We start from the raw sequence: 56,319 nt of genomic DNA on the forward strand, positions 1-56,319 counted from the left end.
GTACCAGGTTGCGCAGTTTTACCTGGTAATCCCCTTCCTCCGTCCCTGGACGAAACTTGATTTCTTTAACCTGGATCTGCTTCTGGTTTTTCTTGGCCGCAGCAATCTGCTTCTTCTTCTCGAAGATCGACTTGCCGTAGTCCATCAGCTTGCAAACAGGGGGTACTGCATCGGCGGAAATTTCCACCAAATCGAGCTTGGCTTCTTCAGCCTTAAGAAGCGCGTCTTCAATTGACACAATCCCAAGCTGCTCGCCTTCAGCCCCAATTAACCGAACCTCGCGTGCCGAGATATTCTCGTTGATCGGGGCTTTCGGTGCAGCTCGTTTATCTTGTCTCATTTCACGCTTAATAATAATTACTCCGAATCTGGGCGACCACGCCGGGAAACCGCTTGCGCGAGAAACTCAGCGAACTGGGCGACGGGCATCGAGCCCAGGTCAGCACCTTCACGAGTACGCACAGCGACAGTCTGCATCTCGACTTCCCGATCTCCGATAACCAAGAGATAGGGAACCTTGAGCAAAGTATGCTCGCGGATTTTAAAGCCGATCTTTTCATTTCTCAAGTCAGACTTGGCACGAAATCCGCTTTCGTTGAGGGTTTTTTCAACTTCAGCAGCAAAATCGGCTTGTTTATCAGTGATATTCATAATCACTGCCTGGGTCGGAGCCAGCCACGCAGGGAATGCACCCTCGTAGTGCTCGATCAGGATTCCGACGAAACGTTCGAAGGAGCCAAGGATCGCCCGGTGCAACATTACCGGGTGCTTGCGACTGTTGTCTTCGGAGACGTATTCGGCTCCCAGACGGACAGGCAGGTTAAAATCGAGCTGAAGGGTACCACACTGCCAGACGCGGCCAAGGCAATCTTTCAGCGAGAACTCGATCTTCGGACCGTAGAACGCACCTTCGCCCGGCTGCAAATCGTACGGCAGGCCCGCGCTATCAAGGGCTGCAGCCAATGCCGCTTCGGCGCGGTCCCACAATTCGTCAGAACCCACGCGTTTTTCCGGACGAGTGGACAGCTTCATCTCGACGTCTTTGAAGCCGAAATCGGCATAAACGTCCATGGTCAGTTTGATGAACGCAGCGGATTCAGCCTGCATCTGCTCTTCAGTGCAGAAGATGTGGGCGTCATCCTGAGTGAACGCACGCACCCGCATGATGCCGTGCAACGCACCCGATGGCTCGTTACGGTGGCAAGCACCGAATTCGGCCAGACGCATCGGCAACTCGCGGTAGCTTTTCAGGCCCTGATTGAACACTTGCACGTGGCAAGGGCAGTTCATTGGCTTGATGGCGTAGTCGCGGTTTTCCGACTGGGTGGTGAACATGTTGTCGGCGTAGTTGGCCCAGTGCCCGGATTTCTCCCACAGGCTGCGGTCAACGACCTGAGGCGTCTTGATCTCCAGGTAGCCGTTGTCGCGCTGAACCTTGCGCATGTACTGCTCGAGAACCTGGTACAGGGTCCAGCCGTTCGGGTGCCAGAACACCATGCCCGGCGACTCTTCCTGGGTGTGGAACAGGCCCAGGCGCTTGCCGATCTTGCGGTGATCGCGCTTTTCAGCTTCTTCGATGCGCTGGATGTAAGCCGCCAGCTGCATCTTGTCCGCCCAGGCGGTGCCGTAAACGCGCTGCAATTGCTCGTTCTTGGCATCGCCACGCCAGTAGGCGCCGGACAATTTGGTCAGCTTGAAGGATTTCAGGAAACGCGTATTCGGCACGTGCGGGCCGCGGCACATGTCGACGTATTCTTCGTGATAGTACAGGCCCATGGCCTGTTCGTTCGGCATGTCCTCGACCAGGCGCAGTTTGTAGTCTTCGCCACGGGCCTTGAACACTTCGATCACTTCGGCGCGCGGAGTGACTTTCTTGATCACGTCGTAATCTTTCTCGATCAGCTGCTGCATGCGCTGTTCGATGGCGGCCAGGTCGTCCGGAGTAAAAGGACGCTCGAAGGCGATGTCGTAATAGAAGCCTTCGTCAATGACCGGCCCGATCACCATTTTGGCGGTCGGGTACAACTGCTTGACCGCATGGCCAATCAGGTGGGCGCAAGAGTGGCGAATGATCTCCAGCCCCTCTTCATCCTTTGGCGTAATGATTTGCAGCGTGGAATCGCTGTCGATGATGTCGCTGGCGTCGACCAGCTTGCCATTGACCTTGCCGGCCACGGTGGCTTTGGCCAAGCCAGCACCAATGGATGCGGCGACCTCGGCTACGGAAACCGGGTGATCGAATGAACGTTGACTGCCGTCGGGAAGAGTAATAGTTGGCATGGCGCCTCCTCTCCTAGTGGTGACCCCTACCAAAGGTCACGTGGGTTGGGATGAGCCAGTACAAGATCCGATCCAGGCCATTCAATGACGAACGCCTGCCTTACAGCGGCAGGAGCCTTGCGGCCAACCGGAAAACCGAACCAGAGTGACTGGGATTCAAATCAGGGTTAATCGCGCATTTGCCGCCACCGGGACTGAAGGTCATCCGGAGCTTGCAAAGGCCCGAGCGAGGCATGCTAGCACAGATGAACGGTCGTCGACGCGAGCAGACTTTGTACCGGAGCAAATCGGGCATTTTTATGCCAAAGTGCTGAACTTGAATAGCGCTTTACCCGTCAGATAACACGTCATTGACCCACACGGAGTATCCCAGCATGCGTCTGAACCGTTTGTTCGCCGTAGTCGCCCCCGTCATTCTGCTGCTGCCATTGGTCGCCCATGCCGATTGGCCAAAGGGCGAGCGGGAAAAGTACATGGCGCAATGCGTCCCTGCGGCAGCACAAAAGATCGGTGATGCGAAGGCAAAAGCTGTCTGTGCTTGCGGCGCCGATCAGCTCAAATCGTATCCTGCCAAAGACCTCCAGGCGTTGATGGACGGCCAAGCAAGTCAAGAGCTGGGACAACAGGCGATGCAGAAAATCGCCAGTTGCAGGGATGATACCGGCGCGAAAAAATAAGCTTCAAGCATTCATTTTTTCACCCGCAACGACCGAAAAAATAGCCCTAATATCGCTTTGTCAGACATTTTTCGAAGGTTTTACAGCTTTTTTTATCGTATTTACTTTCGGCTGAAAGCCTTTTAAAACGGGGCTTTCAGCCACTTTAAGCACCAAAGAACGCTCGACAGCAAGGCAAACAGCACGTCCGGGGGGCTCCCAAAGCGAACATTTCGACTATGATACTCCGGTGTGCCCAGTTGGCCTGAGCAGCACAGCACTACTGAAAATATATGTTTCTTGGAGATACACCATGTCTAATCGCCAAACCGGCACCGTTAAATGGTTCAACGATGAAAAAGGCTTCGGCTTCATCACTCCTCAAGGTGGCGGTGACGACCTGTTCGTACACTTCAAAGCTATCGAAAGCGACGGTTTCAAAAGCCTGAAAGAAGGCCAAACCGTTTCCTTCGTGGCTGAGAAAGGCCAAAAGGGTATGCAAGCTGCACAAGTTCGCCCAGAGTAAGTTTCTGGCGCACTAAAAAAACCCCGTCCATGTGACGGGGTTTTTTATGGGCGAAACAAAAGCCTGGTGCGATCAGCCGCAGTTGACGCGAGTGACCAGCCGATTGGCATCGGTGTTCAGGTTCAGGCGATCGGAGCGATACTCCAGGGTCACCATGTCGTTGGGCGACAGGAACCGTGCGTTCTGTGCGCCTGCGCGAATGCGCGCCTGCTCCAGCAGTTCGGGCGAAGCCACTTTGCCAACAGTGAATTGCGCAGCCTTTGCTTCGCAGCGGCTATGACCCGTGTCAGTCGTCGTTACAGGGTCAGTTGCCGACTCGGATGACGGACTGCTGCAACCTGCCAGCAGAGTGACGGCAAACACAGTACCCAATGACGCGAGCTTCCAAGGCATGAAGCCTCCTTTTCAATAATTAAGCAGAGATCGTGCGACCGCCATTTCGGCGATAGGTTTCAAGGTGAATGCCCTCACCCGACCCTCGATTCGCATAAGCGCCGAGTGTGCCTGAGCATCGCCCTACCATTCATCCCGCAATCGTGACTGAATATGAACAGCGTCAATAGACGTCGATGTAGTCGAACGGCGGATTCGGCCAGTTCTCTTTCAGCGCATTGAAAATCTGCATGACCCAAACCTCGTCGCTGGCTGCGACCCGCCCGACATAACCCGAACCCTTGGCCCATGTTTCCAGGCGAAACCGCAGCCCGTCGATGTCTGTGCCGCCCACAACGCCCGACGAAATGTAGGCGATGCCGCTTTTGGTGACCCGCAGTTGAGTGTGTTCATCGTCACTGGCGCAGGCCAATAGCTGGCGCACAGCCTCAAGGGTCAAACCGTCAGGAGTGTTCAAATCGATCTGCACAGCGCGGTCCTTGAAAATTCGTCAAAGACCAAGTGTCGCATAGCCCTCCTCCCATGCCTAAGTCGGAGTGCCAAACGCCGCGCAAAATGGTTAACTCGACGCTCAGACTTCCCCGACTTCACGAGCGCCATCATGACCACCGTAAGCATCGACGCCGACATCAAAGCCAAATGGCAGGACGGACATAGCTCCTACAGCCCAAGCAGTACGGAAGAGCTCGCCATTATCGGTATCGATCTGTTGGTCCGGGACCTTGGAACCGAGGCCGCACAATCGTTCATCGAGCAAATCTTCGAAAAACACCTGGCGGACCAAAAAGCCGCCGTAGAGGCAGGACGGGCGTAAGACCCGCAGGCTGGCACCTGCGGGCGTGCGGTTTATTTCAAACGGGCCAGACGCTGAGTCAGCAAGTCGAAGAAGCCCTGAGCATCGCCACTTTCAACCCAGAACGCATTCTTTGGCGCGTTCAGGCCGTCATACCAGTCGACAATAGTTTGACCAAAGGTCGGACCTTCGCGGCTATCAACGACCACGTTGACCAAGCGACCGCTGAACAGCTCAGGCTTGAGCAGGTAGGCGATGACGGTGGCGTCATGCACCGGGCCTCCGGGAATACCGTAGTGCTCCATGTCATCCTTGATATATCCATTAAGAATGTCACCTACCAACTTACTGGCATTGTTGTTGATCGCCGCGATCTGCTTCAGGCGCGATTCGCTGGTGAGGATCTTGTGGGTCACGTCCAGTGGTAGATAAGTCAGTTTCACGCCACTTTTCAACACGATGTCGGCGGCCTGCGGATCGGCGAACAGGTTGAACTCGGCCATCGGCGTAATGTTGCCACCGTTGAAGTGCGCACCGCCCATAAGCACCACTTCCTTGATGCCTTGAACGATTTCAGGTTCCTGAATCAACGCCAGGGCCAGGTTGGTCTGCGGGCCGAGCATGGCGATCGTGATGCTATGGGGTTTGGCCGTTTTCAAAGTGTGGATCAGGTAGTTGACCGCAGTGCCTTCAGCCAGGCCTTTCTTTGGCTCATGCACGGTGACGCCTGACAGACCTTCCTTGCCATGTATGTTCTCGGCATAGATCGGCGTGCGCATCAGCGGCTTCGGCGCACCGGCATAAATCGGCACGTCTTCGCGCCCTGCCCACTCCCGGGCCAGTCGAGCATTACGCGATGTCTTGTCCAGACGCACGTTGCCGGCCACGGTTGTCAGCGCACGAATACTCAATTCTTCGGGCGATGCCAGGGCAAACAGCAAAGCGACCACGTCGTCGGTTCCGGGATCGGTGTCGATGATCAAATCGATTTTTTCCGCCGCCTGGGCGCTCGTTGCAGTAATCAGGGACAAAAGCAGCAAACTCCGGAGCAGGTGGTGAAGTTTCACAGCATAGCGGGGCATAACGCACTCCTTGTGCGAGGGGGAAAACGAATCCAGCGCTAGAACGTCACCCCCGATACCAGCACGATGTTGCAGTACGGCGCACACTCACCTGTACGAACAATCGCCCGCGCCTGTCGGCTGAGGACCTTGAACTGGTCATGACTGAGCAACTCGCGCGAACCCAGAGCACCTTCAGCGTTCAACTTGTCCAGAACACTCAATGCAGGTGGCTGCTTGTCGAGAATCTCGCGAGCCAGCACATGGCTTTCGACCTGCATTTCGCTCAGCACAACGTTCAAGGTACTGACAAAGTCCGGAATGCCTTGGGTCAGTGCCAGATCGATCAGTTCGACACCTGACGGCACTGGCAGACCGGCATCACCGATCACGATCGTATCGCCGTGACCCAGCGAGGCAATCAGCCGCGACAACGCGATATTGAGCAATGGGGTTTTTTTCATGGTGCTTTAAACGCCTGTACGTCGGACAAGGTGGGAATCGAGGGTTGTGCGCCAGCGCGGGTGACCGACAGGGCGGCGGCAACCTGACCGAAGCGGATCGCCTCAGCTTCACTGCTGCCAGACGCTAATGCGGCGGCAAATCCACCCACGAAGGTATCTCCGGCGGCGGTGGTATCGACGGCTTTGACCTTCGGTGCCGGGAAATGCTCCAGGCGTGCCCCGTCGGCGAACAGCGAGCCTTCGGCGCCTAAGGTAATGATCACTTTACCCACGCCCATGGCGATCAATCGGGTCGCGGCGGTTTCCGCCGATTCCAGGGAATCCACCGTCAACCCCGTCAGGGCAGAGGCTTCGCTTTCGTTGGGGATCAGGTAATCGATGGCGGCAAACCAGTCCGCCGGCAATGGGCGACTGGCGGGGGCCGGGTTGAGAATGACGGTCTTGCCCAGCTCACGCCCCCGTTTGAGGGCATGGCCTACCGTTGCATCCGGTACTTCCAACTGACAAATAATCACATCCGCCGCCTGCAACACGGCGTCAAAACGGTCGATGACTTGCGGAGTCAATGCGCCGTTGGCACCCGCGACGATGACAATGGCGTTCTGACTGTTGTCATCGACCACGATCAACGCGACGCCGCTGGAGCCCTCAACGGTACTGACAGCCTGGCAATCGATGCCCTCGACCAACAGGGCTGCGCGCAGTTCTGCGCCATAGGCATCATTGCCCACGCAACCGACCATCGACACCTCGGCGCCCAACCGGGTTGCTGCAACGGCCTGATTGGCACCCTTGCCACCGGACACCGTGGCAAACGACTGACCGATCAGCGTTTCACCGCCACGCGGCAGCCTTGGCGCCCGGGTTACCAGGTCCATGTTCAGACTGCCTATCACCACTACTTTTGCTGGCATACATTGCTACTCATTAATTCTGTGTCTGCAGTGCTTTTGGTTTAGCGGCGCGGTGTTTCAACGAAACTGGGCGAACACGCCGGCGAGCGGCGCGGTCGACTCTCGCAGCACAATACTGGGCGTCACGATGCGCTGATCAGTGGCCATGTCCGGCGTGGCGATCCTGCGCAAAAGCACTTCAGCCGCCATCTCACCGAGCTGCAGGATCGACTGCCCCACGGTGGTCAGCGCCGGATAGACATAACGGCTCATCTGGATATCGTCGAAGCCGATCACCGACAGCTCGCTCGGCACCCGAACATTGCGTTCGGCGGCCGCTCGCAGCACGCCGATGCCGATCATGTCGTTGCCGGCAAAGATCGCGCTGGGCGGATTGCGCTCCAACAAAATCGCTGCCGCGTTGTAACCGCCGGTGCTGGTGAAGTCGCTTTCCAGCATGCGCTCGCGATTGACGTCGACGCCCGCCTCTTGCAAGGCACGGCAATAACCCGCCAGACGCATTTGCGCCACGCTGGTACCCACCGGACCGCCGATCATGGCGATGTCCCGATGCCCCAGCTCCAGCAGATGCCGAGTGGCCAGATACGCGCCGTATTCGTGATCAATGCGCACCAGATCGGCATTCACACCTTCCAGCCCGCGGTCGACGATGACCATCGGCGTGCGTACACCGGCGAGACCTTCCGCCAGCCCCGCATCGCCACCGGCCGACGCCACGATCAAACCGTCGATGCGCTTTTCGAGCAATACGCGAAGGTAGCTGCGCTGCTTGTCCGGGTTGTCGTCGGAGTTGCAGAGAATGACGCAATACCCCTTACGCTCGCAGTAATCCTCGATGCCTCGCGCCAGTTCGGCGAAGTACGGGTTGAGGCTGTTGGGCACCAACAACCCGATGGTCGCGGTGGTTTTGGCTTTCAACGAACGGGCTACGGCGCTCGGCACGTAGTCCAGCGTCTTGATCGCCTCTTCGACCTTGATCCGCACCTCCTGACTGACCGGCCGGGTCTTGTTCACCACATGTGACACGGTGGTGTAGGAAATGCCCGCGAGTGCGGCTACATCCTTGATCGTTGCCATGATTCAGGTCCGCCGGCTTGCGCGTTGACTGCGATAAGTATCCAGCACCACCGCCACCACGATCACCGCGCCGGTGATGATGCGTTTGGTGGGCTCGGTCGCGCCGATTTGCGCGAGGCCCGCTGCCAACACGGAAATGATCAGGACGCCGAAAAAGGTGCTGATCACCGAACCACGGCCACCCATCAAGCTGGTGCCACCGATGACGACAGCGGCGATGACCTGCAACTCCAGCCCGGAGCCGGCATTGGGATCCGCCGCCTCGAGCCTGGAAATCTGAAACAACGCGGCAATACCGGCCAGCAGCCCCATCAAGCTGAACACCAGAATCTTGTAGGGTTTTGGATTGATCCCCGCCAGACGCACCGCTTCTTCATTGGTGCCAATGCCGATCAGGTAGCGACCGAACACCGTACGAGTCAACACGGCCTGCGCGATGAAGATAATCAGCAAGGCAATGATGAACGATGGCGAGATGCCGAAGGCAATCGGGTTGGACAGCCAGGCGAAGGCATCACCGATATAAGCGGTGCGCGACCCGGTCATCTGATACGCCACGCCCCGGGCCATTTCCAGCACGCCCAGAGAGACGATGAATGACGGAATCCGCCAGGCCACGGTGATCGAACCGGTAATGGTCCCGGCCAATGCCGCCGCCGCCATGCCGAGCAATGCGGCGGGCAGGACGCTCCAGCCCCAGCCGAGAATGGCCACGCTGACCGTTGATGCCGCCAGCGCCAACACCGAACCGACCGACAGGTCGATGCCACCGATAATCAACACGAAGGTCATGCCGACCGCCAGCACCATCAGATCGGGAATCTGGTTGGCCAGGGTGCTGAACGTGTCATAAGAAAGAAAGTGGCTGCTCAATACCGAGAACAGCGCAATCATCGCCAGCAAGGCACCGGCCAGGCCCAGATAGGTGCCCAGGCCGTAGAAGTTGCCACTACGTTTGCCGGCAGAAGATGCAGTTTTCATGGAAGGTCCCTAGGCGCTGCTTCGTTGAGCAACGCATCACGTTTTTGGTAGCCGGCAAAAGCGGCGGCAAGCAAGTCATCCTGGGTCCAGCTGTCGCGCTCGAACGTGTCGATCAGGCGCCCCGCCGACAGCACACCGATCCGGTCGCAGATCAGCATCAGCTCGCGCAGGTCACTGGACACCACCACCAGCGCCTTGCCCTGGCGGGTCAGCTCGCCAAGTAACGCATAAATGTCGAATTTGGCGCCGACATCGATGCCACGGGTGGGCTCGTCAAACAACATCACCGAGCAATCACGCTCGAGCCAGCGGCCGATCACGACCTTTTGCTGGTTGCCACCGGACAGTTCGGAGACCAATTGTGCCGGGCTCGAACTGCGGATGCGCATGGCGTCGATCTGACGCTGAGCCAAAGACATCTCGTCGCCGTTGTTGACGAAACCGCCACTGGAAATCACCGGCATGTTGCCCAAGGCAATGTTGGCGCTGATCGATTGGGTCAGCAGCAAGCCTTCGCCTTTGCGGTCTTCCGTGATCAGGGCGATGCCGTGACCCACTGCATCGGCCGGCGAGCGGATACTCACCACCTGAGCCGGAGACCCGAGTGCGACCGTGCCGCTGTCCGCAGTGTCGGCGCCGAAGATCAGACGCAGCAACTCGGTGCGCCCTGCCCCGATCAATCCGGAGATCCCATAGATTTCGCCAGCACGCACTTCGAAGGACACATCGCGAACCTTGTCCGAGCGGGTCAGGCCCTTGACCGTCAACGCGGGAGCGCCGATCTTGCGCGGCCCCATGTCCATGTGTTCGCCGAGCTCACGACCGACCATCAACGTGACCAGTTGCTCGCTGTTGTAATTGGCCATCGGCTCGACGCAGACCAGGTTGCCGTCGCGCAACACCGCAATGCGCTGGGCAACCCGCGCCAGTTCTTCGAGACGGTGAGAGATATAGATGATCGACACGCCACGGGATTGCAGGCGGGTGATCTGCTCGAACAGCATCTCGACTTCACGAGCCGTCAGCATGGCCGTCGGTTCGTCGAGGATCAGCACATGGCAGTCGCCAATCAGGTTGCGGGCGATCTCGACCATTTGCTGGTGGCCGATGCCGAGGTCGCCGACCAGGGTGTCCGGGTCGATCGCGTCGAGGCCGACCTGGGCCATGGCCTCGATCGCCGCTTTGCGCAACTGCTTGCGACTGATCCAGCCACCGTTGCTGGGCAAGTTGTCGAGAAACAGGTTTTCCGCCACCGACAGGGTCGGCAACAGATTGAGTTCTTGCATGACCATGCGGATGCCCAGGTCTTCAGCCTGGGTCCGGCTGCCGGGACGGTAATCCTGACCCTGGAATTGCATCTGGCCGGTGGTCGGCGTGACCAGCCCGCCGATGATCTTCGACAGCGTGCTTTTGCCGGCACCATTCTCACCGGTCAGTGCCAACACTTCACCGCGGATCAGCGTCAGGTCGATGCCGGTCAGTACCGGCTGAGCGTAGGTCTTACCGATACCGCTGACCGTGAGGACAGCGTTCGGAGCGCAAACGGACATAAAACTCTCCCTGTGCCCGCCCGGACGGGCGAGCACCAGTGTGTCGCCAGAAGGCTTACTGGGTGACCAGTTCTACCGGGGTTTCGATCACGCCGTTGGTGCCGCTGTCGACCTTCTCGCCCTTGATGATTTTCAGCGCAGTCTCAATACCGAACACGGCTTGTCGGGCTGCAAACTGGTCGGCGGTGGCCAGGACGCGACCATCCTTGAGCATCGGCTTGATCGCATTGATGTTGTCGTAACCGACTACTTGCACCTTGCCAGCCTTGCCCGCTGCACGCACGGCGGAAACGGCACCGACGGCCATGCTGTCGTTGCCGGCCAGCAGGGCTTTGACGTCCGGGTATTCGCTTAGGATCGAGGCGGCAACCTTGTTGCCCTTGTCGATCTCCCAGTCACCGGACTGCAACGAAACGACTTTGATCTGCGCCGCTTCCATTGCATCTTTGAAACCCGCGGTGCGGGCCTGGGCATTGGTGGTGGTGGACACGCCTTCGATGATGCCGACTTCGTCACCGGCCTTCAGTTTCTTGGCCAGGTACTCGCCAACCAGACGCGCGCCTTTGCGGTTATCAGGGCCTACGAACGGCACCGTCATGTTCTTGCTTTTGAGGACGGTCGGGTCGAGTTGATTGTCGATGTTGATCACGGTGATGCCGGCATCGATGGCTTTCTTGATCACCGGAACCATGGCCTTGGAATCCGCCGGTGCGATGACCAGGGCATTGACCTTGGCGAGGATCATCTGCTCGACAATGCGCGTCTGGCCAGCAGTGTCCGTTTCGTCCTTGATGCCGTTGGAGATCAGGTCGAATTCGCCGGAGTGGTCTTTTTGATAAGCTTTGGCGCCGTCTTCCATGGTCAGGAAGAATTCATTGGCCAGGGATTTCATGACCAGTGCGACTTTGGGTTTTTCAGGCGATTCGGCGAAGGCCGATGAGACGGGCAGCGCGGCGGATGCGACAGCCAGCATAGCGACAGCAAGAAGACGTCCAGCGAATGGCAGCTTCATGGGTTCACTCCGATCTTATGATTATTGTGAGCAATGCTTGCGCTGGAGTAATGCCTGGACTCCGATCGTCGACGGCATGACCACCGACAAGACCTCGCAAACGTTTGCGTAGACCGAACTATGCGAACCCTGCTGCTATTTGTCAACGCCCTGTTTGGTGTCTCCGCTGGCAAAACCGACCTGCCACGTTAGGCAATGGTGCTGATCAGACCGCCTGTACTGGAGTCCTTGGCCAGTTCTTTCACCAGATTGCCTGCCACTTGTGACAGCGCGCCGTTGGTTTCCGCGATTTGCCCCTGGATCGACATCACCGCCGTGGCCTTGGCTTCCGGGGTCGGATAAGACGCTGCCTGTGCAGCCGCCAGTTGTTGCTGTTGCTCACGCAGTTGCTGTTGCAGTTCCTGCATGCGCTTGAGCAGTACTTGCACCGCAATACTTTGAGTGCTGCCGCCCTTGGACTTGGTTTCGTCCTGAGCACCGCCACCGGTTCGAACCTGGTTGTCGCTGCCCTCTTCCTTCCCCTGCACCTGAGTCGCGGTGTCAGCCGTCGCTTCGCTCAAGGCATTGATCGTCGACGGGGACTTGCCGCCGATGGTGACCGCGCCCGCATTTGGAAAACCAACAGAAAATGACATGGGAACTCCTGTAAGAAAAATAACCTTAACGGGGCATCGACCGATGTGGGGGTTTCTTTAGCATTGATTCCTGATTTGGCAAGGCGACCTTCTCTACAAACGTCGTAGGCATTTTCGGAGAGCCGAACGTAAACGCTCAACCTATTCGGAAACCCGGACGCCTTCATGTTTAACCTCGACTAGAGCCAAGATAATTTCAGATATAAATCAACTAGTTAAAACTTTTTCTCGTTCAACGTTTGGCTGGTACAGATCCTGCTCTCCACCTACACCCCCGGCGTTCAGATCTGCCGGGGGCGTATCTAGATGAACTTGCATCAGCACCGTCTGACTACTAGAGAGAAAATAATGAAATCTGCCTTCAACACTTTTATTCCGGGCGCTTTGGCCCTCCTGCTGCTACTCCCTACCGCCCTTCAGGCAAAAGAAGTCGAAACCCAACAGAAACTGGCGAACGTGGTCATCCTGGCCACCGGCGGCACCATCGCCGGCGCCGGTGCGAGCGCTGCTAACAGCGCGACGTATCAAGCGGCAAAAGTCGGCATCGACCAGTTGATTGCCGGCGTTCCGGAACTCAGCCAATTGGCTAACGTTCGTGGCGAGCAGGTCATGCAGATCGCCTCGGAAAGCATCACCAACGACAACCTGCTTCAACTGGGCCGTCGCGTGGCCGAACTGGCGGACAGCAAAGACGTCGATGGCATCGTGATCACCCACGGCACCGACACCCTGGAAGAAACCGCCTACTTCCTGAACCTGGTGGAGAAGACCGACAAGCCAATCATCGTCGTCGGCTCCATGCGCCCAGGCACGGCGATGTCGGCCGACGGCATGCTCAACCTGTACAACGCCGTCGCCGTCGCCAGCAGCAAAGAAGCGCGCGGCAAGGGCGTCCTCGTGACCATGAACGATGAAATCCAGTCGGGCCGTGACGTCAGCAAAATGATCAACATCAAGACCGAGGCGTTTAAAAGTGCCTGGGGTCCGCTGGGCATGGTGGTCGAAGGTAAATCCTACTGGTTCCGTCTGCCGGCCAAGCGCCACACCATGGACTCGGAATTCGACATCAAAACCATCAAGAGCCTGCCTGACGTAGAAATCGCCTATTCCTACGGCAACGTGAGCGACACGGCGTACAAGGCGCTGGCTCAGTCCGGGGCCAAGGCGATCATCCACGCTGGTACCGGCAACGGCTCGGTTTCCTCGCGGGTCGTTCCGACCTTGCAAGCCCTGCGCAAAGATGGCGTGCAAATCATTCGTTCGTCCCACGTCAACGCCGGCGGATTCGTACTGCGCAATGCCGAACAGCCTGACGACAAATACGACTGGGTGGTCGCGCATGACTTGAACCCGCAAAAAGCCCGCATCCTGGCCATGGTCGCACTGACCAAGACCAACGACAGCAAAGAGTTGCAACGGATGTTCTGGGAGTACTGATTCGCCCTCGCCCGACCGGTTCTGGTCGGGCACATTCTTAACCACTCGTCAGCGTTGACGAGTGGTTAACACCCTTGGCAAAACTCCGATAAAAGTTTTCTCCTCTTCCTACAGCAAACGGTAGAAACCGCTGTCAGAGGATTTTCTTGAATTTTAAGCAGTTGCGAAAATGCTTACAGTTAAATACTGTATGCACGTACAGCTTACTAAGGATAATCCTGTGGCCACCCCCTCTGCTTCTCCTGATACCTATGCACGCATGGGTCTGCGCGTTCAGAAAATCATCAATTCCCCCACCGCTCAAAAAGCCAAAGCAGCACTGATCTTCCGCCTGCCGGACGAACCAGTGGATGAGTGGGAACAATTGCTCGAAGAAATCGACGAGAACGACAACGTCACCCTCGCCTATCGCGACGATGGCGGTGTGCAAATTTTCTGGGTTGTGCCGAAGGAAGATTGAGTCAATGAGTGTCCGCTGGCTTGCTTTGCTGGTTTTATTCATCTCCCTCGGGGCCCAGGCTGGCGCCCCACGCACCTTCAGTGAAGCCAAAAAAGTCGCCTGGAAACTGTATGCACCGCAATCCACCGAGTTCTATTGCGGCTGCAAATACACCGGCAACAAGGTGAACCTGGCTGCTTGTGGTTATGTGCCGCGCAAAAACGCCAAGCGCGCGTCCCGCATCGAGTGGGAGCATATTGTCCCGGCGTGGCAGATCGGTCATCAGCGCCAGTGCTGGCAGGCCGGTGGGCGCAAGAACTGCACCCGTTACGATCCGGTATTCCAGAAGGCCGAAGCCGATTTGCACAACCTGGTGCCGAGCATTGGCGAGGTGAACGGTGACCGCAACAACTTCAGTTTTGGCTGGCTGCCGGTGCAGACCGGTCAATATGGCTCATGCCTGACCCAGGTGGATTTCAAGGCCAAGAAGGTCATGCCCCGCCCTTCCATTCGCGGCATGATCGCCCGGACTTATTTCTACATGAGCAAGCAATACGGCTTGAGTCTGTCGAAACAAGACCGCCAACTGTACGAAGCCTGGAACAAAACTTATCCAGTTGAAGCCTGGGAACGTCAGCGTAACCAGAGCGTGGCGTGCGTCATGGGTCGCGGTAACGAGTTTGTCGGGCCGGTGAACATGAAAGCCTGCGGCTGACTTTCCGCTGGAAAGTAAAAAGGCCTCGGCGTAAAACCCGAGGCCTTTTGCCTTTTCAGCCACTGCGTTACTGGGCCGCAGGACGCTCGAGCACCAGCAATTCGACATTCTGTTTCTTGGCCCGCGCCAGTGCTGCAGCCACTTCTGCCTGCTTGGCCTCGGTCTCGGCTTTCGAACTGAATGGCCCCATCAGAATGCGCGTCTTGCCGTTTTCCATGATGACGTTGGAGACGAAGCTGTGTTCAATCAGCCAGCCACTCAGATCACTCACTGCCTGGGGTGTTTCACCTCGCACTTCGAGGTCCCATTGCGGCCCGTTTGTCGCAGCGGGGGCGGAAACGACTGCCGGCTTCGTTTTTTGAGCGTCAACACCCTTCCCTTCACCGCATCCAGCCAGCGCCAATACAGCGATTACCAAGACCATTTTGCGCACAACGGTTCCCTCTGAATGCCGAAAGCGGTGATTTTAACATTCACGAATACTTCCCGAGTGCCGCAAAATGGGCACAAAACAACGAGATTGATGGTTGCGGCCTCTGTATAGTTACGCCTTGGGAATTAATGCAGCATCTGCGCGTCAGAAAGAGGCACCCAAACCGTGAGACTTCGCACTAATCTATACATACCACCGACCTCTGCACTGTTCGAATCAGGTGCCCTACAAAGCAATCAAGGAGAAGACCATGCTGATACTCACCCGCAAAGTCGGTGAAAGCATAAATATCGGTGACGACATTACGATCACCATTCTGGGCGTGAGCGGCCAGCAAGTCAGGATCGGCATCAACGCCCCGAAAGACGTTGCAGTGCACCGTGAAGAAATTTATCAGCGCATTCAGGCTGGCCTCACCGCGCCAGACAAGCCACAAACCCCCTGAATCCTGTTGCAGTCAGTAGCCAGCCCGTTCGCCCTGAACACCGGCTGGCTAAAGATTCGAGCGCCGCAATGCCCGCCGGCTCGCTCTCCCTCTCCCGCCAAAACTTGAAGCCGATACTACTGGCATATTGCATGCCATGGCTGTCAGACGTTTCCGAATAACCCCGAGGAAGGACGTGATCGCTCTCGGTCAACCAAAGGTTACCCCACGCGCCATCCCCGTCGCCGCGATGACCATCAGTAACACCAGCAAGCCTTCGATATGACTGAAACGAGCAAACAGTTTTGCCCGAGCGGTATCGATCGTCACGCCACGCCCAAGCGCAATCCGGCATTTGATCAACGCCACCATCGGGGCAACTTCAAGCAGCAGGATCAGCACGAAGAGCGTCATCTTGAGGTGGAACAGTGGCTGGTGAAGGTAGTAATCGGTGCCTTTTTCGTACCCGCCAAAGGCCCGCATCCCTCCGGTGATCAGGAGGATGACCGCAGAAATCCCCCACAGGTTATCGGCCACCAGCACGCACCGAGCTTCCCCAGTCCCGGCCGCCAGGCGACTGAATGCCGTGCCGCGGTTTAAAACGGCCCAGAATGCCAGCGCAACGGCCAGCAGGTGAATTGCCGCAAGAGACCAATGAACCAGCATCGATGTACCCCCATCAGACCGAGTTTGAGTTTGGCCAGACAGTAGTAGCCCAAAAGACCAGGACTTGCCCGGTTTGGGCGGGTGTTCGAAGGGGCAGGACAAATTTCAGGCAAAAAAAATCCCAAGCAGCTGATGGAAGCTTGGGACTTAAAAATGCATAAACCGTGGTGGTGAACGCGGGGCGATAATATCCCAGCAACCCACTTGTAACAATATATTTTCGACCACCGGCCGGTTAAAAAAAATCGTAAGCCCTTAAATATCCACACTTTTTTTATGGAACATGAGCAAGACTCTGACTAAACCAAGTCATCGCAAACGAAAGCAACAGGCCTGAAAACAGTACCAGAAACATTACGTCACAGACGGGCTAGACTCCACCACACAAGAGCTGAAGGCTTCTGAAAGCACTCGCTTTTGACAGCAAGCCCCCCCCTTTCACCTGAGTACACAAGCCATGTGTGAATCATGTGATTCAAAACCACTTCAAAACGCGGGTGGTCGCCGTAAGTTCCTGAAGTATGCCGGCCTTGGAGCCGGTGCCCTGCTATTGGCTGGCGCCCTGCCTGACCAACTCCTCCTGGCCGCCGAGAAAACGGCGCCACCCCCAAAACCGCAAAACTCAATCAACCCCGACATGGCCCTTCAACGGCTAATGGAGGGAAACGAGCGATATGTTTCCGGTACCTCCAAGACTCATGACTTCAAGGCCGAACGAGAAGCCCTGGTCACAGGCCAGAACCCGTTCGTGTCGGTACTCAGTTGTTCTGACTCTCGTATCGCCCCCGAGTACGCTTTTGACACTGCCCGGGGAGATCTTTTCGCCATACGCGTTGCTGGCAATTTCGTCACTGATGAGGGTTTGGCCAGCCTTGAATACGCTGTCGCGGTGCTTGGTTCACCACTAATCCTCGTGCTCGGGCATGAAGACTGCGGTGCGATTAACGCAGGTATCAAGGCGGTAAAAGATCACACCGTTTTTCCTGGCCACATCCCGAAACTGACTGAGGCACTCAAGGGCTCTATCGAGACGGTACTCAAGGAGCCGGGTAGTCTTCCCGCTAATGCGGTAGCGCAAAATGTCAAAGACTCGGTCAAGCGACTAAAAAATGCTTCCCCCTTGCTGACGGACGCCCTCAGCAAAGGCACGTTGAAAGTAGTGGGCGGCGTTTATCGCCTGGCAACCGGGAAAGTAGACCTGATCGCCTGATTCCAACACCAGTCATTGGCATAGCCAGGCATGAAAAGCCCAGCGCAATGGCTGGGCCCTGGTTACCTTCTGTTTTCCATCATCTTGTCTGCGAGCGCCTTGGCTCTTTCGATCAACAGGTTCTGCCTGTCTTCGTGAGTAGCCCCACCTACGACCGGGGCCGTCAGGTTGCTCTCCGCAATCAATGCAGCGCAGAAAAACTGATCCCAAACAGTTCTAGTCTCAGACGTCTGTTTGTTCGTTTGGTCGGCGATCATATGCGGCTCCTTTTGATGAGGTAGCACCGCCAGTTTACGCCTCAATTGCTGCAAACCGCCCTTTACCTGGATCGAATCACGATCGTCGACGCGAGCATATCGCCAAGACGTTTGCGCGAACCAAAGAAAATAAAGATCCAGTCAAGAATACTCAGGAACGGTGTGGTGATATTGCGCACAAAGGATTGATAAAGATTGCAGTCAAGGTAGCTGCGCTCATCTATCACCGACATGCCCAGCCATTTTTTGCCAACGCTTTGACCATTGGGCATAGCGTCGGAAAACAGGTAATAGCCCGCACCCGCGCCCAGCGCCAGGATGGCGACCACAGTGGGAGGCAGACCTACGAAGTCGCCCATTCGCCCCACAAACAAGAACAGAAAGAACGTGATGAGTGAGTCGATCATTTGCCCACCCCACCGACGTCCCAGACCCGCCAGGTTTTTTGGCTTTTGATATTCGTTTTGAGTATTACTGACATCCATGCGTCGTCGCCTGTTGGTGGTTGATACAGGCGTATCGGCGCCACCTCAGCAACGTTTAATTACGCGCTTAGCAACCAAGAGAGATGAACGGTGCCATCCACAGGCGTGAATTGATCTGGAAGCGTTCCATTGCAAGGTGCAACGCAGAGGCAAAAATGCAGGTTTGCTTGCTGCCGTTCGGGAGGTTCTGGCTCAGTCGCAGCGATGTGAAGGGCATTTGTTTCTCCGCGCAAGCCCTTCGGTGAGCAATAAATTGCTGTAGAATCCCGCGAAATTCAGGAGGGCAAAATGCCGACTTCATCTGTACGAACTGGGACCATCCCAGCCCTCACCGGCCTGCGCTTCTTCGCGGCATTGATGGTGTTTTTCTCGCACTACCCAATGGCAGGAATTAATGAAGACATCGGCAGATTTTTCGCTTCCGGTTATTCGGGTGTTACCTTCTTTTTTGTTCTTTCAGGTTTCATCATTGCTTACAACTATCTAGATCGATTTGAAACTAACCCTGCGAGCAATACACCTCGATATTTATGGGCGCGATTCTGCCGTGTATACCCGATCTATTTCCTGACGATGGCATTCGTTTATCTACAGCAGGGTGGGCAAGGTCCGGTGTCGGTCTACGTGTTGGCGCTACAATCCTGGCATCCCAACATCTACGTCATTGGCGGCCTGAACGGTCCAGCGTGGAGTATCAGCGTTGAAGCGTTTCTTTACCTCACCTTTCCACTCCTTCTGCCTCTGTTCAACAAGCTTGGCATATTTCAAAATAAAGGCCGACTCGTTACTCTGGCTTTACTTATAGTTTTCGCCCAGTTTGCGGCTGCAGTTTATCTATCAATGCCACCAAGAGATTTACTGTCTCCTGCTGACCCGAACTCTTCACACCGTTGGTTATACAACTTCCCATTGCTGCGCATAATGGATTTCAGCCTCGGAATCCTGGCGGCGATATACTTTTCGCGACACGTTAAAGCATGTGCAAGCGAGAAACCATGGCGCCTGATTTCCTATGCAAGCATAGCCGTTGTGTTGGCGGTGATGGCCTCGAAAAATCTCTACTATTCAGCGTATAGCTGGGATGCAGCTTACGCCGGAGCCTTCACCCTGCTTATTCTATCGCTGGCGATGGACCAACAAAGCAGGCTGAGCAAGGCACTTTCCACGAAGAAGATTGTTTTCTTGGGAGAGGCATCGTTTGCGTTTTACATGATCCACATGATCGCAGCCCCAATTTTTGCAGCGAAGGCTCCAGGCTCATTCGTGACGAACGTAATCTTCGAGATGTTTTTCCTCGGCCTGATTATGACGATGTCCGTAGGCCTGCATGTGGCCGTAGAAAAACCCTGCCGTGATTTTCTCAACGGACTGATCAGCTCAAAAAAAACAGTAAAACCGAACGTAGTTGAGGTTGAGCGGTAGGCGTCTTAAAGTCTGACCTGGCGGCATCGGGCAATCCGGTGCCTCAGCGCTCACATCGCCCAGCAGACCTGCAATGGTGGTCGAGCGGTTACCGCCTCTTTGTTTGTTGCATCAGCCAGTTACCAAGCTACCCGGCCGAGCTAGCAGATGCTTGCTGATGCCAACAACGAATGCAGGGCGCGGCGTTCATATTAAATTCTGCTATACCTAAAAACTGTTATTTGCTCTGCCCTCCCCCGAACGCAACTAGCCAGATCAAGTCAAGGAAGAATGCCGTGAGATATCTCGCCATTTTTGTCTTAGCCCTGCTGTCCGACAATGCACACTCCGCCAATGCAACCTCAGTTACCGATGATGAGTTTTACAAGGCCTATTCGGTCGTAAGCACGGAAGGCAAACTACCTATTCGTGACGTTATAGTAAAAAGGGTCAGCGAAGATTTCACTTCGTACCGAGGCTTCCAGCTCAACTGCGTGAGCCGCAAGCTCAGTGACACCGGTTTTTTCAGTTCGCCAGATGCGGCACGGCGTGAGTTATCCACTCTCAAAGCTTCAGACCGTACCTTCAAGCTGCTGACAGACGAAGTATGGGCCGCGGCGTGCGGTACTATAGGGCCGACTGTCGTCAGCAAAAGCGTTCAACCACCCAACGCATAGCCCCCACCCCTGACTTGGGCCTGGTGAGCAGCCGCAGCCAGGTCGGCCCCGCGTTTCACCCTACAGCGTGCGCGTGAGAGTGTCGCAGCCCCTCTCGGTTACAGCCATAACTTTCCTCAAGGCAAAAAATACCCGCGCGGAGGCGAGTTTTGATGTGGTCATTCAGCGAATGCGCGAATGATGGCGCGGACGCCGTCTGCCGTTTAAACTCCGCGCCTCCTCACAAAAGCACTCCAACACGAGTATCGGGACGCATGATAAAAAACATCCAATACCTGCGATTTATCGCGGCCTTTCTCGTTGTTTGCGCCCACTCGAACCTTCAGATCTACGGCATCCCGCCGAGCCTGACGAACCTCGGCGGTTTCGGCGTCGACATCTTCTTCATTATTAGCGGCTTCATCATGCCCTTCATTCTGTACGGTGGCTTGTACAGGAAAGACTCGGTAGCCCTAATGGGACCGGCAGGGTTCATGTGGCGTCGGATCACCAGGATCTGGCCAATGTACTGCTTCACCATCAGTGTGGTGGTGCTGGTTTCCTGGCTCGTCATGAACGGAAAGATCGACAATGTGACTGCCGAACTGGCCTATTTCTTCAATGGCTCCAAGATGGATCTGGGCTGGTACGTGGAAACGCTGACGTTCACCCACTGGACACGTCCTCCTATCCTCGGGATCGGCTGGACACTGCAGGTTGAATTCATGTTCTACGCGGCCATTGCCGTAGTGTTGCTGTTCCGCGCGCAGACGCTGGCCACCCTCGAAGTGGGTCTGGTCGTTTTCTTCTTTGGCGCGATGCTGTTGGCTTCCAACACCCACGTTGGCGTGGTGGCGACCTCGTTCGCGAATCCGATGATTGTTGAGTTCATGCTTGGCATCTTCCTTTATCGCCTGGTGTCGGGTGGCACACTCATGCCCAGGGGTGTAGCGATCGTGTGCGCCGTTCTCGCAATTCCACTGTTCCTGTTCGTCGAATTGAACGCACTGATACAGGTACCAGGTCTGCTCTATCGTCCAATCGCCTGGGGTATGCCGGCGTTCCTGCTTGTGTGGGCAGCGCTGAGCCTTGAGCGAGACACCAAAGAGTCAAAGGTATTCGGCTTGCTCGGTGATGCGTCGTACAGCCTTTACCTGATCCATGGATTTGTTGCGCCAATATTCTTCTTCCTGTGGATGCGCTCCGGCCTGGATCAAACAGTCAATGTATGGATCTATCTGGCCTGCTATCTGTTTGTTTGCCATGCCGCAGGCATTGCCGGGCACCTCTACATCGAAAAGCCAATGAACACGGCAATCAAAAAATATATGCGAGTTAAACCTAAATGCGTTACTTCCTAACTTCCCTGTTACTGGCCGTTGCAGGGTTCGCTCATGCCGCTAATGGGCCAGACGGCGTACCTATCGAGGAAAACTTTCAAACCTGTACCAACCTTGATTGCGGTGCAGCCGTCGTCAGCAAGTTCCACACTGACCAACGCAGCCTGAACGGCCCTACTGTATTCGGCGAAACGTTTTACACCGAAGACGGCCGCTCCAACTTTGTCAGGACGATGTTTGCGCCAACGAAGATCCGGATGGTTTATAACCCGGCAACAGGCCAGGTGTTTAAGCCGATGATGGACTATATTCCAACGAAGGAAGGCATCAAGCTCACACGCGACAGCGCCATCAAGAAAGCACCGCGTGGATACTCAAACGACATGACTGAGGCCGAACTAAAGAACTACGGTGTGCGCGTAACACCAGGCTTCCAGGAATTCCAATACGCGATCACTTATGACAAGCACCAAAGCTTCGCATCGAAAACCATCGGTACCTTGGGCAATTTGAGGAAGGTGATCGGCACAGTCCCACTTTCCATTACCTTCTTCGGGGACTCAATCACCGTTGGCGCCAATGCCACTAGCATTTACACCGCACCCAATCAGCCTGGGTACGCGGGCCTTGTCATGGCGTATTTGAATTACAAATACCCACTGATGGTCGAATCACGCAATAACGCAGTGGGAGGATGGAGTTCGATCAATGCCGTCTCTGCTGTGGAATATCGAGTTAACGACAAGAAGTCCGATCTAGTTGTTTTGGCCTTTGGGATGAATGACGGTGGCGTGTTTAAACCCAACGAATATAAGGCAAACATGCAGGCGGTCATCAGCGCCATTAGAGCGAAACAACCAAGAGTGCCAATACTGCTGGTGTCACCGCAGCGAGCAAACCCTTCGACGTTCATTCAAAAGCGTCTGAACATTACAGGTTATTTGCCTGTACTACGAGAGCTTGCCAGGGACAACGCATCGGTAGCCGTAGCCGACATGACGTCGGCATGGGACATGATGATGTCCAGGAAAAACTATCTGGATGTTACTGGGAACGGCTTGAACCACCCCAACGATTTCGGGCACCGGGTTCTCGCCGAAGTGGTTCTGACGGCCATTCTTGGTCCTGATTACTGATTAAACGATCTTCGCAAAATTGTGCGCGTCCCGATACAGCGTGCCAGTTGGTCTAACTGGTAGCTGCGGCGGTCTTGAGGTTTGTAGTAGAACCCCTCCGTGCCGGCAGCGCGTTGATTCGCAGGGCTGCGGAGCACTGGCTGGCGCGCACGGTGACGACGTGCTGGTGGTCTACAGCTAGATCAAAATCGATCTGAAGGTGTAAACCTTATTCAGGACGGGACATTTTGACAATTGATCCCCCAATACGTCCTGGATTCAAAGGAGAGTCTTAGCCTTTTTCCCGTTTTTCATCTCTACGGAGTCGATGATCGACCAACGAACATCGGTGTTCATCAAGCAATAAGGCGTAGCCTCAATTGTTCTCGGCTTCGCCACGCCCCTGTACCGACAAGCAGGCTCATTGCAGCAATGATCAGTTTCGTTCGCATGGAATCGACCCTGGCTTTTCTGAATAGTCGAGCTGCCCGCAACGGACCGACACGCCATTGCAGACGGCCAATGGCGGCATCAAAGCCTGGAATGCCGCCTAGAAATCAGGTAAGACCTTTATAAAAAAGGCCTTGAGCAGTAAAAAAACCACAAAACGCAGCACCTCTTGCGACTCTATAGGACCCAATAAACATTGGCTCAAACGGTTGCGTTTTGGGGAAGAATATTCGCAGAAGAAATCCCGCCTCCGGCGTCCTGCCGAACGTATAAAACACTATCTCGCAACTCCTCAGCACCAAAAGGCGCCAAACCCAAACTCGGGATTGATAATTTTTGACAATTTTTGACTTCAAAGTAACCGCGATCAAGCGCTGAATGGCCGTCTGCCAATTTTTGGGAAACTTCCTATAGCCCTTAAAGAGCGGTACAGGTTTACTTTGCCAAAGTTCACTTACTGGCGATGTTTTCGCCTCTCTCGCCCCAACTAGCCAGGTCAAGTCAAGGAAAAATACCGTGAGATATCTTGCCATCTTTGCCTCAACTCTACTGTCCGCCAATGCATATTCTGCCGACACCCTACTGACCAACTATGATTCGTTTCACAAATCCTATTCGGTAGTAAGCGCGGAAGGAGAACTGCCCATACGCAACGTTGTAGTTAAAATCGTCGGCGAACAGTTCTCGTCGTATCGAGGCTTTCAAATCAACTGCGTGAGCCGCAAGCTAAGCGATACCGGGTTTTACAGCACTCCAGATGCAGCAAGGCGTCAGTTACCCGCTCTTGATAGCGCAGAAAAAACCGTCAAAGTACTAACGGACGAAGTGTGGGCTGCAGCGTGCGGGGCTGAACAGCCAACGCCGGTCAACGATAGCGTTCAACCACCCAAAGCATCGTAAGCCCTCTCGCACGTCACACCCCTGGCTCTGGGTTGGTCAGCAACTTCATCCAAATCGCCCGCTCGCTGGTCAGCGCGCTTGAGCACGTCGGCAAGCACCATTGCGGCGCGGGTCGCTGACTTGCTTGCGGTGGCAGCGCAGGAATTGCCGCTGGTTTGACTGACTGCGAGTCGAGCGGCAACGGCGTCGGCTACCCCGCGCAGGTCGTCAGCAGAAGCGCGAGCGGCAGCAGCATCAGAAGTCGCTCGGTCGATGATACGTCGGCCATCTTGCACCGCTTTGTTGATTGACTGCAGATAGGCCTGTTCCTTGGCGCGCGCAACACGAACAACAGGCAAGGGAGTGGGCTTGCGAACGCACCACCACCAAGACAAGAAAGTGCTCAAGCCATAGGTATCAATAGGTCAGGGAGAGTCGTTCACAATTCTGAGTGTGAACAGAGGCAGGCACGAATCCACGCTCACATTGCCTGTGTGAACGAAGCCTATATTTTGTGAACGTTCTGATGAAATCCAAGACAACAAAAAAGGGCCCACCTTTCGGTGAGCCCTTCTAGACCGCCCAGCAGAGCGGATTTTGTTTGGTAGGCGCGATTGGACTCGAACCAACGACCCCCACCATGTCAAGGTGGTGCTCTAACCAACTGAGCTACGTGCCTGCTGTGAGGCGGCATTCTACGGAATTCCGGAGGGGTGTCAACACCTTTTTTCGAGCTAACCCTATGAATATGCAAAATATTTAATTTTGCAGCGATGAAGAAGATTTTCCGGTGGCTGGCGGTCGATTTTTAACTCGGGTAGGATCAAGGCACTCGTAAAATATATTAAACAGAGGCAGCAGGATGGCGAACACTCCCTACCCAGAATCCTATTACGCCGCATCGGCCAATGCGGTTCCGCCGCGCCCGGCCTTGCAGGGTGAAGTAGAGACTGATGTCTGCGTGATCGGCGCCGGTTACACCGGTCTGTCCTCTGCCCTGTTTCTGCTGGAGAACGGTTTCAAGGTAACGGTTCTGGAAGCGGCCAAGGTTGGTTTTGGCGCGTCGGGTCGTAACGGCGGTCAGATCGTCAACAGCTATAGCCGCGATATCGATGTGATCGAGCGCAGCGTTGGCCCCAAGCAAGCACAGTTGCTGGGGCAGATGGCGTTCGAGGGTGGGCGGATCATTCGTGAGCGGGTCGCCAAATATAATATCCAGTGCGACCTGAAGGACGGTGGCGTGTTCGCAGCCATCACGGCCAAGCAGATGGGTCATCTGGAATCGCAGAAGCGCCTGTGGGAACGTTTCGGTCATACGCAGCTTGAGCTGATGGATCAACGTCGTATCCGTGAAGTGGTGAATTGCGATCAGTATGTCGGGGGCATGCTCGACATGAGCGGCGGGCACATTCATCCGCTCAACCTGGCACTGGGTGAAGCCGCAGCCGTTGAGTCGCTGGGTGGCATTGTCTATGAACAGTCGCCAGCAGTGCGCATCGAGCGCGGCGCGAATCCGGTGGTGCATACGCCAGAGGGCAAGGTCAGGGCCAAGTTCATCATCGTGGCGGGCAATGCTTACCTCGGCAACCTGGTGCCGGAGCTGGCAGCCAAATCGATGCCTTGCGGGACTCAGGTGATTACCACCGAACCGCTGGGCGAGGAATTGGCGAACAACCTGCTGCCGCAGGATTACTGCGTCGAAGACTGCAATTACCTGCTCGACTATTACCGCCTGACGAGTGACAAGCGCCTTATCTTCGGCGGTGGCGTGGTGTATGGCGCGCGGGATCCGGCAAACATTGAGGCGATCATTCGGCCGAAGATGCTCAAGGCGTTCCCGCAACTCAAGGACGTGAATATTGACTACGCCTGGACCGGCAATTTCCTGCTGACTCTGTCGCGTCTTCCACAGGTCGGACGGATCGGTGACAACATCTACTATTCCCAAGGCTGCAGCGGCCATGGCGTGACGTATACGCACCTGGCGGGCAAAGTGCTGGCCGAGGCGCTGCGAGGTCAAGCGGAGCGTTTTGATGCGTTTGCCGATCTGCCGCACTACCCGTTCCCTGGCGGACAATTGCTGCGCACACCGTTTGCGGCGCTGGGCGCCTGGTACTACGGACTGCGGGACAAATTCGGATACTGATACAAAAAAGGGGCCGCTGAATGCGGCCCCTTTTTTGTAGGAGTGGTGTTTACAGTTTGTCCCGTGCAATGCCGCTGCGGATCCGCAGGATATCGGCGAGTACCGCAAGGGCGATTTCAGCCGGTGTCTTGCTGCCCAGGTTCAATCCGATCGGCGCATGAATCCGCGCCAGCTCGGCCTCCCCCAGACCACCAATCCTGCGCAACCGCTCAAAGCGCTTTTGCGATGTCTGCATGGACCCCATCACACCGATGTAAAACGCTTCGGTACGCACCGCTTCCATCATCGCCAGGTCGTCGATGCGGGGATCGTGGGTCAACGCCACCACCGCCGTGTCGCTGTGGCAACCGCCGTCAGCAATGAACACCGAGGGCAACTGACGACGAATCTCGACGTTTTCCAGCATCACGCCTTCCAGCACCTCGTCGCGCGGATCACAGAGAATCACTTCGAAACCTAACCCGACGGCGAACGCTGCACACGCCTGCGCAACCGAGGAATACCCGGCCAGCAACAAGCGTTGAGCCGCACCGATCCGCACGCGTACCCGGTCGATCTCACGCTCGATGCGCACGCCCTGCTCGCGATCATCGAACAGGCTGCGCGCACCGCTGGCCAGATCGACTTCGCGGATCAGGCGACGCTGACCCAACAACGCCGACTCCAGTTCTCGCAGATGCGCCTGAACCTCGCAATCCGGCCCAAGGTTCTCCACCAGCACATCGAGTACACCGCCACAGGGCAGACTCACCCGCGAGCGCGGATCATCACCCTCGCCATAACGCACGACGCTGACCGCTTCCAGGAACGCCCCTTCGGCGACTCGCTCGAGAAAGTCCTCCTCGACACAGCCACCCGACAGCGAACCGATCCATTGCCCGTCAGCGTTCACCGCCAGCAGCGAACCCGGTGCACGCGGCGCCGAGCCGTAGGTGGCGAGCACCGTGCACAGCCAGACGCGCTGACCCGCCGACGACCATTGCAGCGCCCGGCGCACGACTTGCAGATCGAGATGCTGCATATCAGTGCGCCTTGTGCTCGAGCGGCGGCGCATCAGCCCGCAACTTCTGCACGTCATTCACCGCCAGATCATCCGGCTGACCACCCCAGCCCTGACGCAGGTAGTTCAGCAAATCAGTCAGTTGCTCGTGACTGAGCTTCTCGGCGAACCCAGGCATTGGCTGCATATGCTCAAACCCGGCAAACTTCTGTTCGCCAATACCGTCGTCGATCACCCGCACCAGGTTGCGTGGATCTTCCAGGCGCAGCGTGGTGTTGCCGCGCATGGCCACCGCGATGTGCGGTTTGCCCTCGCCACCGACCGCGTGGCAACCGGCGCAGACATTCAGGTATTCCTGACGGCCGCGTTGAGCGCTGGCGGTGAGCTTGTCCAACGGCACGTCAGTCAACACCTTGGCTTGCGGCGGTTGATCGCCGAGCAGGAAGGTCGCCATCGCCGCGAGGTCCGGGTCATTGAGGCCCTGGGTGCTGTTGTGGAACACCGAAAACATCTCGTTGAACATCGTGCCCTGAGCGCTCATGCCATGCTTGAGGAACGAGCTCAGGTCCTGATGGTTCCAGCCGCGAGCCGCGAGGTCATTGGCCAGCAGGCTCGGTGCCAGATAGCCATTGAGCAGGCCACCGGTCAGGCGCTTGTCCTGCTGCATCGCGCCCGGCAAACCGCGCGGGGTGTGGCATTCGCCGCAGTGGCCGAGCACGTCGACCATGTACTGGCCGCGCTTATAGGCATCGCTTTTGCCCTCGGTGGACGAAAGCTTCACGTCTTTGCCGTAGAGCATGTTCCAGCCCATCAGGCCCAGGCGCACGTTGAACGGAAAACTGAGGCTGGTGACTGGCGCTGCACGCTCGATCGGCTCGACGGTTTTCAGGTACGCGTGAATCGCGTCCGAGTCGTCACGCGGAATCAAGTGATACGAGGTGTACGGCATCGCCGGGTACAGGTTGGCGCCGTCACGGCGCTTGCCTTCGGTCAGTGCGGCGAAGAATTCGTCATCGTTGTAGAGGCCGATGCCGTGCTCTTTGCTCGGGGTGATGTTGGTGCCGTAGATCGTACCGAACGGCGAGACAATCGGCAGACCACCCGCGTACGGCGCGCCACCCGGCGCGGTGTGGCAGGCCATGCAGTCGGCGGCGCGGGCGAGGTATTCGCCGCGCTTGACCTGATCTTCCGCGTGCGCCAGCAACACCGGCGCAGCCAGACCGACCGCCAATGCCAGGCGGGAAAGTAGTTGCTTCATGCTTAACCCTCCTTGACCAGACCGAGATCGGTCAGCACGTTACGTGTCGCGCTGTAATAACGCACGTAGCCCGTGCAGCGGCAGATGTGGTGACCGAGGCTGTCCTCGATGACTTTTTCCAGCTGGCTTTTGACGATCGGCTGACGCTGCAACTTCTCCACCAGCACGGTCGCGGCATTCACGAACCCCGGTGCGCAGTAGCTGCACTGGAAAGCGAATTCGTCGACGAAGCGCTGCTGGATCGGGTTCAGCTCAGTGACTTTGCCTTCCTCGTCGCGCTTCGCATGGCCTTCGATAGTGCGTACTTTCTTGCCTTCGAAATAGTGCGCGCCAGTGATGCAGGTGCGTACTTCTTCGCTGGTGCCATCCGGGTTGTCGACGATCACAACGCAGGCGTGGCAGATGCCCTGACCGCAGCCCAAGCGGGAGCCAGTGAGGTTTTTGTATTCGTGCAGGTAATCGATCATCGGCAGGTCATCAGGGATTTCCACCGGGCCGACGGATTGACCGTTGAGGGTCAGTTGAAGCGGACGGTTAGCCATTGAGGGCCTCCTTGATGCGTGCAGAAGTAATAGGCAGGTCGCGGACCCGTTTGCCGATGGCGTGTGCCACGGCGTTACCGATGGCGCCGACCACCGGGATCATCACCACTTCGGCGATGCCCTTCGATGGATCGCTCGGCGACAGCGGCGGCAGGATTTCAGCCGTCTGCTTCCAGACCGCCACGTGGCGCGCCATCGGCAAGCGGTAACGGTTGAAGTTCCAGTCACCCTCCCCCGGCCCGCCTTCGTACAGCGGCATCTCTTCCATCAGCGCATGGCCGATACCCATGGCAATCCCGCCTTCGATCTGGCCCTTGACCAGTTCTTCCACCAGCACTCGACCGCACTCGACCCACGAGTGATGGTTGAGCACTTGCACTTCGGCCGAACCCTTGTTGACTTTCACTTCCACCAGCGTCGCGACCGGGCTGTAGTAAGTCACTGCCGCGTTGTTCAACTGCGTGTCCGGGTAGTGCACGTTCTGGCGATCCAGCAGGTGGAAACCGGCGCTGTTCATTTGCGCCTTTTTCACGCTCGGCGCGCCGTCGCCGTACTTGACTGCCAGGCCGTCGAGCGGCAGACGTTCACGCACGCCGTCGATGCTGAACTCGGCCTCGGCCCAGCTCCAGCGGTTGAAACCGTGCACGGTCGCGCCGGTGACCAGGCCCTTCTCGTGAGCGTGCTTGGCCAACTGCTCAAAGCTCAGCGGCTGCATGCCGTTGGCGGTGAGTTTGCCGTCGACCCAATGCGCATCTTCGCGACGCACCACGTAAGGGTTGGCCGAACCACCGTAAGGGCCCTGGCTCCAGATCTGCAGCGCTGCCGGCCACAAGCCGTGGTTGAACAGCACACGCGCCGCTTCACGGGTGGCGTGGCTAAAATAGTAGGCAGAGTTGGTGGCCGACGACGCCGAGGCGATCTTGCCGACCCAGCGCGGATTGCGCAGCAGGCTGTCCTGTTCGGCCTGACTCATGATGTAAGGGTTGCCGCCGCTGATCAGCTGCAACTCTTTCCATTCGGTCTCGCCGGTCTTCACTTCCGTCGCCGCGATGCCGAGGAAATCGGCCACGACCAAGGCTTGCGAGGTCGACATGCCCGTGCCGATTTCGATACCGATGTGGCGCAGGGTGATGTGCCCCTGAGCAGTGAACTCGATGCTCGCCATCGGCGCTTCAGAGCCCGTGCCGAAGTCTTTTTGGCAGATGGCGAAACCGACGCCGTACCAGTTGTCCGGATCCTGCGCTTCGCGCTGCTTTTTGATCGCGTCGCGGTTTTTCCAGACGTCGCGAACGGCGGCCTTGTCGAGAATCTCGTGCAAGCGCAACGCACCCGCCGGCACCGCGCCCTGGGTATTTTTCATGCCCGAGACCATGGCATTTTTCTTGCGCAGGTCGATGGCGTCGATGCCGAGGCGACCGGCAATTTCGTCGACCATCATCTCGGTGGACGCCATGCTTTGCAGGGTGCCGTAACCACGCATCGAGCCGGCTTCAACGGCGCGGGAATGGTAGGCCGTGACCTGCAAATCGTTCTGCGGCATGTAGTAGATCGACTGCGCCGCCGTGGCGCCAACGGCCGCCACGGAGGGGCTGTAGTTGACCCGGCCACCGCCGTCGACGCTCATTTCGGCGCGGAAAATCTTGAAGCTGTGATCGGTCTTGTCCACGGCCAATTGGTAGCGGATGTCGAACGGGTGACGCTTGATGCCGCTCTGGAATTGCTCATAGCGGTCGTTGGCCAGACGCACCGGCACACCGGCGCCATACAGCGCCGCGAGGGCGGCGTAGTAGACGAAAATGTTGTGGTCTTTGGAACCGTAACCGACGGTGTAACCCGGGTGCATGTTCAGGTTCGCCAGGCCGAAGCGCGACGGCGCGATCATCTTCGCGGTCTCGGTCGCTGCTTCCAATGGGCACTGGGTCGCCACCACGAAATGCAGGGTCTTGGTTGCCGGGTCGTACCAACCATTGCCGTTGTCCGGCTCCATCGCGGCCGGTTCGATCGAAGGGGTTTTGTAGCGCTCGTCGAACACCAGCCAGTTGTCCGGCGGCGTGTCGATCTGCTGTTTCATGCGATCGGCGTAGAACAATCCACGCTCGGTCAGGTTGCCGTGCAGGTTCGGTTGGGAATTCCACACCGGACGACGGTTTTTCAGCATCGGAAACAGGATCGAATCCTTGAGGCTGGCGAATTCGTCTTCGTCCGCCGAGGTCGCACCGCCCACCCGCACATAGCGGAAGCTGCCGTAGGGATCGCCTTCGTAGAACGGCACTTGAGCACCGTAACGAATCGCTTTGTCATTGAATTTGAGTTTGGCCTTGGCCTGACGGAAACGCTCGAAGTCGTTCCAGATCAGGATGGCCACCGGGTGACCGATAAACATCGGCACCTTGCCTTCCGGCAACAGCGGATCCGGCGCATGCTCCTCCGGGAAGACGATGCCGTCCTTTTCCAGGTCAGCGGCGGTGACGATGCGGTCTGGCTGCAATTCGGCACCGAGCCACGACAGTTCCATGCCCGCGTAGATGCGGTCGGCCTTGATGGTTTTCAGCAGCATGGCGTGGCCTTGCTGCTGCGGCCAGCCCGGCATGTCCTTGGCGCGGATGTCGCGGGCAAAGACTTTGCTGCCGCAGACCTTCGACAAGGCATCGTTACGCGTGCGTGCCTTGCCGTTGTTGCCGAGCCATTGCTCGGACGGCACGGTCACGCTGTTTTCCATCAAGGCAGCGAGCGCCTGACTGCTGAGCGGCGTGAGCGTCACGCTCACACCTGCCACCAGCCCGCCCTGAAGGAACGAGCGCCGGGATATTTCACGGTTGGACATGGATCATCCTCTGGGCGGTTATAGACCCGCCCTTCTGGTTATGTTCTGGAAATCTCGAGTCGTGCAGAAGCCCTTTTTGACGAAACGAAGGGCTGAAATGACAGTGCAAAGCTGACCGAAAGGTTAAGTTTATAGGCTTATGCGCCTGCGGCAAACAGCCCCACACAAAAAAACTGACCAGCGAATCAAAATACTGTGTTTTCAGTGCACAGAATTGAGCAGGCAAGCGAATGCAACGCCAAGGTCAGCCCGGCCGGACGGCGTCGTCGCGACAACCTTTGAGGCAGCATAGAAGAAGGCGGCCAGGATGGCCCGGCAAGGGACACTGCAAGAGGAGAAAAAGTCAAATTCCAGACACAAAAAACCCCGGTCTTTCGACCAGGGTCTTTGCTATCGACTCGAAGTAGCACTGGCAAAACCAGCAGTTTTCTTCGTAGCTCCAAGGCGTTCAGTGGGCCTTGTAGCAGATATGGCGCAGCGGACGGGACTCGAACCCGCGACCCCCGGCGTGACAGGCCGGTATTCTAACCGACTGAACTACCGCTGCGTATCGCTTTGGACTTTCATCCAAGTAACTCGTCTGATTGAAAACTCAGAAGCTTTTCAATCTCGAACCAGATAAATCTGACTCGGAAAATATGGCGCAGCGGACGGGACTCGAACCCGCGACCCCCGGCGTGACAGGCCGGTATTCTAACCGACTGAACTACCGCTGCGCGTCGGTGGAGGCATTTCAGCCTACCTCTTGCTTTCGCAAGTATCTCGGAAGTGGTGGGTGATGACGGGATCGAACCGCCGACATTCTGCTTGTAAGGCAGACGCTCTCCCAGCTGAGCTAATCACCCGTTTGCATCTCCGAGGCCGCGAAATTTACGCAGGTACCGAACCTAAGTCAATAGCAGGATTGAAGTTTTTTCAAAACAGCTGCCAGAGGCAAGCTTCAAGCCACAAGTGGAAGCCGTCACGCGTGAAGCCGGCATGACACTGTCGAGCCTTAACTTGCAGCTTGAAGCTTGAAACGGCTTCTCACTGCTCGTAAATCATCTTCTTGGTCATGCCACCGTCGACCACAAACTCCTGGCCCGTGACGAATCCGGCATTCTTCGACAGCAACCAGGCCACCATCGCCGCCACGTCTTCAACCGTCCCCACCCTGCCCGCCGGATGCTGGGCATGATCGGCATCGGTCAGTGGCTCGGCACGCCGCACGGAAGGATCCCGCGTATCGATCCAGCCCGGACTGACGGCATTCACACGGATTTCCGGCCCAAGGCTGATGGCCAAGGCGTGAGTCAACGCCAACAGTCCGCCTTTGCTGGCCGCGTAAGCCTCTGTGTCGGGTTCCGACTGCCCGGCGCGGGTCGAGGCCAGGTTGACGATCGCGCCGCTGTGCGCGCGCAGATACGGCGCACAGTGCTTGGCCAACAACATCGGCCCGCTGAGATTCACCGCCAACACACGATTCCAGTAAGCCAGATCGAGGCTTTCCAGGGTGATGTTGTGCGGATCGGCCACCGCGGCGTTGCACACCAGTGCATCCAGGCGCCCGAACTGCCCCAGCACTTCGGCAACCCCCAGCGCCACCTGCCCTTCGTTCGAGACGTCCATGGCGATAAACCAGGCATTGTCGCCCAGCACCTTCGCCACTTTCGAACCGCGCACCCGGTCCAGGTCGCTCAGCACCACCTGCCAGCCTTCGCTGATCAGCCAGGCCGAGATCCCCAGACCGATGCCTCGCGCCGCGCCGGTGACCAGCGCGACACGACCATTGGACCCGGAGGTCGGCGTGGACAACTCGATCACAAGGCCGCCAACCCGCGCGCCAGATCGGCTTGCAGGTCAGCCACGTCTTCCAGGCCGACCGCAATGCGGATCAGGCTGTCACGAATGCCCGCGGCTTCACGCTCTTGCGGCGCCAGACGGCCGTGGGAGGTGGTGCTCGGGTGAGTAATGGTGGTCTTGGTATCACCGAGGTTAGCCGTGATCGAAATCAGACGGGTCGCATCGATAAAGCGCCAGGCACCCTCTTTGCCGCCCTTGACCTCAAAGCTGACCACCGCACCAAACCCTTTCTGCTGACGCTGGGCGAGTTCGTGCTGCGGGTGACTTTTCAGACCGGCGTAATGGACTTTCTCGATGCCGTCCTGCTGCTCCAGCCACTCGGCCAGCTCCTGGGCATTGGCGCAATGCGCCTTCATCCGCAGGTTCAGGGTTTCGAGCCCCTTGAGGAAGATCCAGGCATTGAACGGGCTCAGGGTCGGCCCCGCAGTGCGCAGGAAACCGACCACTTCTTTCATCTGCTCGCTGCGACCAGCCACGACGCCGCCCATGCAACGGCCCTGGCCGTCGATGAACTTGGTAGCCGAGTGCACGACGATATCCGCGCCCATCTTCAGCGGTTGCTGCAACGCTGGCGTGCAGAAGCAGTTGTCGACCACCAGCATCGCGCCTTTGGCGTGAGCGATTTCCGCCAGCGCGGCGATATCCACCAGCTCGGCCAACGGGTTGGATGGCGACTCGACAAACAGCAATTTGGTGTTGGTCTTGATTGCCGCGTCCCAACCGGACAAATCCGCCAGAGGCACGTAATCGACTTCGATGCCGAAGCGCTTGAAGTACTTTTCGAACAGGCTGATGGTCGAACCGAACACACTGCGCGAAACCAGCACATGATCACCGGCGCTGCACAAACTCATCACCACCGCCATGATCGCGGCCATGCCGGTGGCTGTGGCCACGGCTTGCTCGGCGCTTTCCAGCGCGGCGATGCGCTCTTCGAACGCCCGCACGGTCGGGTTGGTGTAGCGCGAATAAACGTTGCCCGGCACTTCACCGGCAAAGCGTGCCGCCGCGTCGGCAGCGGTACGGAAGACGTAGCTGGAAGTGAAGAACATCGGATCACCGTGTTCGCCTTCCGGCGTGCGGTGCTGACCGGCGCGTACGGCCAGGGTATCGAACGCTACGCCTTCGAGGTCGCTGTCCAGCCGACCGGCATCCCAATCCTGACTCATGCTCTCACTCCTTGCCTTACTCGTTTAGTAGATACAAAACCGGCCCCTCAGGGCCGGTAGTTACTCAGTTGTTGTACAGATCAATGATCGCACTGACTGCCTGCGTCTTGACCTTGGAGGCATCGTTACGTGCCTGCTCGATCTTGTTCAGGTAAGCCTCGTCGACGTCGCCGGTGACGTATTGGCCATCGAACACTGCGCAATCGAACTTCTCGATCTTGATCTTGCCGCCACCGACCGCTTCGATCAAGTCAGGCAAGTCCTGATAGATCAACCAGTCAGCGCCGATCAGGTCAGCAACGTCCTGGGTCGAACGGTTGTGGGCGATCAGCTCGTGAGCGCTCGGCATGTCGATGCCGTAGACGTTCGGGTAACGAACGGCCGGTGCGGCGGAGCAGAAGTAGACGTTTTTGGCGCCGGCTTCGCGAGCCATCTGGATGATCTGCTTGCACGTCGTGCCGCGAACGATCGAGTCGTCCACCAGCATCACGTTCTTGCCACGGAATTCCAGTTCGATCGCGTTGAGCTTCTGGCGTACGGATTTTTTCCGTGCAGCCTGGCCCGGCATGATGAAGGTCCGGCCGATGTAGCGGTTCTTCACGAAGCCTTCGCGGAACTTGACGCCCAAGTGGTTCGCCAGCTCCAGAGCTGCGGTGCGGCTGGTGTCCGGGATCGGGATGACCACGTCGATGTCGTGTTCAGGACGTTCGCGCAGGATCTTCTCGGCGAGCTTCTCACCCATGCGCAGACGGGCCTTATAGACCGACACGCCGTCGATGATCGAATCCGGACGCGCCAGGTAGACGTGCTCGAAGATGCAAGGGGTCAGGGACGGGTTGGTCGCGCACTGACGGGTGTGCAGCTTGCCGTCTTCAGTGATGTAGACCGCTTCGCCCGGTGCCAGGTCGCGAATCAGGGTGAAACCGAGCACGTCCAGGGAGACGCTTTCGGAGGCAATCATGTACTCGACGCCTTCGTCGGTGTGACGCTGACCGAAGACGATCGGGCGGATGCCGTGCGGGTCACGGAAACCGACGATGCCGTAACCGGTCACCATCGCCACGACCGCGTAGCCACCAACGCAACGGTTGTGCACGTCAGTCACCGCGGCGAACACGTCTTCTTCGGTTGGCTGCAACTTGCCGCGCTGGGCCAGCTCGTGAGCGAACACGTTCAGCAGGACTTCCGAGTCGGAGTTGGTGTTGACGTGGCGCAAGTCAGATTCGTAAATCTCCTTGGCCAGTTGTTCAACGTTGGTCAGGTTACCGTTGTGCGCCAACGTGATGCCGTAAGGCGAGTTGACGTAGAACGGCTGAGCTTCAGCCGACGTCGAGCTGCCTGCGGTCGGGTAACGCACATGGCCAATGCCCATGTGGCCGACCAGGCGCTGCATGTGACGCTGATGGAACACGTCACGTACCAGGCCGTTGTCCTTGCGCAGGAATAACCGGCCATCATGGCTGGTCACGATACCGGCAGCGTCCTGGCCGCGGTGCTGGAGGACGGTTAGCGCGTCATACAGCGCCTGATTGACGTTCGACTTACCGACGATACCGACGATGCCACACATGCGACGCAACCCCTACTTAATGGATCTGAACTGAACAACACTCACTGAGGCGTTTTGGCCATCGGCAAGAGTTGATCCTTGAACGGTATCTCAGCGGGTACGCTGATACCGCTGGCAAGCCACTGACTGCTCCACCCGAGAATCAGGTTTTTGGACCAGTCTGCGACCAATAGAAATTTTGGCACGAGCTGTGACTCTTTCCACCACCCGTCCTGCTGTACCGGCCCCAGGCTCAACAGCCCGACCGCCACGACCACCAGCAACACGCCACGCGCGGCGCCGAAGGCCATGCCGAGGAATCGATCGGTCCCGGATAGCCCGGTGACGCGAACCAATTCGCCGATAAGATAATTGATCATTGCGCCTACGATTAACGTGGCGACAAACATGATGGCACAGCCCGTGATCACACGAGCCGACGGTGTTTGAATGTATCCGGCGAGGTACTCGGACAATGAACCACCGAACATCCAGGCAACAGCTCCTGCGATGATCCAGGTCACCAGCGACAGTGCTTCTTTGACGAAGCCGCGGCTCAGACTGATCAATGCGGAGATGGCGACGATTGCAACGATCGCCCAGTCAACCCAGGTAAATGGCACAGTGCAGCCTACAGACGGATAAGGCGGCGCATTTTAGCAGAGCGCATGGCTATCGGTAAGCTGCGATTGTCAGTGCTTTTCAAATCGGGGCGATAGTTTTAAACCGCACCCAACCCTGGAGCAGCTGGCGAAGCCTGCGTTCGGGTGCGCAGCCGCCGTAAAATCAGGTAATTGGGTGTGTCAGACAAACCGCGGAGGCAGGGATTACGGCCGCTTCGCCGCCAGACGCTGCCTCGCGGGCTCGACAGCTGCTACACAGATTAAGGTGTCGGTTTTAGCCGCGCTCTGGCTGGAATCGCACGACAAAGCCCTTGAGCTTCTTCTGGCGGTCCAGCAAATCACGCAGACGGTCGGCTTCGGCGCGCTCGATCAGCGGCCCGACAAACACTCTGTTTTTACCGTCAGAGGATCGAATGTAAGCGTTGTAGCCCTGACTGCGCAGGTCTTTCTGCAGGCTTTCGGCGTTTTCTCGGCTCGACAGACTGGCCACTTGCACCGACCAGCTCACCGACAGGCCATTGGCATCGATGCGACTTTGAGTGATATCCGGTTTAGTCGGCGCTGCCGCGATCGGCTGGGCCGGTGGCGTCGTAGCCTTGGCGGCTGGCGCAGGCGCGACCGGTTTGGCAGCAGGCGCCGGGGCTACAGGGACCGCCGGCGCAATCGGTGCCGTCGGCGCCTCTTGCTGAGCGATTTCATCATCGCTCGGCACCGGCTCTTGAGGCAGCGCTTGCGGCTCAGGCACCACGACTGGCTCGACCTGCACTTGCGGCACCGCCGGGGCATGCGGCGCAGTGGGGGCGTCGACCACCACCTGACGCTGCTCATCCTGACGGGAAAACAGCATCGGCAGGAAAATTACCGCCAGCGCCACCAGCACCAGCGCGCCAACCATGCGTTGTTTGTAGGCCTTATCCAGCAATGCCATTTGCCGCTTCCTCCGTGGAGCGCCGGGCCAGCCATTCGAGGGCCTCGGCGACACAATAAAATGATCCGAACAGCAGAATCTCGTCGTCGCTCGTCGCCAGCGCGCTCTGCCCTTCCAGGGCGGCCGCCACGCTGCCATAGGACGTTACCGACGCACCAACGTTCTGCAACGCTGCCTGCAAATCGGCAACCGGTCGCGCTCGCGGGGAATCCAGCGGCGCAACGGCCCAGTGCTGGACACTAGCATTCAATTCACCGACAACACCATCCAGATCCTTGTCAGCCAGCAAACCGAACACCGCCAGACGCTTGCCGACCGGTGGACGGCTGGCCAGACGCCGCGCCAGATATTCGGCGGCATGCGGGTTATGCCCCACATCCAGCAGCAGGTTCAAACGCTTGCCCTGCCAGTCGAACTGACGGCGGTCGAGACGACCCACCACCCGCGTCGCTTTCAGCGCATCAATAATCTGTGAATCTACCCACGGCAAACCGAGCAGCAGATAGGCCTGCAACGCCAACGCCGCGTTTTCCATTGGCAGATCAAGCAACGGCAGATCGCGCAGTTCGACCGCACACCCTTGAGCATCCAGGCCGCGCCATTGCCAGTTGTGATCGGTGATGCCGAGGTCAAAATCGCGCCCACGCAGGAAAAACGGGCAATTGAGCTCGCGCGCCTTATCCAGCAGAGGTTGTGGAGGATTCAGATCGCCACAGAGCGCAGGCGCACCCTGACGGAAAATGCCGGCCTTCTCAAAGGCCACGGACTCACGGGTATCACCCAGATAGTCCGCATGGTCGACGCCGATGCTGGTGACCAGCGCCATGTCGGCATCAACCACGTTGACCGTGTCCAGACGCCCGCCCAGACCGACTTCCAGCACCACCGCATCAAGCCCGGCCTGTTGAAACAGCCAGAATGCCGCCAGGGTGCCCATTTCGAAGTACGTCAGAGAGGTGTCGCCACGACCGGCTTCGACAGCCGCAAAGGCTTCGCACAGCTCGGCGTCAGAGGCTTCGACGCCATTGACCTGCACCCGCTCGTTGTAGCGCAGCAGGTGCGGAGAATTGTAGACACCCACATTCAGGCCTTGCGCCCGTAGCAATGAAGCCACGAATGCGCAGGTAGAACCCTTGCCGTTGGTGCCGGTGACCGTGATCACCCGCGGCGCCGGCTTGCCCAGCCCCATGCGGGACGCTACCTGTTGCGAGCGCTCCAGCCCCATGTCGATGGCCGAAGGGTGCAATTGCTCAAGGTAGGCGAGCCACTCGCCAAGGGTACGCTCGGTCATATGTTCGCAGGTACCGGCGGTACAACGATCGGCTCGATTGGCGCTGCGACGAATTTCGGCGTCGGCAGGCCCATCATTTGTGCCAGCAGGTTACCCAGGCGCGGACGCAGTTCCTGACGGTGAATGATCATGTCGATGGCGCCGTGCTCCAGCAGGAATTCGCTGCGCTGGAAGCCTTCCGGCAGCTTTTCACGCACGGTTTGCTCGATCACGCGCGGACCGGCAAAGCCGATCAGGGCTTTCGGCTCACCGACGATCACGTCGCCAAGCATCGCCAGACTAGCGGAAACACCGCCGTAGACCGGGTCAGTCAGTACGGAGATGAACGGAATGCCTTCTTCACGCAGACGCGCCAGTACCGCCGAGGTCTTGGCCATTTGCATCAGGGAGATCAGGGCTTCCTGCATCCGCGCACCACCGGAAGCGGCGAAGCAGATCATCGGACATTTGTTTTCCAGGGCGTAGTTGGCGGCGCGAACAAAACGCTCACCGACGATGGCACCCATCGAACCACCCATGAAGGAAAATTCGAATGCCGACACGACAACCGGCATGCCCAGCAAGGTGCCGCTCATGGAGATCAGTGCGTCTTTTTCGCCCGTCTGCTTCTGGGCGGCGGTCAGGCGATCCTTGTACTTCTTGCCGTCGCGGAATTTCAGACGGTCAACCGGCTCCAGGTCAGCACCCAGTTCGGCACGGCCTTCAGCGTCGAGGAAGATATCAATGCGGGCGCGGGCGCCGATACGCATGTGGTGGTTGCACTTGGGGCAAACGTCCAGGGTCTTTTCCAGCTCCGGACGATACAGCACAGCCTCGCAAGACGGGCATTTGTGCCACAGACCTTCAGGCACCGAGCTCTTCTTGACCTCGGAACGCATGATCGAAGGGATCAGTTTGTCTACTAACCAGTTGCTCATGCTTTCTTTCTCCAGTACCGGCGGCCCGAACACTCTGGTTCGCAGCCCCGCGTATGCCCTTGAGCTAAATTCATGTGTGTGGCGATGGTCGGTGGATGGCCGGGTCAGCGAAACGCGACCTGCGTACAACCCATCAACCCTCAGCCGTGCCTGCTTTGTGCAGCGCAGTGCATTTTGGGACGGCGGCAGTCTGCCAGCCGTCACATCCTCTATGTACTACCGCGTACCGCTTTGATGAACGCCTGAATCTTTGCGTGATCCTTGATGCCCTTGCTCGCCTCTACCCCACCGCTGACGTCCACCGCATAAGGCCGGACCCGGGCAATCGCCCCGGCGACGTTATCCGGGGTCAGACCGCCCGCCAGAATGATCGGCTTGTTCAAGCCTTGCGGTATCAGAGACCAGTCGAATGCTTCACCGGTTCCGCCCGGCACGCCTTCAACGTAGGCGTCGAGCAGGATTCCGCTCGCACTGGGGAATGCATCGCAGGCTGCCGCGATGTCGTCTCCGGCCTTGACCCGCAGCGCCTTGATGTACGGACGGTGCCAGCCTTCGCAATCGGCGGCCGTTTCGTCACCATGGAACTGCAACAGGTCCAGCGGTACGGCATCAAGTAATTCGCCCAGTTCGCAGCGGCTGGCATTGACGAACAACCCCACGGTGGTGACGAACGGCGGCAGCGCCTTGATGATGTCGCGCGCCTGCTGGAACGTCACGGCCCGCGGGCTTTTGGCGTAGAACACAAATCCGATGGCATCGGCCCCGGCCTCGACCGCCGCCAACGCATCTTCTATGCGGGTAATCCCGCAAATCTTGCTGCGAACGGCTGACATGTCGATAAATCCTCAGGGCAATTCCGGGAAAGTCCCGGATGGTAACAAATGCGTTCGAGGGCGTCAGCCGTCAAGTTCCGTGAAACCGGTCAGGAAGTGTGGGCCGATGTAACGCTCGGGCAATTCGAACTCGTCGCGGTACTCGACCTGCACCAGATACAGGCCAAACGGATGTGCGGTGACCCCGCCAGATCGGCGAATGCGGCTTTCCAGCACTTCCTTCATCCACTCCACCGGGCGCTCGCCGGCACCGATGGTCATCAGCACGCCGGCAATGTTGCGCACCATGTGGTGCAGGAACGCGCTGGCACGGATATCCAGCACAATCATCTTGCCGTGACGGGTGACGCGCAGGTGATGCAATTCCTTGATCGGCGATTTGGCCTGGCACTGACCGGCGCGGAACGCACTGAAATCATGGGTGCCGACCAGGTACTGCGCGGCCTCGGCCATGCGCTGGACGTCCAGCGGACGGTGGTTCCAGGTGATTTCTTCGTTGAGGTGCGCCGGGCGGATCTGATCGTTGTAGATCACGTAGCGGTAACGCCGGGCAATGGCCTTGAACCGCGCATGGAAATGCGCCGGCATGACCTTGGCCCAACTGACGCTGACGTCGTGGGGCAAATTGATGTTGGCGCCCATGACCCAGGCCTTCATCGACCGCTCGACCTGGGTATCGAAATGCACCACCTGACCACAGGCATGCACGCCCGCGTCCGTTCTCCCGGCGCACAGCAGCGACACCGGTGAGTCGGCGACTTTGGACAAGGCTTTCTCAAGGGTTTCCTGCACCGTGAGCACACCGGAGGCCTGGCGCTGCCAGCCGCGATAACGCGAGCCTTTGTATTCAACGCCCAATGCGATCCGGTAAAAGCCGTCGGCCGCCATTTCCGCAGCCGGATTATCTATATTTGCCAAGGGGTACAGCCTGCTGATCTACGCAAAGGCGGGCATTATAAGGCCGCCGGACCGAGACGCCAGAGTGGCTTCAGCATCGGCGGCGAATGTCAGGGTCTCATTGCGAGCAAGCTCGCTCCCACAGGGGGTCTGTGAACAGCGCAAATCCACTGTGGGAACGAGCTTGCACCCGGCGGCGTTCCGACGATAGCAAAAGACCAGACACCCACTTGCTCACCACTCAAACAAAAACGGCAACCTCAATGGGCTGCCGTTTTATTTACTGCTGACGGGTCACTCAAACCAGACGCGAAAGCATTTCCTTGGCTTCGCTCTTCTGCCCGGCATCACCCTCGGTCACCACCTCATTGAGGATGTCCCGAGCGCCATCGTTGTCGCCCATGTCGATGTAGGCCTGGGCCAGATCGAGTTTGGTAGCGACTTCATCCGTACCGGAGAGGAAGTCGAAGTCCGGCTCATCCGCCGCCGACGCCAGGGCATCTTCTGCGGTGAAGCGCGGCTCGCCAATGCTCTGGGACAGACGATCCAGTTCGGCGTTGACGTCATCCAGTTCTGCTTCAAAGTCATCCGGAACATCAGCGATGGCAGGCTTGGCCGGAGCCGCGTCCATTTCATCCGCCAGCGACAGGTCAAAATCGGCAGGTAATTCCAGATCGTCCTGAGGCGCTTCAGGCACGACCGGAAAGTCTTTCACGCCTTCGTCCAGGTCCAGCAGGAAGCCGTCTTCAACGAGCATGGCCGGCGTCGGGTCTGCACCCAGGTCCATGTCCAGATCGAAGTCCGACAGGTCGTCGAGGTTGTCCTTGATGTCGGTTTGCTGCTGCAGCACCGATTCAAAGCTCAAATCGTCATCCAGCGGGAATTCGTCCAGCTCGGTCGACACGTCTGCCTCAGGCGCAACCACAGCCGGGGAAGCGGCTTCCAGGTCGTCCAGGCTCAGGTCGAACGCGCTGTCGAAGTCATCATCGGCTGCGGTTGCCGGCGCTTGCGGCTCGTCCAACAGCAGGTCCTTGACGTACTGCGCATCCAGTTCCGCAGCGATGGCGGCCGCAGCCAGGCCACTGGCGGCAACCACGGCCATGGCCGGGAAACGGGTCTTGAGTTTTTCGACTTGGGCGAAGTTATCGCCGTTAGCGACCAGTTGGCGCTCCTGGCCCACAAACGCATCACGGTCGCCTTGCTGACCGCACACTTCCATCAGCTTCAAACGCAGGTCACTGCGCTGCGGCTCTTGCTTGATACCGTCTTCCAGCAACGCGGCAGCCTGGTTCAGACGACCCGCAGCAATGTGCGACTGCGCCTTGGTCAACACGTCGTCATCACGCTCGCCAGCCGGCGACACCAGAGGTGCTGCAATCGGCGTAGTCATCACAACCGGTGCAGGCGCTGGCTTAGGAGCAGGTGCAGGAGCCGGTGCAGGCGTCGGCGCAGTGGCGAGCTTCACGCTAGGCGGTGGCACTTCCAGGCCTTCGAAGCTGCTTTCCGGCAGGTCGTTGTCGAAGGACATGTTCTGTTCTTCAGACAACGCACGGGCCATGCGCAGATGTTTCTCGGCTTCTTGCTGGGCTTTGCGGCGACGCGCCAGCAACAGCAGCAAGAGTGCCAACACCACCGCACCGCCACCGATCAGCCCCAGCAGGATCGGATTGGTCAGCAGTTCGTTGAACTTCTGGTCGTCGGAGACCGCTGGTGTCGGCTCGATTGCCGGCTCGGCAGGTGCCGGTGTCACTTCAGGGGCCGCCGCCGGAGCCGGCGCCACCTCAGCCGGTGCCGGCGCAGGGTTGGCTGCCAACTCAGCCGACATGGCCGGAGCGGTCTCAGTCGCAGCAGCAGGTGCACCCGCCGCGCCTTCTGCCTGCATCCTGGCCAGTTGATTGTTCTTCAGTTCGATCAGTTTTTGCAGCTTGTCCAGCTGGCTTTGCAGATCGGTCATGCGACTTTTCAGTTCAGCGTTGTCACGACGGGTCGTGTCGAGGCTTTCCTGGGTCACAGCCAATTTGTTGCTCAGGTTCTTGGCATCGCCCGCGACACCTTTACCACCGGCCTTGCCGGATTCGGCAGAGACCAGGCTCAGCTTGTCCTTGGCAGGTTCTGCACTACCGGCGTCAGCTCGACCGCGCTTGGTGGCATCGAGTTGTTGCTGCCCGGTGCCGGGTTTCGCCACATAACGACGCCCCTGGCGCCATGCGGTGTTCTGCGCGGCCACTTCAGCGATTGCCTTGGGTTGCGGCAGCGTGGTGGCTTGCGCCTGATCCGGCATGCGCAGCACCTGGCCGGTTTTCAGCCGGTTGATGTTGCCGTCGATAAAGGCATCCGGGTTCAGTGCCTGAATGGCCAGCATGGTTTGCTGAACCGAACCACCGTTACGCGCCTTCGCAGCGATTTCCCACAGGGTATCGCGCGGGGTGGTGGTGTATTGAGCCGGTTTGGTGGCACCCGTCACCGGCGCAGTAACGTTTGAAGTTGGCGCTGACTGCGCAGCCGCTTCAGCGGTCTGCGGCGAGAATTTGGACGGATCGAGCAGTACGCTGTAATCACGCAGCAGGCGACCGTTAGGCCACATGACCTGAACCAGGAATTTCACCATCGGTTCAGACAGGGGCTTGCTGGAAGTCACACGCAGGATGCTTTTACCGCTGGCGTTAAGCACAGGGGTGAAGGTCAGGTCATTGAGAAAGGCCTGACGGTCGACGCCGGCCTTGGCGAAATCTTCAGGCGAGGCCAGGCTCGGCACCACTTCGGCGGCCGTAAGATCCTTGACGTCGAGCAGCTCGATTTCCGCCACCAGGGGTTGGTTCAGCGTCGACTTCAGGGTCAGTTCCCCGAGCCCGAGGGCATGCGCCATACCGGATGACAGCGCCGAGGCGGCCGCAATTGCTAACACCAGTTTGCGAACTTGAACCATAGCCTCATCCTTTGTTTGAACATTCCTCGGCCAGCGAGAAGGTATTGATAGTCGCTGCCGTAAGGCATTGCGCGCGGCGTCGAAGTGTCATCGCGCGCGATCATTTCTTGCCTGCCCCGCAAAACCCCATAGAGGGGCTTTCCTTCAGCAGTGCGGCCAAGCATAGCGCCCGGCTAGAATCATTCTGTGAATTGTTGCCAAGTATCTTTTACAGCTGGTCTTTTATCAACAATTCAGCCACCTGCACAGCATTGAGCGCGGCGCCTTTGCGTACGTTATCTGACGTCAGCCACAAATTAAGTTCCGACAGGTCGTCGACACCGCTGCGAACCCGACCGACGTACACCACGTCCTGCCCTACCGCATCGCCCACTGCGGTCGGATAATCGCCGGTTTCAACCAGCTCGATACCGGGTGCATCTTCCAGCGCCGCGTTGACTTTCGCCAGGTCGACAGCGCTCCCTGACTGCAAGGTCACGCTAAAGCTATCGCCAAAAAACACCGGGGCTTGAATGCAAGTGACGGAAATCTTTAATTGAGGCCGCGCAATCACCTGACGCAACTCACGCACCAGTCGTTTTTCCAGCAGCGTATGGCCCTGCTCATCCGGTTTGCCGACCTGAGCCAACAGGTTGAACGCCATTTGCCGATCGAAGAAAGTTGGCTCCAGCGGGCGCACGTTGAGCAGCTCGGCGGTTTGCCGGGCCAGCTCCTTCACCGCTTCGCGACCTTGGGCGGAGACCGCCAGGCTGGCGGTGACGTTGACCCGCTGCAGGTCAATCACCGAAAGCAACGGCGCCAGTACCACGGCCAGGGTGGTGGCGGACGGGCTTGGGCTGCTGACCTGAAAGGGCTTTTTCAACGTCGCGAGGATTTCGGCATTGGCTTCAGGCACCACTTGCGGCGCCTGATCAGCCGACAAAGCGCCAGACAGGTCGATCACCGAGCAACCGGCAGCGGTCGCGCGGGAGGCGAAACTGAGGGTTACTGCCGGGCCGGCGGCGAAAAACACCAACTGGACTTTACTGAAATCGAACTCATCGACCTCTCGCACCCGTACGTTCTTGCCGCGAAACGGTACCGAATGACCGGCCGATTCGCTGCTCGCCAGCAGGTGCAAGTCGCCGACCGGGAAGTCGCGCTCTTCAAGAATCTGCACGAGCGTTTCGCCGACAGTACCGGTGGCGCCGACGACGGCGATATCAAAGGACTGGCTCATGGTTCTACCTCAGGCGAAACGGGGGGAGCGGCACTTTACCGGGTGGTGGGGATACAGGCAATTCGACGCGCGAAACCTTGCAGCCGCTGCCGAAGGCTGCGTTCGAGGACGAAGTCCTCGCTTTGGGGATCCCCGATCATTCAGAAGAACCGCACACTCAGGTTTTACGACTGCTGCGCAGCCGAACGCAGGCTTCGCCAGTTGCTACAGGAATAAAAAAACCCGCACCTCTTTCAAGGCACGGGTTTCTTCATTACTTCAACCGATCAACGCTCAAGCAGAATCCGCAGCATGCGACGCAGCGGTTCGGCCGCGCCCCATAGCAGTTGGTCGCCGACGGTGAAAGCACCGACAAATTGCGAACCCATGTTCAGCTTGCGCAGACGGCCCACCGGCACGTTCAGGGTGCCAGTGACTTTCGTCGGGCTCAGTTCCTGAATGCTGATGTCGCGGTTGTTCGGTACCAGTTTGACCCAAGGGTTGTGCTGGCTGATCAGCCCTTCGATGTCGGCGATCGGCACGTCTTTGTTCAGTTTGATGGTCAGCGCCTGGCTGTGGCAACGCATGGCGCCGATGCGCACGCAGATACCGTCGACCGGAATCGGGCTCTTGAAGCGACCAAGGATCTTGTTGGTTTCGGCCTGAGCCTTCCACTCTTCACGGCTCTGACCGTTCGGCAGTTCCTTGTCAATCCATGGGATCAGGCTGCCGGCCAGTGGTACGCCGAAGTTTTCGGTCGGGTACGCTTCGCTGCGCATGGCTTCGGCCACACGACGGTCGATGTCGAGGATCGCGCTGGCCGGGTCGGCCAGTTGATCGGCAACAGCGGCGTGGGTCGCGCCCATTTGCTTGATCAGTTCACGCATGTTCTGCGCGCCGGCACCGGAGGCCGCCTGATAGGTCATGGCACTCATCCACTCGACCAGACCGGCTTCGAACAGACCGCCCAGGCCCATCAGCATCAGGCTGACGGTGCAGTTGCCGCCGATGTAGTTCTTGGTGCCCGCATCCAGCTGCTGGTCGATGACCTTGCGGTTGACCGGGTCCAGGACGATGACCGCGTCATCCTGCATGCGCAGGCTGGAAGCGGCGTCGATCCAGTAACCCTGCCAGCCGGCTTCACGCAGCTTGGGGAACACTTCGCTGGTGTAGTCGCCACCCTGGCAGGTCAGAATCACGTCAAGGGTTTTCAGCTCTTCAATGCTGTAAGCGTCCTTGAGCGGAGCAATGTCCTTGCCCACGGACGGGCCTTGGCCACCGACATTGGAAGTGGTGAAAAACACCGGCTCGATAAGATCGAAATCCTGCTCTTCCAGCATCCGCTGCATGAGCACGGAACCGACCATACCGCGCCAACCGATCAGACCTACACGTTTCATCGCAACTACACCTTCTTAAAAAGTGGGCCGCTGCTTTGTATTGAATTTCGCAGCGGGCCCGAGAGATTACAGATTCCGCAGCGCGGCGACTACTGCGTCACCCATTTCCTGCGTACCGACTTTAGTGCAACCTGCCGACCAGATGTCGCCCGTGCGCAGGCCTCGGTCCAGGACCAGGCTCACGGCTTTCTCGATGGCATCGGCTGCAGCCTGCTGGTTGAAGCTGTAACGCAACATCATCGACACCGACAAAATGGTCGCCAACGGGTTGGCGATGCCCTTGCCGGCGATGTCCGGCGCCGAACCGTGGCACGGCTCGTACATGCCCTTGTTGTTGGTGTCCAGGGACGCCGACGGCAGCATACCGATGGAACCGGTGAGCATCGAGGCCTGGTCGGACAGGATGTCGCCGAACATGTTGTCGGTGACGATCACGTCGAACTGCTTCGGTGCTCGCACCAGCTGCATGGCAGCGTTGTCGACGTACATGTGGCTCAATTCGACTTGCGGGTAATCCTTGGCCACTTCCTCGACGACTTCACGCCACAGCTGGCTGGACGCCAATACGTTGGCCTTGTCCACCGAGCAGAGCTTTTTGCCGCGCACCATGGCCATGTCGAAGCCGACGCGGGCGATGCGGCGAATTTCGCTTTCGCTGTACGGCAGGGTGTCGTAGGACTGACGCTCGCCGTTTTCCAGGGTGCGGGTGCCGCGTGGCGCGCCGAAGTAAATACCCCCGGTCAGCTCACGGACGATCAGGATGTCCAGGCCGGCGACGATTTCCGGCTTCAGGCTCGAAGCCTCGGCCAGTTGCGGGTACAGGATCGCCGGACGCAGGTTGCCGAACAGGCCCAGTTGCGCACGGATTTTCAACAGACCGCGCTCAGGGCGGATGTCACGCTCGATGGTGTCCCACTTCGGGCCGCCCACGGCACCCAGCAGCACAGCGTCGGCGGCGCGGGCGCGCTCCAGGGTTTCGTCGGCCAATGGCACGCCGTGCTTGTCGATGGCAGCGCCGCCGATCACGTCGTGGCTCAGCTCGAAGCCCAGGGAGAACTTGTCGCTGGCCAATTCCAGCACCTTGACCGCTTCGGCCATGATTTCCGGGCCAATACCGTCACCTGGGAGAATCAGAATCTGCTTGCTCATGCTTTCCTCATGTCATCAGTCGGTGCGCCCCTTGGGCACACCCGGAAAAATTCTATCGCTCGGCCATCAGAACCAATACATCGGTACTGAACGAGCCATCAGCCTCAATCTCAAAATATTCGCGCACTTCGTTGCCCATCGACTGCTGCAGCTCGCGGATTGCCGCGCGCATCACTTCAGGTGTGCGCATGCGCTCGACCCAGGAGGTGTACTCCAGACGCAGCCGTTGGCGCGTGGTGCTGCGGGTATGCAACCCCGCTTCGCTGACCTGGCGCAACCACTCGCTGGCGGAATAATCGCGCACATGGCTGGTGTCGCGCAGCACTTCGACGCTTTGCAGGTAAGTGTCGAACAACGGGCTGCCCGGTGACAACACGTCGACGAACGCTGCCACGCCGCCCGGCTTCAGCACCCGACGCACTTCCCGCAGCGCCAGACCGAGATCACTCCAATGGTGCGCCGAATAACGGCTGAACACGAAGTCGAACTCGCCATCGGCGAACGGCAGGCGCTCGGCGGCACCGAGGACCGTCGATACATTGCTCAAGCCACGATCAACGGCAGCACCGGCGACCACGTCGAGCATTTGCTGCGACAGGTCGTAGGCCACCACTTCCTTGACCAGCGAAGCCACGTGAAAACTCACGTGACCGGCGCCGCAACCCAGGTCCAGTACCCGAGCATCGCCCTGCCCGGCCAGTTCGGCTTGTAGCAGCGCGAATTCGGTACCTTGAGCGTGAACGGCGCTGCTCAGGTAGGCCGAAGCCTGCTCACCGAATTGCTTTTGGACGACCTGGGTGTGCTGGGCGGTGCTGGTCATGGTCACTTCCTTTGATTTTGTGGTGCCAGTTCCGGCCTCATCGCGGGCAAGCCCGGCTCCCACAGGTTTTGTGTACACCGCAAGCTCCTGTGGGAGCGGGCTTGCCCGCGATGAGACCAGCCCTATCTACATAAATCTCAGCCTAATCACGCGTCGCGAAACAACCAGGGCTGGCTCGCCCGGTGCTTGGCTTCAAACGTTGCAATTGCTTCATGGTCCTGCAACGTCAGGCCGATATCGTCCAGACCGTTCAACAGGCAATGCTTGCGGAACGCATCGATCTCAAAGTTATGCACCTTGCCATCCGGACGGGTCACCGTCTGGGCTTGCAGGTCGACCTGCAATTGATAGCCCGGATTCGCTTCAACCTGCTGGAACAGTTCATCAACCTCAGCGTCGCTCAAGATGATCGGCAGCAAGCCGTTCTTGAAACTGTTGTTGAAGAAGATGTCGGCGTAGCTCGGCGCGATGATGCTGCGGAAACCGTATTCTTCCAGCGCCCACGGCGCGTGTTCACGACTGGAGCCGCAACCGAAGTTCTCACGGGCCAGCAATACGCTGGCGCCTTGATAACGTTCGGCGTTGAGGACGAAGTCCTTGTTCAGCGGACGCTTGGAGTTGTCCTGATACGGTTGCCCGACATCCAGGTAACGCCATTCATCGAACAGGTTCGGACCGAAACCGGTGCGCTTGATCGACTTCAAGAACTGCTTCGGGATGATCTGATCGGTGTCGACGTTGGCACGATCCAAAGGCGCGACAAGACCAGTGTGCTGGGTAAAAGCTTTCATGCTGCGCTCCTTTAGATCAATTCACGGACGTCGACGAAACGACCGTTTACAGCAGCGGCGGCGGCCATTGCCGGGCTGACGAGGTGAGTACGACCACCGGCGCCCTGACGGCCTTCGAAGTTGCGGTTGGAGGTCGACGCGCAATGCTCGCCCGACTCCAAACGGTCCGGGTTCATCGCCAGGCACATCGAGCAACCCGGCTCGCGCCATTCAAAACCGGCTTCGAGGAAAATCTTGTCCAGTCCTTCGGCTTCGGCCTGCGCCTTCACCAGACCCGAGCCCGGCACGACGATGGCTTGCTTGATGGTCGACGCCACTTTGCGGCCCTTGGCGATGACGGCTGCGGCGCGCAAGTCTTCGATCCGCGAGTTCGTGCAGGAGCCGATGAACACGCGGTCCAGTTGAATGTCGGTGATCGCCTGATTGGCGGTCAAACCCATGTACTTCAAGGCGCGCACGATCGAATCGCGTTTGACCAGGTCCATTTCCTTCGCCGGGTCCGGCACGTTCTGATCCACGGCCAGGACCATTTCAGGCGAGGTGCCCCAGCTGACTTGCGGCTTGATCTGGGTCGCGTCGAGTTCAACGATGGTGTCAAACTTCGCATCCGCGTCAGACACCAGGTCTTTCCACGCTTCGACAGCCAAGTCCCATTCCGCGCCTTTCGGGGCGAATGGACGGCCCTTCACGTAAGCCACGGTTTTTTCGTCAGCCGCCACCAGACCTACGCGTGCGCCGGCCTCGATGGACATGTTGCAAATGGTCATGCGGCCTTCAACGGACAAGTCGCGAATTGCGCTACCGGCGAACTCGATGGCGTGGCCGTTACCGCCGGCGGTGCCGATCTTGCCGATCACGGCGAGGACGATGTCCTTGGCGGTCACGCCGAACGGCAATTTGCCTTCGACCGACACCAGCATGTTCTTCATTTTCTTGGCGACCAGGCACTGAGTGGCGAGCACGTGCTCGACCTCGGAAGTGCCGATACCGTGAGCCAGGGCACCGAACGCACCGTGGGTCGAGGTGTGGGAGTCGCCGCAAACCACGGTCATGCCCGGCAAGGTCGCGCCCTGCTCCGGGCCGATGACGTGAACGATGCCTTGGCGAATGTCGTTCATCTTGAATTCGACGATGCCGTATTCATCGCAGTTGTCGTCGAGGGTCTGAACCTGCAAACGCGAGACCTGGTCGACAATCGCTTCGATGCCGCCCTTGCGCTCCGGGGTTGTCGGTACGTTGTGGTCCGGGGTCGCGATGTTGGCATCGATGCGCCAAGGCTTGCGCCCGGCCAGACGCAGGCCTTCAAAGGCTTGCGGCGAGGTCACTTCGTGGATGATGTGACGATCGATATAAATCAGCGCAGAGCCATCGTCGCGCTGTTTGACCAAATGCGAATCCCAGAGCTTGTCGTAGAGCGTTTTGCCGGCCATCAGACGGTTTCCTCATCAGCTTGTTTCTATGCCCCGGGCCGTTTGTATAACCCTTTGGCTTGTGAGGTCGATCCTAGGGGGTTACATTAAATAACTCAAATTCATATTTTTTATGCTTTGGATAACCAACTGGAATACCGCAATGGATCTGGCCAACCTCAATGCTTTTATCGCCATTGCCGAGACCGGCAGCTTCTCCGGCGCCGGCGAGCGGCTGCACCTGACACAGCCCGCCATCAGCAAACGCATCGCCGGGCTGGAGCAGCAATTGAAGGTGCGCCTGTTTGATCGCCTCGGCCGTGAAGTCGGCCTGACCGAGGCCGGTCGCGCCCTGCTGCCTCGGGCCTATCAGATTTTGAATGTGCTGGACGACACCCGGCGCGCCCTGACCAATCTGACCGGCGAAGTGACCGGCCGCCTGACCCTGGCGACCAGTCACCACATCGGCCTGCACCGTTTGCCGCCCTTATTAAGGGAGTTCACCCGAAGTTACCCACAAGTGGCGCTGGATATTCAGTTCCTCGATTCGGAAGTGGCCTACGAAGAAATCCTCCATGGCCGCGCGGAACTGGCGGTGATTACCTTGGCGCCGGAGCCCCATTCATTGGTCAAGGCAACACCGGTGTGGGACGACCCGCTGGATTTCGTGGTCGCCCCGGAGCATTCGCTTATCAGCAACGGCCCGGTCACCCTGGCCGACATTGCCCTGCACCCCGCCGTCTTCCCCGGCGGCAACACCTTTACTCATCACATCGTGCAGCGGTTATTTGAGGCGCAGGGCCTGACCCCGAACATCGCCATGAGCACGAATTATCTGGAAACGATCAAGATGATGGTCTCGATCGGCCTGGCCTGGAGCGTGTTGCCGCGTACGATGCTCGATGATCAGGTTGCGCGAATACCTTTGCCGGGCATACAACTGACTCGCCAGCTAGGCTATATCTTGCACACCGAAAGGACGCTATCGAATGCGGCAAGGGCTTTTATGGCTTTGCTGGATGCACAACTCGATTTGCCAGGGACTCAAGGCTAACGTGTGCTACGCCTATAGTGCTGCGAATTCCTGTGCCTAACGCCCATATCCGCCCAAGGCCTGCTGCCAATGCCGAAATCTGTTGACCTTGTTCCGCCGATGCCGCGCATCCAGGCGCTTGACCCAAAAAGGTCCGAACTGAGCTGGGAAAGCGCGCCACAATTGCTCGCCGCCCTCAACGGCGCTCGGCTGGGGGCCTGGTATTGGGACATCGAACGTGGGCAGATCAGCTGGTCGCGGGGGACTCAGGCGCTGTTTGGTTTCGATCCGCACGTGCCATTGCCCGAGGACCTGGAATACCTCGATTTGCTGCCGCCCGAAGACCGGGCGAAAACCGTTCGCGCATTCCATGCGGTGATTGCCGGCGCGCCGCTTGAGCAAGCGATGCATCACCGCATCCGCTGGCCCGACGGCAGCCTGCACTGGCTGGAAATCAGCGGCAGCCTGCTGCCGGATAAACACGGACGACCACGCATGATCGGGGTGATCCGCGAGATCACCCACCAGCGCCAGCGCGAACAAGCCCTGAGCAGTTCGGAAAAACGCTTCGCCACGCTGTTTCACCTGTGCCCGAACATGGTGTTGCTGACCCGCCAGGAAGACGGCCTGATCACCGAAGCCAACCAGTATTTCGAAAGCCTGTTCGGCTGGCCGGTGCAAAACGCGATAGGCCGCACCACGCTGGAACTGGGCCTGTGGGTGCACCCGGAGCAACGCGCCAAACTGGTCACGGCCACCAAGGCCAAAGGCGAGTTGATCAGCATGGAGGTGCAGTTTCGCGCCAGCAACGGGCAGGTCCTCGATGGCATCCTCAGCGCACAAAAAGTCGAACTCGAGGGCCAGCCGTATCTGCTGAGCACCTTCCTCGACACCACCGAGCGAAAAATCGCTGAACAAGCCCTCAAGGATAGCCAGGAACGTCTCGACCTCGCCCTCGACTCGGCGCAACTCGGCACCTGGGACTGGCACATCCCCAGCGGCATGCTCTACGGCTCGGCGCGAGCCGCCCAGTTGCACGGACTGGAAGCCAAGCCCTTCCATGAATCCTTCGAGGAATTTTTCGAAGGCGTGCCCGGCGAAGAACGCGACACCATGCGCGACGCCTACCGCAGCCTGCGCGAAGGCCCGGCCGGCAATTATCAGCTGACTTACCGCGTGCAACTGCCAGACGGCAGCTCGCGCTACCTGGAAAGCCGCGCCCGCCTCTACCGCGATGAAAACGGTTTCCCGTTGCGCATGGCCGGTACCCTCCTGGACATCACCGATCAGGTGGAGCGCGAGCAGCGGCTGGTGGCCTCCGAAGAAAAATTCGCCACGCTGTTCCAGGTCAGCCCGGACCCGATTTGCGTGACGCGCCAGGACACCGGCCAGTTCATCGAGATCAACTCCAGCTTCACCCAGACCTTCGGCTGGAGCGCCGCCGAAGTGATTGGCCGCAGCGCCGACGAAATCGGCCTGTGGGACGCCTCGGCGAAAAGCCTGCAACGGATCGAACAGGTCATCCGCGAACAAGGACTGAACAATGTCGCCATCATCGCCCAGCACAAGGACGGGCAATCGCTGACCTGCGTGATTTCCAGCCGCAAGATCAACGTCGATAACCAACCCTGCATCGTCACCACCTTGCGCGACATCACCCAGCAACAACGCTCCGAAGCGGCGCTCAAGGCCAGTGAAGAGAAGTTCGCCAAGGCGTTCCACTCGAGCCCCGACGCCATCACCATTACCGAGCGCGATACCGGGCGATATCTGGAGGTCAACGACGGCTTCTGCCGCCTGACTGGCTATCGTGCCCAGGAAGTGATCGGTCGCACGGTGTATCAAGTGGGCATCTGGGCCGAAGAGAAACAACGCTCAGCGTTGCTCGCCGAGCTACAGCTCAAGGGCCGCGTGCATCACCAGGAAATGCTCGGGCGCAATAAACGTGGGGAATTGCTGACCGTCGAAGTCTCGGTCGAGCCGATCACCCTCAACGAAACCGCCTGCCTGTTGCTGACCGCCCGCGATGTCAGCCTGCTGAAAAACGCCGAAGCGCAAATCCGTCATTTGGCCTACCACGACCCCCTGACCAACCTGCCCAACCGCGCGCTGCTGATGGATCGCCTGAGCCAGCAGATCGCCCTGCTCAAGCGCCACAGCCTGCGCGGTGCGCTGTTGTTCCTCGACCTCGATCACTTCAAGCACATCAACGACTCCCTCGGCCACCCGGTCGGCGATACCGTGCTGAAAATCATCACCGCGCGACTGGAAGCCAGCGTGCGCATGGAAGACACCGTGGCGCGGCTGGGCGGTGACGAATTTGTGGTGTTGCTCAGCGGCCTGGAAGGTTCGCGCAACGAAGTCAGCGCCCAGGTCCGGGAGCTGGCCGACACCTTGCGAGAACTGTTGTCGGAACCGATGTTCCTCGATGGCCAGCGCCTGCAAGTGACGCCGAGCATCGGCATCGCGCTGATTCCCGACCACGGTTCGACCCCGACTGACCTGCTCAAACGCGCCGACATCGCGCTGTACCGCGCCAAGGACTCGGGCCGCAACACCACGCAGATGTATCACAACACCATGCAAAAGGCCGCCAGCGAACGCCTGCGCATGGAAACCGACCTGCGCCTGGCGCTTTCTCGCGGCGAATTCCATGTGCATTACCAACCGCAAATCGACGCCCGGGGCAATCGCATTGTCGGCGCCGAAGCGCTGGTGCGCTGGGACCACCCCGAACTCGGGCCGCAATCACCGGCGGAGTTCATCAAGGTGCTGGAAGACAGCGGGCTGATTCTCGAAGTGGGCACCTGGATTCTTGACGAGGCTTGCGGGGCCTTCAAACAACTGGTCGCCAAAGGCCTGGTCAACCCGTTGAGCTTCAGCCTGTGCGTGAACATCAGTCCGAGGCAATTTCGCCAAACCGACTTCGTCGAACGCATCGAACACAGCCTCAGCAGCCACGGCCTGCCCTGCTCGCTGCTGAAACTGGAAATCACCGAAGGCATCGTCATCCAGAACCTGGAAGACACCATCAGCAAAATGCGCCGCCTGAAAAAACTCGGCGTGAGTTTCGCGATGGACGACTTCGGCACCGGCTACTCCTCGCTGACCTACCTCAAGCGTTTGCCGGTCGACACATTGAAGATCGATCAGTCGTTTATCCGTGACGCCACGACTGATCCGAACGACGCGGAGATCATCCGCGCGATTGTCGCCATGGCGCGGAGTCTGGAGCTGAAAGTGATTGCCGAAGGGGTGGAGACGGCGGAGCAACTGGAGTTTTTGCAGGGCTTGGGCTGCCATTTCTATCAGGGGTATTTACACAGCCGGCCGTTGCCGGTGGAAGCATTTCAAAAACTCCTGAAATAACCCGGCCTGCTACGGGGTATGTGTGATGTTTGGGCACAAAAAAGGGCGCCGCGAGGGCGCCCTTTTCGTTGCTCTGGCTTAGTGCTGCAGAGCCGGTTTTTGCGTCCCGTTAATCGGGATACGCTTGGCTTTCGCCTCTTCTGGAACGATGCGCAC

Annotated in this window: 55 protein-coding genes and 4 tRNA genes (2 of these 59 running past the window's edge); 16 read left to right on the forward strand and 43 right to left on the reverse strand. The window is 58.4% G+C overall.

The window, feature by feature from the left end; genetic code table 11:
- Positions 1 to 358, reverse strand: the 5' portion of a protein-coding gene (gene infC / locus SB725_RS15970; protein ID WP_172435341.1) for a translation initiation factor IF-3. 194 nt of this gene lie to the left of the window's left edge; 358 of the gene's 552 nt are visible here — the first part of the coding sequence; its start codon is at positions 356 to 358; its stop codon lies off the left edge, out of view.
- Positions 358 to 2,280 (reverse strand): threonine--tRNA ligase, encoded by a 1,923-nt coding sequence (gene thrS, locus SB725_RS15975; protein ID WP_410922230.1) that lies wholly within the window; start codon positions 2,278 to 2,280, stop codon positions 358 to 360. The genes infC and thrS overlap by 1 nt, the downstream gene beginning before the upstream one ends.
- A gap of 374 nt (positions 2,281 to 2,654) precedes the next feature.
- On the opposite strand from thrS, the gene SB725_RS15980 reads away from it, so the two are divergent.
- Both SB725_RS15980 and SB725_RS15985 read left to right on the forward strand, forming a co-directional pair.
- Positions 2,655 to 2,957 (forward strand): hypothetical protein, encoded by a 303-nt coding sequence (locus SB725_RS15980; protein WP_410922232.1) that lies wholly within the window; start codon positions 2,655 to 2,657, stop codon positions 2,955 to 2,957.
- Between the two features lie 292 nt (positions 2,958 to 3,249).
- Positions 3,250 to 3,462, forward strand: coding sequence for a cold-shock protein (locus SB725_RS15985; RefSeq protein ID WP_003179963.1), 213 nt, complete (start codon positions 3,250 to 3,252; stop codon positions 3,460 to 3,462).
- 72 nt (positions 3,463 to 3,534) lie between these two features.
- Here the strand turns inward: SB725_RS15985 and SB725_RS15990 are convergent, their stop codons facing one another.
- Both SB725_RS15990 and SB725_RS15995 read right to left on the reverse strand, forming a co-directional pair.
- On the reverse strand, positions 3,535 to 3,855 hold the full coding sequence (locus tag SB725_RS15990; protein ID WP_059181186.1) for an I78 family peptidase inhibitor: 321 nt from the start codon (positions 3,853 to 3,855) through the stop codon (positions 3,535 to 3,537).
- A gap of 163 nt (positions 3,856 to 4,018) precedes the next feature.
- Positions 4,019 to 4,324: a hypothetical protein gene (locus SB725_RS15995; RefSeq protein ID WP_059181187.1), complete on the reverse strand. Its 306-nt coding sequence runs from the start codon at positions 4,322 to 4,324 to the stop codon at positions 4,019 to 4,021.
- Positions 4,325 to 4,456: 132 nt separating this feature from the next.
- Here SB725_RS15995 and SB725_RS16000 point away from each other — a divergent pair, with 132 nt between their 5' ends.
- Positions 4,457 to 4,669: a hypothetical protein gene (locus tag SB725_RS16000; RefSeq protein ID WP_027921556.1), complete on the forward strand. Its 213-nt coding sequence runs from the start codon at positions 4,457 to 4,459 to the stop codon at positions 4,667 to 4,669.
- Between the two features lie 32 nt (positions 4,670 to 4,701).
- Here SB725_RS16000 and SB725_RS16005 read toward each other — a convergent pair whose 3' ends face one another.
- The 8 genes from SB725_RS16005 to SB725_RS16040 all read right to left on the reverse strand — a co-directional run bounded on the left by SB725_RS16005 (position 4,702) and on the right by SB725_RS16040 (position 12,342).
- Entirely contained in the window at positions 4,702 to 5,730 is a 1,029-nt protein-coding gene (locus SB725_RS16005) for a nucleoside hydrolase (RefSeq protein ID WP_027921557.1), read from the reverse strand.
- A 38-nt stretch (positions 5,731 to 5,768) separates the two neighbouring features.
- Positions 5,769 to 6,173, reverse strand: a complete 405-nt coding sequence (rbsD, locus tag SB725_RS16010; RefSeq protein ID WP_027921558.1) for a D-ribose pyranase — start codon at positions 6,171 to 6,173, stop codon at positions 5,769 to 5,771.
- A complete protein-coding gene (gene rbsK, locus SB725_RS16015) occupies positions 6,170 to 7,087 on the reverse strand; it encodes a ribokinase (protein WP_194939761.1) in 918 nt (305 codons plus the stop codon). The genes rbsD and rbsK overlap by 4 nt, the downstream gene beginning before the upstream one ends.
- 57 nt (positions 7,088 to 7,144) lie before the next feature.
- Complete coding sequence (locus tag SB725_RS16020) at positions 7,145 to 8,164, reverse strand: LacI family DNA-binding transcriptional regulator (RefSeq protein ID WP_027921560.1); 1,020 nt, start codon at positions 8,162 to 8,164, stop codon at positions 7,145 to 7,147.
- A 3-nt stretch (positions 8,165 to 8,167) separates the two neighbouring features.
- Positions 8,168 to 9,145, reverse strand: a complete 978-nt coding sequence (locus SB725_RS16025) for an ABC transporter permease (protein WP_027921561.1) — start codon at positions 9,143 to 9,145, stop codon at positions 8,168 to 8,170.
- Positions 9,142 to 10,695, reverse strand: a complete 1,554-nt coding sequence (locus SB725_RS16030) for a sugar ABC transporter ATP-binding protein (RefSeq protein ID WP_410922235.1) — start codon at positions 10,693 to 10,695, stop codon at positions 9,142 to 9,144. The genes SB725_RS16025 and SB725_RS16030 overlap by 4 nt, the downstream gene beginning before the upstream one ends.
- Before the next feature lie 55 nt (positions 10,696 to 10,750).
- Complete coding sequence (locus SB725_RS16035; RefSeq protein WP_027921563.1) at positions 10,751 to 11,707, reverse strand: sugar ABC transporter substrate-binding protein; 957 nt, start codon at positions 11,705 to 11,707, stop codon at positions 10,751 to 10,753.
- 188 nt (positions 11,708 to 11,895) lie between these two features.
- Positions 11,896 to 12,342, reverse strand: coding sequence for a hypothetical protein (locus tag SB725_RS16040; protein ID WP_410922236.1), 447 nt, complete (start codon positions 12,340 to 12,342; stop codon positions 11,896 to 11,898).
- Positions 12,343 to 12,690: 348 nt separating this feature from the next.
- Between SB725_RS16040 and SB725_RS16045 the strand changes: the two genes are divergently transcribed.
- The 3 genes from SB725_RS16045 (at position 12,691) to SB725_RS16055 (ending at position 14,933) form a co-directional block, all read left to right on the forward strand.
- Positions 12,691 to 13,779, forward strand: a complete 1,089-nt coding sequence (locus SB725_RS16045; protein ID WP_027921565.1) for an asparaginase — start codon at positions 12,691 to 12,693, stop codon at positions 13,777 to 13,779.
- A gap of 169 nt (positions 13,780 to 13,948) precedes the next feature.
- Positions 13,949 to 14,239, forward strand: coding sequence for a DUF1654 domain-containing protein (locus SB725_RS16050; RefSeq protein WP_032833378.1), 291 nt, complete (start codon positions 13,949 to 13,951; stop codon positions 14,237 to 14,239).
- A gap of 4 nt (positions 14,240 to 14,243) precedes the next feature.
- Positions 14,244 to 14,933, forward strand: coding sequence for an endonuclease (locus SB725_RS16055; RefSeq protein ID WP_059181191.1), 690 nt, complete (start codon positions 14,244 to 14,246; stop codon positions 14,931 to 14,933).
- 67 nt (positions 14,934 to 15,000) lie between these two features.
- On the opposite strand, the gene SB725_RS16060 is transcribed toward SB725_RS16055, so the two are convergent.
- On the reverse strand, positions 15,001 to 15,366 hold the full coding sequence (locus SB725_RS16060; protein WP_027921568.1) for a sporulation protein: 366 nt from the start codon (positions 15,364 to 15,366) through the stop codon (positions 15,001 to 15,003).
- 250 nt (positions 15,367 to 15,616) lie between these two features.
- Here SB725_RS16060 and csrA point away from each other — a divergent pair, with 250 nt between their 5' ends.
- Entirely contained in the window at positions 15,617 to 15,811 is a 195-nt protein-coding gene (gene csrA, locus SB725_RS16065; protein ID WP_007938114.1) for a carbon storage regulator CsrA, read from the forward strand.
- Positions 15,812 to 16,000: 189 nt separating this feature from the next.
- Here the strand turns inward: csrA and SB725_RS16070 are convergent, their stop codons facing one another.
- A complete protein-coding gene (locus SB725_RS16070; protein WP_410922237.1) occupies positions 16,001 to 16,456 on the reverse strand; it encodes a DUF2214 family protein in 456 nt (151 codons plus the stop codon).
- Between the two features lie 457 nt (positions 16,457 to 16,913).
- On the opposite strand from SB725_RS16070, the gene SB725_RS16075 reads away from it, so the two are divergent.
- Entirely contained in the window at positions 16,914 to 17,666 is a 753-nt protein-coding gene (locus SB725_RS16075; RefSeq protein WP_059181192.1) for a carbonic anhydrase, read from the forward strand.
- 62 nt (positions 17,667 to 17,728) lie between these two features.
- On the opposite strand, the gene SB725_RS16080 is transcribed toward SB725_RS16075, so the two are convergent.
- From SB725_RS16080 to SB725_RS16090, 3 genes are all read right to left on the reverse strand, one after another.
- Positions 17,729 to 17,923, reverse strand: a complete 195-nt coding sequence (locus SB725_RS16080) for a hypothetical protein (RefSeq protein WP_059181194.1) — start codon at positions 17,921 to 17,923, stop codon at positions 17,729 to 17,731.
- A 62-nt stretch (positions 17,924 to 17,985) separates the two neighbouring features.
- Complete coding sequence (locus tag SB725_RS16085) at positions 17,986 to 18,408, reverse strand: RDD family protein (RefSeq protein WP_027921572.1); 423 nt, start codon at positions 18,406 to 18,408, stop codon at positions 17,986 to 17,988.
- 67 nt (positions 18,409 to 18,475) lie between these two features.
- Positions 18,476 to 18,625, reverse strand: a complete 150-nt coding sequence (locus tag SB725_RS16090; protein ID WP_410922238.1) for a hypothetical protein — start codon at positions 18,623 to 18,625, stop codon at positions 18,476 to 18,478.
- Positions 18,626 to 18,696: 71 nt separating this feature from the next.
- Between SB725_RS16090 and SB725_RS16095 the strand changes: the two genes are divergently transcribed.
- The 5 genes from SB725_RS16095 to SB725_RS16115 all read left to right on the forward strand — a co-directional run bounded on the left by SB725_RS16095 (position 18,697) and on the right by SB725_RS16115 (position 24,270).
- Positions 18,697 to 19,830 (forward strand): acyltransferase family protein, encoded by a 1,134-nt coding sequence (locus SB725_RS16095; RefSeq protein ID WP_410922239.1) that lies wholly within the window; start codon positions 18,697 to 18,699, stop codon positions 19,828 to 19,830.
- 275 nt (positions 19,831 to 20,105) lie between these two features.
- On the forward strand, positions 20,106 to 20,486 hold the full coding sequence (locus SB725_RS16100) for a hypothetical protein (protein ID WP_059181196.1): 381 nt from the start codon (positions 20,106 to 20,108) through the stop codon (positions 20,484 to 20,486).
- A 152-nt stretch (positions 20,487 to 20,638) separates the two neighbouring features.
- Complete coding sequence (locus tag SB725_RS16105; RefSeq protein WP_082694295.1) at positions 20,639 to 21,826, forward strand: acyltransferase family protein; 1,188 nt, start codon at positions 20,639 to 20,641, stop codon at positions 21,824 to 21,826.
- On the forward strand, positions 21,811 to 22,941 hold the full coding sequence (locus SB725_RS16110; protein ID WP_059181198.1) for an SGNH/GDSL hydrolase family protein: 1,131 nt from the start codon (positions 21,811 to 21,813) through the stop codon (positions 22,939 to 22,941). Before SB725_RS16105 ends, SB725_RS16110 begins: the two co-directional genes overlap by 16 nt.
- Before the next feature lie 945 nt (positions 22,942 to 23,886).
- Positions 23,887 to 24,270, forward strand: coding sequence for a hypothetical protein (locus SB725_RS16115; RefSeq protein WP_410922240.1), 384 nt, complete (start codon positions 23,887 to 23,889; stop codon positions 24,268 to 24,270).
- Here SB725_RS16115 and SB725_RS16120 read toward each other — a convergent pair.
- Both SB725_RS16120 and SB725_RS16125 read right to left on the reverse strand, forming a co-directional pair.
- Positions 24,249 to 24,545 (reverse strand): DUF2514 family protein, encoded by a 297-nt coding sequence (locus SB725_RS16120; protein ID WP_324188012.1) that lies wholly within the window; start codon positions 24,543 to 24,545, stop codon positions 24,249 to 24,251. The genes SB725_RS16115 and SB725_RS16120 overlap by 22 nt on opposite strands.
- 306 nt (positions 24,546 to 24,851) lie before the next feature.
- A tRNA-Val gene (locus SB725_RS16125) sits at positions 24,852 to 24,928 on the reverse strand.
- Between the two features lie 183 nt (positions 24,929 to 25,111).
- On the opposite strand from SB725_RS16125, the gene SB725_RS16130 reads away from it, so the two are divergent.
- Positions 25,112 to 26,395 carry an NAD(P)/FAD-dependent oxidoreductase gene (locus SB725_RS16130; protein WP_410922241.1) on the forward strand — a complete coding sequence of 428 codons (1,284 nt, stop codon included), beginning with the start codon at positions 25,112 to 25,114 and terminating at the stop codon, positions 26,393 to 26,395.
- Between the two features lie 49 nt (positions 26,396 to 26,444).
- Here SB725_RS16130 and SB725_RS16135 read toward each other — a convergent pair whose 3' ends face one another.
- The 23 genes from SB725_RS16135 to leuC form a co-directional block, all read right to left on the reverse strand.
- Positions 26,445 to 27,416, reverse strand: a complete 972-nt coding sequence (locus SB725_RS16135; protein ID WP_194939766.1) for an XdhC family protein — start codon at positions 27,414 to 27,416, stop codon at positions 26,445 to 26,447.
- 1 nt (position 27,417) lies between these two features.
- Positions 27,418 to 28,653, reverse strand: a complete 1,236-nt coding sequence (locus SB725_RS16140; RefSeq protein WP_410922243.1) for a c-type cytochrome — start codon at positions 28,651 to 28,653, stop codon at positions 27,418 to 27,420.
- Positions 28,654 to 28,655: 2 nt separating this feature from the next.
- Positions 28,656 to 29,195 (reverse strand): (2Fe-2S)-binding protein, encoded by a 540-nt coding sequence (locus SB725_RS16145; protein WP_027921576.1) that lies wholly within the window; start codon positions 29,193 to 29,195, stop codon positions 28,656 to 28,658.
- A complete protein-coding gene (locus SB725_RS16150; protein WP_410922244.1) occupies positions 29,188 to 32,019 on the reverse strand; it encodes a xanthine dehydrogenase family protein molybdopterin-binding subunit in 2,832 nt (943 codons plus the stop codon). Before SB725_RS16150 ends, SB725_RS16145 begins: the two co-directional genes overlap by 8 nt.
- Positions 32,020 to 32,489: 470 nt before the next feature.
- Positions 32,490 to 32,566: transfer RNA gene (locus SB725_RS16155), tRNA-Asp, on the reverse strand.
- A gap of 92 nt (positions 32,567 to 32,658) precedes the next feature.
- Positions 32,659 to 32,735: transfer RNA gene (locus SB725_RS16160), tRNA-Asp, on the reverse strand.
- 53 nt (positions 32,736 to 32,788) lie between these two features.
- Positions 32,789 to 32,864, reverse strand: a tRNA-Val gene (locus SB725_RS16165).
- Between the two features lie 181 nt (positions 32,865 to 33,045).
- Positions 33,046 to 33,822: an SDR family oxidoreductase gene (locus tag SB725_RS16170; protein WP_027921578.1), complete on the reverse strand. Its 777-nt coding sequence runs from the start codon at positions 33,820 to 33,822 to the stop codon at positions 33,046 to 33,048.
- Entirely contained in the window at positions 33,819 to 35,030 is a 1,212-nt protein-coding gene (locus SB725_RS16175; RefSeq protein ID WP_410922246.1) for an O-succinylhomoserine sulfhydrylase, read from the reverse strand. The genes SB725_RS16170 and SB725_RS16175 overlap by 4 nt, the downstream gene beginning before the upstream one ends.
- A gap of 64 nt (positions 35,031 to 35,094) precedes the next feature.
- Positions 35,095 to 36,600 carry an amidophosphoribosyltransferase gene (gene purF, locus SB725_RS16180; RefSeq protein WP_010456022.1) on the reverse strand — a complete coding sequence of 502 codons (1,506 nt, stop codon included), beginning with the start codon at positions 36,598 to 36,600 and terminating at the stop codon, positions 35,095 to 35,097.
- 41 nt (positions 36,601 to 36,641) lie between these two features.
- Entirely contained in the window at positions 36,642 to 37,202 is a 561-nt protein-coding gene (locus SB725_RS16185; RefSeq protein WP_027921580.1) for a CvpA family protein, read from the reverse strand.
- A 274-nt stretch (positions 37,203 to 37,476) separates the two neighbouring features.
- Positions 37,477 to 38,130 carry an SPOR domain-containing protein gene (locus SB725_RS16190; RefSeq protein WP_027921581.1) on the reverse strand — a complete coding sequence of 218 codons (654 nt, stop codon included), beginning with the start codon at positions 38,128 to 38,130 and terminating at the stop codon, positions 37,477 to 37,479.
- Positions 38,114 to 39,421, reverse strand: coding sequence for a bifunctional tetrahydrofolate synthase/dihydrofolate synthase (gene folC / locus SB725_RS16195; RefSeq protein WP_027921582.1), 1,308 nt, complete (start codon positions 39,419 to 39,421; stop codon positions 38,114 to 38,116). The genes SB725_RS16190 and folC overlap by 17 nt, the downstream gene beginning before the upstream one ends.
- Complete coding sequence (gene accD, locus SB725_RS16200) at positions 39,418 to 40,338, reverse strand: acetyl-CoA carboxylase, carboxyltransferase subunit beta (protein WP_027921583.1); 921 nt, start codon at positions 40,336 to 40,338, stop codon at positions 39,418 to 39,420. The genes folC and accD overlap by 4 nt, the downstream gene beginning before the upstream one ends.
- 209 nt (positions 40,339 to 40,547) lie before the next feature.
- Positions 40,548 to 41,171 carry a phosphoribosylanthranilate isomerase gene (locus tag SB725_RS16205; RefSeq protein WP_027921584.1) on the reverse strand — a complete coding sequence of 208 codons (624 nt, stop codon included), beginning with the start codon at positions 41,169 to 41,171 and terminating at the stop codon, positions 40,548 to 40,550.
- 63 nt (positions 41,172 to 41,234) lie between these two features.
- Positions 41,235 to 42,059, reverse strand: a complete 825-nt coding sequence (gene truA, locus SB725_RS16210) for a tRNA pseudouridine(38-40) synthase TruA (protein WP_027921585.1) — start codon at positions 42,057 to 42,059, stop codon at positions 41,235 to 41,237.
- A gap of 307 nt (positions 42,060 to 42,366) precedes the next feature.
- Positions 42,367 to 44,994: a FimV/HubP family polar landmark protein gene (locus SB725_RS16215; protein ID WP_410922247.1), complete on the reverse strand. Its 2,628-nt coding sequence runs from the start codon at positions 44,992 to 44,994 to the stop codon at positions 42,367 to 42,369.
- A gap of 208 nt (positions 44,995 to 45,202) precedes the next feature.
- The gene (locus SB725_RS16220; protein ID WP_410922248.1) at positions 45,203 to 46,213 is read right to left on the reverse strand and encodes an aspartate-semialdehyde dehydrogenase; all 1,011 of its coding nucleotides are present in this window, start codon (positions 46,211 to 46,213) and stop codon (positions 45,203 to 45,205) included.
- A 266-nt stretch (positions 46,214 to 46,479) separates the two neighbouring features.
- The gene (asd, locus tag SB725_RS16225; protein ID WP_027921588.1) at positions 46,480 to 47,592 is read right to left on the reverse strand and encodes an aspartate-semialdehyde dehydrogenase; all 1,113 of its coding nucleotides are present in this window, start codon (positions 47,590 to 47,592) and stop codon (positions 46,480 to 46,482) included.
- Between the two features lie 66 nt (positions 47,593 to 47,658).
- A complete protein-coding gene (leuB, locus tag SB725_RS16230) occupies positions 47,659 to 48,741 on the reverse strand; it encodes a 3-isopropylmalate dehydrogenase (RefSeq protein ID WP_410922249.1) in 1,083 nt (360 codons plus the stop codon).
- 52 nt (positions 48,742 to 48,793) lie between these two features.
- Complete coding sequence (locus SB725_RS16235; protein ID WP_410922250.1) at positions 48,794 to 49,561, reverse strand: class I SAM-dependent methyltransferase; 768 nt, start codon at positions 49,559 to 49,561, stop codon at positions 48,794 to 48,796.
- Between the two features lie 146 nt (positions 49,562 to 49,707).
- Positions 49,708 to 50,352 carry a 3-isopropylmalate dehydratase small subunit gene (gene leuD / locus SB725_RS16240; protein ID WP_027921591.1) on the reverse strand — a complete coding sequence of 215 codons (645 nt, stop codon included), beginning with the start codon at positions 50,350 to 50,352 and terminating at the stop codon, positions 49,708 to 49,710.
- Positions 50,353 to 50,363: 11 nt separating this feature from the next.
- A complete protein-coding gene (leuC, locus tag SB725_RS16245) occupies positions 50,364 to 51,782 on the reverse strand; it encodes a 3-isopropylmalate dehydratase large subunit (protein WP_027921592.1) in 1,419 nt (472 codons plus the stop codon).
- Positions 51,783 to 51,924: 142 nt separating this feature from the next.
- Between leuC and SB725_RS16250 the strand changes: the two genes are divergently transcribed.
- Together SB725_RS16250 and SB725_RS16255 are read left to right on the forward strand one after the other, a co-directional pair.
- Positions 51,925 to 52,815: a LysR family transcriptional regulator gene (locus SB725_RS16250; protein WP_410922251.1), complete on the forward strand. Its 891-nt coding sequence runs from the start codon at positions 51,925 to 51,927 to the stop codon at positions 52,813 to 52,815.
- 69 nt (positions 52,816 to 52,884) lie between these two features.
- A complete protein-coding gene (locus tag SB725_RS16255; protein WP_410922253.1) occupies positions 52,885 to 56,163 on the forward strand; it encodes a PAS domain S-box protein in 3,279 nt (1,092 codons plus the stop codon).
- A 78-nt stretch (positions 56,164 to 56,241) separates the two neighbouring features.
- Here SB725_RS16255 and SB725_RS16260 read toward each other — a convergent pair whose 3' ends face one another.
- Positions 56,242 to 56,319, reverse strand: the 3' end of a protein-coding gene (locus SB725_RS16260) for an Hsp20 family protein (protein ID WP_007943514.1). The gene runs 369 nt beyond the window's last position; only the last 78 of its 447 coding nucleotides appear in the window; the start codon falls outside the window, past its right edge — the gene reads right to left on this strand; the stop codon is at positions 56,242 to 56,244.

The organism is Pseudomonas sp. SIMBA_041 (assembly GCF_046535095.1).
GTDB classification, from domain to species: domain Bacteria; phylum Pseudomonadota; class Gammaproteobacteria; order Pseudomonadales; family Pseudomonadaceae; genus Aquipseudomonas; species Aquipseudomonas mucoides.

Excerpts from the sequence above, each read along its gene's own strand:
- SB725_RS16135 (WP_194939766.1), bottom strand. The coding sequence starts at position 27,416 with ATGCAGCATCTCGATCTGCAAGTCGTGCGCCGGGCGCTGCAATGGTCG.
- SB725_RS16095 (WP_410922239.1), top strand. The coding sequence starts at position 18,697 with ATGCCGACTTCATCTGTACGAACTGGGACCATCCCAGCCCTCACCGGC.
- SB725_RS16250 (WP_410922251.1), top strand. The coding sequence starts at position 51,925 with ATGGATCTGGCCAACCTCAATGCTTTTATCGCCATTGCCGAGACCGGC.
- SB725_RS16030 (WP_410922235.1), bottom strand. The coding sequence starts at position 10,695 with ATGTCCGTTTGCGCTCCGAACGCTGTCCTCACGGTCAGCGGTATCGGT.
- folC (WP_027921582.1), bottom strand. The coding sequence starts at position 39,421 with ATGACCGAGCGTACCCTTGGCGAGTGGCTCGCCTACCTTGAGCAATTG.
- SB725_RS16175 (WP_410922246.1), bottom strand. The coding sequence starts at position 35,030 with ATGAGTCAGGATTGGGATGCCGGTCGGCTGGACAGCGACCTCGAAGGC.
- SB725_RS16105 (WP_082694295.1), top strand. The coding sequence starts at position 20,639 with ATGTGGTCATTCAGCGAATGCGCGAATGATGGCGCGGACGCCGTCTGC.
- truA (WP_027921585.1), bottom strand. The coding sequence starts at position 42,059 with ATGGCGGCCGACGGCTTTTACCGGATCGCATTGGGCGTTGAATACAAA.
- SB725_RS15990 (WP_059181186.1), bottom strand. The coding sequence starts at position 3,855 with ATGCCTTGGAAGCTCGCGTCATTGGGTACTGTGTTTGCCGTCACTCTG.
- SB725_RS16205 (WP_027921584.1), bottom strand. The coding sequence starts at position 41,171 with ATGTCAGCCGTTCGCAGCAAGATTTGCGGGATTACCCGCATAGAAGAT.
- SB725_RS16020 (WP_027921560.1), bottom strand. The coding sequence starts at position 8,164 with ATGGCAACGATCAAGGATGTAGCCGCACTCGCGGGCATTTCCTACACC.
- SB725_RS16130 (WP_410922241.1), top strand. The coding sequence starts at position 25,112 with ATGGCGAACACTCCCTACCCAGAATCCTATTACGCCGCATCGGCCAAT.
- rbsD (WP_027921558.1), bottom strand. The coding sequence starts at position 6,173 with ATGAAAAAAACCCCATTGCTCAATATCGCGTTGTCGCGGCTGATTGCC.
- SB725_RS16085 (WP_027921572.1), bottom strand. The coding sequence starts at position 18,408 with ATGGATGTCAGTAATACTCAAAACGAATATCAAAAGCCAAAAAACCTG.
- SB725_RS16145 (WP_027921576.1), bottom strand. The coding sequence starts at position 29,195 with ATGGCTAACCGTCCGCTTCAACTGACCCTCAACGGTCAATCCGTCGGC.
- leuB (WP_410922249.1), bottom strand. The coding sequence starts at position 48,741 with ATGAGCAAGCAGATTCTGATTCTCCCAGGTGACGGTATTGGCCCGGAA.
- SB725_RS16025 (WP_027921561.1), bottom strand. The coding sequence starts at position 9,145 with ATGAAAACTGCATCTTCTGCCGGCAAACGTAGTGGCAACTTCTACGGC.
- accD (WP_027921583.1), bottom strand. The coding sequence starts at position 40,338 with ATGAGCAACTGGTTAGTAGACAAACTGATCCCTTCGATCATGCGTTCC.
- SB725_RS16215 (WP_410922247.1), bottom strand. The coding sequence starts at position 44,994 with ATGGTTCAAGTTCGCAAACTGGTGTTAGCAATTGCGGCCGCCTCGGCG.
- asd (WP_027921588.1), bottom strand. The coding sequence starts at position 47,592 with ATGAAACGTGTAGGTCTGATCGGTTGGCGCGGTATGGTCGGTTCCGTG.
- SB725_RS16005 (WP_027921557.1), bottom strand. The coding sequence starts at position 5,730 with ATGCCCCGCTATGCTGTGAAACTTCACCACCTGCTCCGGAGTTTGCTG.
- SB725_RS16255 (WP_410922253.1), top strand. The coding sequence starts at position 52,885 with ATGCCGAAATCTGTTGACCTTGTTCCGCCGATGCCGCGCATCCAGGCG.
- SB725_RS16235 (WP_410922250.1), bottom strand. The coding sequence starts at position 49,561 with ATGACCAGCACCGCCCAGCACACCCAGGTCGTCCAAAAGCAATTCGGT.
- SB725_RS16045 (WP_027921565.1), top strand. The coding sequence starts at position 12,691 with ATGAAATCTGCCTTCAACACTTTTATTCCGGGCGCTTTGGCCCTCCTG.
- SB725_RS15980 (WP_410922232.1), top strand. The coding sequence starts at position 2,655 with ATGCGTCTGAACCGTTTGTTCGCCGTAGTCGCCCCCGTCATTCTGCTG.
- SB725_RS16110 (WP_059181198.1), top strand. The coding sequence starts at position 21,811 with ATGCGTTACTTCCTAACTTCCCTGTTACTGGCCGTTGCAGGGTTCGCT.
- thrS (WP_410922230.1), bottom strand. The coding sequence starts at position 2,280 with ATGCCAACTATTACTCTTCCCGACGGCAGTCAACGTTCATTCGATCAC.
- leuD (WP_027921591.1), bottom strand. The coding sequence starts at position 50,352 with ATGAAAGCTTTTACCCAGCACACTGGTCTTGTCGCGCCTTTGGATCGT.
- SB725_RS16080 (WP_059181194.1), bottom strand. The coding sequence starts at position 17,923 with ATGATCGCCGACCAAACGAACAAACAGACGTCTGAGACTAGAACTGTT.
- rbsK (WP_194939761.1), bottom strand. The coding sequence starts at position 7,087 with ATGCCAGCAAAAGTAGTGGTGATAGGCAGTCTGAACATGGACCTGGTA.
- SB725_RS16050 (WP_032833378.1), top strand. The coding sequence starts at position 13,949 with ATGCTTACAGTTAAATACTGTATGCACGTACAGCTTACTAAGGATAAT.
- SB725_RS16000 (WP_027921556.1), top strand. The coding sequence starts at position 4,457 with ATGACCACCGTAAGCATCGACGCCGACATCAAAGCCAAATGGCAGGAC.
- SB725_RS16040 (WP_410922236.1), bottom strand. The coding sequence starts at position 12,342 with ATGTCATTTTCTGTTGGTTTTCCAAATGCGGGCGCGGTCACCATCGGC.
- SB725_RS16035 (WP_027921563.1), bottom strand. The coding sequence starts at position 11,707 with ATGAAGCTGCCATTCGCTGGACGTCTTCTTGCTGTCGCTATGCTGGCT.
- csrA (WP_007938114.1), top strand. The coding sequence starts at position 15,617 with ATGCTGATACTCACCCGCAAAGTCGGTGAAAGCATAAATATCGGTGAC.
- SB725_RS16140 (WP_410922243.1), bottom strand. The coding sequence starts at position 28,653 with ATGAAGCAACTACTTTCCCGCCTGGCATTGGCGGTCGGTCTGGCTGCG.
- leuC (WP_027921592.1), bottom strand. The coding sequence starts at position 51,782 with ATGGCCGGCAAAACGCTCTACGACAAGCTCTGGGATTCGCATTTGGTC.
- SB725_RS16055 (WP_059181191.1), top strand. The coding sequence starts at position 14,244 with ATGAGTGTCCGCTGGCTTGCTTTGCTGGTTTTATTCATCTCCCTCGGG.
- purF (WP_010456022.1), bottom strand. The coding sequence starts at position 36,600 with ATGTGTGGCATCGTCGGTATCGTCGGTAAGTCGAACGTCAATCAGGCG.
- SB725_RS16220 (WP_410922248.1), bottom strand. The coding sequence starts at position 46,213 with ATGAGCCAGTCCTTTGATATCGCCGTCGTCGGCGCCACCGGTACTGTC.
- SB725_RS16190 (WP_027921581.1), bottom strand. The coding sequence starts at position 38,130 with ATGGCATTGCTGGATAAGGCCTACAAACAACGCATGGTTGGCGCGCTG.
- SB725_RS16070 (WP_410922237.1), bottom strand. The coding sequence starts at position 16,456 with ATGCTGGTTCATTGGTCTCTTGCGGCAATTCACCTGCTGGCCGTTGCG.
- SB725_RS16090 (WP_410922238.1), bottom strand. The coding sequence starts at position 18,625 with ATGCCCTTCACATCGCTGCGACTGAGCCAGAACCTCCCGAACGGCAGC.
- SB725_RS16075 (WP_059181192.1), top strand. The coding sequence starts at position 16,914 with ATGTGTGAATCATGTGATTCAAAACCACTTCAAAACGCGGGTGGTCGC.
- SB725_RS15985 (WP_003179963.1), top strand. The coding sequence starts at position 3,250 with ATGTCTAATCGCCAAACCGGCACCGTTAAATGGTTCAACGATGAAAAA.
- SB725_RS16150 (WP_410922244.1), bottom strand. The coding sequence starts at position 32,019 with ATGTCCAACCGTGAAATATCCCGGCGCTCGTTCCTTCAGGGCGGGCTG.